The organism is Sphingobacterium sp. JUb20 (assembly GCF_004342035.1).
In the GTDB taxonomy this organism is placed as follows: Bacteria; Bacteroidota; Bacteroidia; order Sphingobacteriales; family Sphingobacteriaceae; genus Sphingobacterium; species Sphingobacterium anhuiense.
Genome location: NZ_SLYV01000006.1, coordinates 288,357 through 346,027 on the forward strand (window position 1 = coordinate 288,357; position 57,671 = coordinate 346,027).

The window sequence follows — 57,671 nt, forward strand, 5'->3', positions numbered from 1 at the left end:
CAAGCAAAAAGTAATCTGGACGGGAAATACAGGAAAAGATACCACTTCCTATAAAGACTATAAACGTGATTTTGAAATCAGCATACCGCTCAAAGCAGTAATTGCAGGATCTTCAGATCCTGCTTTTTTAGGTGATCCAACGAAACATAACCCAGAAGATTTATTCCTAAGCTCACTATCAACCTGTCATATGCTTTGGTATTTACACTTTTGTGCCGAATCGGGTATACAAGTAGTACGATATGAAGATCAACCGATAGGTATTCTAACAGAAGAGAAATCTGGGGCTGGTCAATTTACAAAAATTACACTCCAACCAACCGTCTGGATCAGAAATTCAGAATTGATGACACTTGCCACAGAATTACATACTAAGGCCAATGCATATTGCTTTATTGCAAAATCAATTCGGATTCCTGTTCATCATGAACCCATTATTCTCATAGCTCTGTAGCATCTTATGAACTGATAAAAATAAATAAAGAGGACTATTTATAACATATTCCTAAATTAAAATTTCTATTTTTGGATATGACCGCAGCATATTACGAAGGAGAAAAAATAACTTTCATCGATTATAAAAAAAATAACTTTGAACAAGCAGAATACGATAATTGCCGTTTCGAAAACTGCGACTTTTCAAACAATAAATTAAACAATAGCATTTTTGCAGATTGTGCATTTATAGATTGTAATTTCTCATTAGCCGAATTATCCGGAACAACATTCCAACAAGTCCGATTTAAAAACTGTAAACTATTAGGCTTACAATTTCAGCAATGCAACCGCTTCGGTTTATCTTTTACTTTTGAAAACTGCAATATCGATCATGCTTCATTTTATCAATTGAAGCTAAAAAAAACAACGTTTAAAAGTTGCCAATTACGGGAAGTAGATTTTTCTGAAGCAGATCTAACAGGGTCATCTTTCCAAAATTGTGATCTAAATCAAGCAATATTTGATCAGACCAATTTGGAGCAGGTCGATTTTCGAGATGCACAAAATCTGATGCTATCACCGAATAAAAACAAATTAAAAAAAGCAAAGTTTTCACTCCTAAGTCTGCCGGGCCTACTTAGCGAATATGATATCAGAATCGAGTCTTAATTTTAAACTTTTCTAGTGTTCTTTTGTTCTCTTTATATATAGAAAGGAGAATTTAAAATGTCTAAAAAGAAAATCGCGAATGAAGATGAACTTCAAAATTCAAACGCCGACCAATTAGCTTACGATCCAGATAAACAATCATTTTCATTAGATGTGGAAGATAGCGACCCTGATTACGATCACCCAAGTGATTATGATACTGTCGCTGAAGGGGCTGCAGATGACGATTCAACTTACGACAATTCAAACCCCTACGTTGGAGATGAATATGCAGATTTAGACGAACTCATCGAAGACGATCTCGAAGAAGGTGGAATGCGGATAGAAGGAGAAGTAAAATTAAAGCCAATAGATAAGAAACTAGCCGAAACACCGGAAGATTTACGCGATGATTTAGATGAGGAAGGCTATCCCATTAATTATGATTAAGGGATCTAGCGTAAATTTCTAGAAACATATACAAATGAATATACCACAGATTCATTTTAGAAATGGATATCGTTAAATACGCTCTATAATACGATATCCAAATCTTAATTTCTTAAACCATTTTAATCAAATATTTCTTTCTCCATAAATTAGTATCATTACCCTTTCAAATTTTATATCTTTAGCTCAGAATAATTTATTTATGGATGTGAGCAAACCAATTATCCGAATTTCAAATCTTAGAAAATCATACGGATCAAAAGAAATATTAAAGGGCATAAATCTTGATATTTATCCCGGTCAAGTAATCGGTTATATTGGCCCCAATGGTGCCGGTAAATCCACCACAGTTAAAATACTTACTGGTCTGATCAATGATTTTGAAGGAGAAGTTTTTATTAATGATATAGATATTAAAGAAGATCCGCTTACCGTAAAAAGTCAAATCGGTTATGTACCAGAAAATGCAGAACTATATGATGTATTGACGCCTATGGAATACCTTGATTTTGTAGGTAAATTATATGGTATGGAAGATACATTAATTCAACAAAGGGCACAACAATTACTTAAAGCTTTTGGTCTTGAAGAAAATTTAAATAACAGGATGGATACATTTTCTAAAGGTATGCGCCAAAAAGTATTATTAATTTCAGGTATAATACACAATCCCCAAATTATAATTTTAGATGAACCATTATCCGGATTAGATGCTAATGCTGTTATTATTGTAAAAGAATTGATTTCCCTTTTGGCTAAAGAAGGTAAAACAATATTTTACTGCTCGCACATGATGGACGTTGTCGAAAAAGTATCCGATCGCATTATGTTAATCTCAGAAGGTAATATTATAGCTGATGGAAGTTTCGAGCAATTAAAAACGAACCAATCGGATACGTTGGAACAAATTTTCTCAAAACTCACAGGAAAAGAAGATGGAAACATAGATGCATCACATATTATTTCAGCAATTCGATAAAATAATATGCAGAAATTAACATTAAAATTCATTTTGCTTTTCAGCAAATTATGGACAAGCATAGGTATCGATGTTGCCCAATTAAGGATAATAATTGAAACAAAATTAACAATAGATGATCGTCGTCCTTTAGCCTCGTTCACGAAGAATCAAAATAAGAAACCAGCTAAAAATTCAACCTGGTTTCAATTTTTTATTTTCTCCCTTATGGGGCTCATGTTCTTATCATTTGTTATTATCATCCCCGATAAATTCTTAGCGACATCATTATTCTTAACATTTATATTATCCATATTATCATTATCGCTGATAACAGACTTCTCAACAATTCTGCTTGATAACAAGGACCAATATATCATTTTACCAAGACCAGTGAATGATAAAACAGTTGCTTTTTCAAGAATATTATACATGCTAATAAAGATTTCTACGCAATTACTGCCCATAACATTACCGGCATTAATCTATGTATTTATCAGTTGGAATATTTTTGCGGCATCGATGTTTCTTGTTCAAATTGTAATAGCAGCTTTAATAGCGGTTTTCTTTGTCAATATTTTCTATTCCTTATGTCTACGTTTTCTGTCTATTCAAAAATTTAAAGATACAATCAGTTACATCCAGATATTCTTTTCCATTTTTATTTTTCTAGGTTATCAAATTGGCCCTAGAGTAATGCAAAGTTTTACAGAAGGAGAAAACAGTATTTATCATCTTAAATTACTATGGATTTCTCCAGGAACATGGATCGCATCTTTTCAAGCCATGCTAGTTAAAGATTTCAGTGGTTTGATACTTATTTTTGCTTCTATTAGCATCATTTTACTTATTGTGGCCATTTTAGGGTCATCACAATTATTTTCGAAAGATTTTAATAATAAAATAGCACAGTTAGCTATCGGAGACAGCCCAGTTAAAAAAGAAGAACTATCACAAGAAGGGAAAATTTCGTTTTATAAAAAAATAGAAAAAATATTCACAAATACACCATTGGAAAAAGCTGGGTTTTCTATCATTTGGTTGATAACTTCACGTTCTAGAGAATTTAAAATGCAACTGTATCCCACAATGGCTTACTTACCGATCTACTTCATCTTTCTATTTCTGCAGGGGAAAAATAATACATTGGCTGAACAAATTGACCGTGTGAATACATCAGGACTTTATATTATGATTTTCTATCTATCGCTTTTTACAGTATTAACTGTTTTCCAACTAATCACTAAAAGTGAAAAATACAAAGCGGCATGGATCTATTACGCAGCCCCTATTCAACAAACAGGAGAATTAATGTCAGGAGTATTAAAATCAGCATTCTTAAAATATTTTGTTCCCTTCAATTTAATTTTTCTAATCATTTGTGTCCCCCTTTTTGGTGCACATGTGACCAATGATATTCTGCTAGCAACAGCCATAGGAGGTATTGAAAGTGTTCTTGTTATGTTATTCCTAGTCAAATCTTTTCCCTTTTCACAATCTATAGAAAACGGAAAAAGTAGAACAATCATCAACCTGTTTATATTAGGACTTTTAGCATTAGTAGGTTACTTACATATCGTTATTCACGAATACGAAATTATAATTTGGGTGATTACCATTATAGCGTGGATTATATTTTTAATCATGATTAAATATCTGAAAAAAGAAAATTGGAAAAGTCTAGCTTTTGATGATAATTAATAGGAAATTTCAACCTGATAAAAATATTAATTACCTTTATACTAATTCCTTATAAATTACAAATTATGTCAACAATTACAGTCAGTGCCGATATAAATGCCCCCTTAGAATATGTCTGGAAACTATTTATCAAACCAGAGCATATTATTCAATGGAATGCTGCAAGCGATGATTGGGAAACAACAAGCGCAACCAATGATTTGCGAAATGGAGGTCGATTCAGTTTTCACATGGCCGCAAAGGATAAAAGTTTTGATTTTAATTTTGAAGGACAATATGATGAAGTGAGGCCCCTTAGGCACATAGCATATACGCTTGGAGACAACCGAAAGGTAAGTACTACATTTTTTGAAAACAAAAACGTGGTAACAATCGTTCAGAGTTTTGATAGCGAAACCTCACATTCCGAAGAACAACAACACTCGGGGTGGCAGGCCATCCTCAATAATTTTAAAAAATACGTTGAAACACAATTTCAGCAAAAAGATGCTTAACCCTAATTAAGCATAAAAGAATTACGGGGGCTATGGCCCCCGTAATTCTTTTATTATTCAAAACATCCTATCTTGGATCCTGATTAACTTCAACAAATAACCACGTAGCTTAAATCTATAGATCCTGAATAACATTACTCTATTCTTTCACTCCTTATTAAGGATACTCATGTGTACTAATCCTAATTAACCATCATCTTTTCTATTTTGATAAAGAAAAAATAAAGATGATCATCAATAAAAAACTATTAATACCTTAATTTTATTAAGTTTAAAAAATTAAAACAGGTTATTTTCAACTTTTCAAACTTTTTAATAAAATGTTTGGAAAATTGAATTTGTATTTATAACTTTAGTCTAAGCAATATGAGTAAGAAAGAAGAAGTAAAGAAAAAAATTGGTAAATCAGCAATGGAATGTTTTGCGAAATTCGGTTTGGACAAAACAACCCTTGAAGACATTGCCAAAGCTGTTGGTCTCAATAAAACATCATTATACTATTACTATAAAAGCAAAGAAGATATATTCATTGAGGTAGCACTAGAAGAAGGCGAAAACTATATTCATTCGCTACAAAGTGCTACGGTTGAGAAAGAAGGAATTGAAAATAGAACAGCATTTTATCTCGAATCACGATTCAATTATTATAAAAATGTATTGAACATGAATCGTGTTTCGGTAGAATCAATGGGTAAGTTACTTCCGCGATTCTTCGAGCTATATGATGCCTTGATGATTCGAGAAAAAGCATTCCTCACACAGCTATTGGAAGAAGCAGTTAAAGAGGGAGAATTGGAATTAAAAGATCCAAAAAATACAGCTTCCGTATTGATCAATTTTTCCAATGCACTAAAACACAGTGTGGAACAGCAGGCTATACTAAAACAAGAGCCTGAAATTGATTATTCGCAAAGTCTGCAAGATACCAAATTTTTAGTGTCTTTGATTTTTAAAGGAATTAAAAAGTAGCCGCAATGTAGTATTCGATAGAAACTAGAGAAAGGGTAAAAGCTATTTTTGATATTTTTTAATGTTGTTGCTAAAACTAACCAATTATAAATATGAAAAAGGTCCTTTTACTCAATCTGATCCTTTATCTCTGTATGTCCGGCACAGTCCTCGCGCAGAGCTTTATTAAAGGAAGCATTAAAAACAGTACCACCAATGAAGCCGCATACGCAATCTCGATTCGCGTTAAAAATGGCACCGACGGAACCTATAGTGACGATCGGGGTAGGTTTCAATTGAAAACCTCTAACTCACTTCCGATTACATTATTGATTTCCTCAATAGGTTATGAACCTCAAGAATTCATCGTAGAAAGTTTTTCAACTCCATTAGAACTACTTTTAAAACCAGCTCAGATTCTTGGTCAAGAAGTCGTCGTCTCGGCAAGCAGAACAGTACAAAATAAACTGTCGTCTCCAGTTACCATCGAACAGATCAGTGCCAAAGATGTCATTAACTCCCCGCAACTCAATTACATGGATATGATGCAAGGACTAAAAGGAGTAGATGTAACTGTCTCTAGTCTGGGATTTACCAGTGTAACAACTAGAGGTTTCAATACAAGCGGTAATACTAATTTCACCCAAATCGTAGATGGTATGGACAACCAGGCACCTGGGTTAAATTTCCCGCTCAGCTCCGCAATTGGTCTAACTCAGCTCGATGTGGAAAATATTGAACTTCTTTCAGGAGCATCCTCTGCATTATATGGTTCAAGGGGATTAAATGGAACTATGGTTATGACGGGTAAAGATCCATTCAAATACCAAGGAATTAGCGTGTTAATCACTCAAGGGGTCAATCACATCAATAATAAGAAAAAAAATGACCCCGTATCGCCTTCTCCCTATTACGATTGGACAATTCGTTTCGCCAAAAAAATAAATGATAAAATCGCCTTCAAAATAAATACACAATATACTCAGGCTAAAGATTGGGTCGCCAATGATGCTAGCAATAAAAATGGACCAGGAACCAGCCTAACTGATCCCAACTACAATGGCGTAAATTTTTACGGAGGCTCTACCTCCACCGATATTTCGCCCTTTCTACAGGCGGCTCTTGCCGGAAATCCGGATCTAGCCCCTATTATAGAACCACTACTGAGCAAACCCAACTATGTTGCTCGTACCGGATATCCAGAATATGGATACTTAGACAATACCGCCAAACTTTTTAAAATAAATGGAGAATTACGTTATAAGATAAGCCCAAAAATAGAAGCCATAGCATCAGGAACTTTCGGCACTGGAAATATCGTTTACACCAATGATACCCGATATCAACTAAAAGGTTTCAAAGTGGGACAGTACAGACTGGAATTAAAAAGCGACAACTGGTTTGTCCGAACCTATACTACCCAAGAAAATTCTGGCCGTACACTAGTAGCAGGACCTACAGCACAATACATTAATGAGTCTTGGAAAACAAGCTATGATGGAGAAGCTGGTGGTTGGTATCCTGAGTATACATACCAGTTGATCAATTCACTTGCCGGAGGAGCAGCACTCAATGATGCACACTTAGCTGCGCGAGCATTTGCAGATCAGGGACGAGCAGAGTTAGGCACTCCGCTATTCAATCGACTTAGAGATAGTATCACAAGTACACCTATTTCAGAAGGGGGTACACTCTTTCTTGATCGTAGTAAATTATACAATACCGAAGCCCAATACAACTTCAGTAATCAAATCAAATTTATGACTGTTATTGCCGGAGTCAATTGGCGTTTATATAATTTAAACAGTAAAAACACCCTATTTCCTGATAAAGATAAACCCATAAATGTAAATGAATATAGTGCATACGTGCAAATGGCGAAAAAAGTAGCCGAAGAACGATTGAACATAGCAGCTTCATTTAGATATGATAAAAATACGCTGTTCTCCTCACCAAAAGTTACATCACGGGCGTCCCTGGTTTTCGAAGCAATGAACCAAAATTTCATTCGCTTCTCCTACCAAAATGCCTATAGCTTTCCTTCCAATATACAAGCCTTGCAAAATACTTTAAATGGATACAACAGCTATTCATCTGGAGGTTCATCACGCTTACTAAACGATAATTATCAATTTGACAAGTACCCACCATATGTCTATGAAAGTGTACTCAAGTTTCAAGAAACAGGTGATCCAGGTGTACTTAAAAAATTTCAATATGACGACATCAAACCGCAATCAGTAAATGCTTTTGAATTGGGTTATGCTGCCTTATTGGGCAATAGATTTATGATTGATATCCTAGGATATTTCTCCACTTGGAAGAATTTCATTGGCTATGCCAATGTAGCAAACACACCAGGGACTGATGATGTTAACGCCTTAAAAGATCACAGCACTTACATACAGTATAACATTGCTTTTAATGGAGGTGAGACAGTAAATACCTATGGTTATGCCGCCAGTCTAAGTGTTGACATGGGATATAACTTTTTGGGTAAAATTAATTACTATTCCGACTACCTGAAAAATAAAAATGATAGTCAGATCAATAATTTTAATACACCAAATTATCATATCAATATGGAATTTGGAAACAGTGGCTTTGGTAAAAAACAAGTTTGGTCATTCAATACAAGTTTACGGTACAAACCCGGATATCATTATGTCGTATCGGGAGGATTAGCTTCGGGAGAAGTACCAAGTTCTGCAGTAATAGATGCACAAATTAGCTATAAGTTGATCAAAGCACGCTCAGGAATTCGTCTCGGTGCAACTAACATAACCAATAAATACTATTCAACTGGAATCGCAAATCCCAGAATTGGAGCAGTATATTATGTCACCTATGCTTATAATATATTATAACCAACCCTAACCTTTAAACTTATAAACCATAACCATTATGAAACAATCATTTTATCTAAAGCTTACTTTACTATTTATGATAGTAGGAATGATAAGCTCCTGTAAAGGAACAAAAGAACAGCAGGACAACTATGCTAATATCTTGACTTTTAAACCTGGCGAAGAAGCAAAGATTGAAGAGGCATTCTTATCAATAAAAGACAGTACAAGTATTTTACTTCAGGCAGGTAATTACAAATTTGACAATTTAAGTATCGTACAGGTCAAACATATTTTAATTCATGGAGAAGGCCATGATAAAACGGTCCTCAATTTTTCCAGTCAAACGCAAGGCGGAGAAGGTATCCGAGTTACCGATGTCAAAGGATTTACTATCGAGAACATGACCATTCGTGACTCTAAAGGTGATTTGTTAAAAATCAGCAATAGTAGTGATGTGAAAGTTGCAAATTTACATGCGCTATGGAGTCAAGCAGATTCGACAAGTGGAGGCTATGCGATTTATCCTGTGCTCTGCAAAAATGTCCTTGTTGAAAATTGCTATACAGAAGGTTCTTCAGATGCAGGAATCTATGTAGGCCAAACAGACGGCGCAATTGTTCGCAATTGTAAGGCAGCCAAAAATGTGGCCGGATGTGAAATTGAAAATACGTCAAATGCAGAAGTATATAATAATGAATTTTATAACAATACAGCAGGGTTTCTAATTTTTGATTTGCCAGACTTATCGAAAAGGGGTGGTAAAGTAAAAGTTTATAACAACAACATTTATGACAACAATTTTAGAAATTTTGCCAAAAGCGGAAGTTTTGGTACCTCTTGGGGAGTAGGAAATGCTTCGCCCGGAAGTGGTATTATCATCCTGGCAGCTTCAGATATTGAAATCTACGACAATAAAATTACTGGAAACAATACCGCAGCAATTACAATTGCATCAGGCTTTGCAACAGATGACAAAGCTGCAGAAAAAATTAATGCCAACTATTCTCCTATTTCCAAAAACATTAAAATACACAGCAATAAACTTGAAATGGGACCAGAATTTCCAAAACCCGCATTCGAACATCGAATTGGACAAGTATTAGTTGCAACTCAAGAACAACTAAATAAATTGGACCCTAATCGCAAATTTAAAAGAATTCCATTAATCGTATATGACGGTTTCAGTAGTAATGTATTAACAAAAGGAACAGCATTAAATCCAGATTCTATCTGCATCAATCAACCTGAAGAAAATCTATTTGTAAACGCTGACTTCCAAAATGTTGCAAAGCCGGAAAACTGGAAACCAAATACGGATAGTGCACCATTTCAATGTAAATGATCATGCAAAAGTCTTACCTTTTAACCATAAGCATCTTGCTCAGCACATTCCTAATTTTGCTCATGCATCAAGGATGCAATAACACAAATAAAGCAAAATCCGATAATAGTAGTGAAGGGTTTACATTTAAGGAAAAACTTTCAGATTACGGATTTTTTAAAGGAAACCTTAAAAATTTAGAACCAGTAAAAGGCGTTACCAAATATGATTTAAGTACACCCTTATTTACAGACTATGCTATAAAAGATCGATTTATCGTACTTCCGCACGGAAAGCAGATCAACTATAGGGCTAGTGGCCCCTTAGAATTTCCAGATTCAAGCATTATCATCAAAAATTTTGCTTATACTAATGAGGCGCACCAAAAGATCATGATTGAAACCCGGTTATTAGTGAAAGATCCCAAAACTAAAAAATGGATAGTCATGAATTACCTTTGGAATAAAGAACAGACCGATGCCATTAGACACATTACAGGAGCTAAAGTACCGATTACTTTACTTGATGAAAATGGGAATAAACATGTCACTAATTATATGGTTCCAAATACAAATGATTGCAAAAGGTGTCATACTAACAACGGTACACTAACACCAATAGGTCCAAAAGCAAGAAATTTGAACTTTATTCCTAAAGATCAAATGAACAACCAGCTAACAAAATGGACTTTAGAAGGTAAACTCGTTGGCTTACCCGAAATTTCAAAAGTAGCACAGTTACCAGTATGGACAGATAGTAAACATTACAGTTTAGAGAAGCGGGCACGTGCATATTTAGATATTAATTGTGCACATTGTCATACAAAAGGTGGCGATGCATTTAATACTGGTCTATTTTTGGATTATGAAGAAAATAATCCAAATCATTTAGGCATAAAAAAAGCACCCGTTTCAGCTGGTGGAGGAGCTGGAGGATTAGATTTTGATATCATTCCCGGAAATCCAACGCAGTCTATTCTACTACATCGCATGAATAGTGTAGAACCTGGAACAGCAATGCCAGAACTCGCGCGTACCATCATTCATAAAGAAGGAGTTGCATTGATCCGAGAATGGATACAGCAATTGCCACAATAAAAATAACTTTTGAAGCATAGCTTATAAACATACTTGACTAATGACAGATCATATCCTAACCATTTTTGAACTTCAGCAAAAAAACAAAGCTGTACTCCAATGGAGTACAGCACAACAACGTATATTAAAATTACGTCGATTAAAAACTGCAATTGAAGAATTTGAAGAACAGATCTACGATGCATTACAAACTGATTTAAGAAAAAGTAAATTTGAGTCCGCCCTTACGGAAGTATTTTTCGCACTCAGTGAAATTGATTTTGCTATCAAGAATTTAAAACAATGGATGAAGCCAAAAAGGGTCCGCAGGACATTGACAAGTATATTGGCAACAAATCGCATATATCAGCAACCAAGAGGCGTATGTCTAATAATTGCACCGTGGAACTATCCATTTCAACTGATTATGAGTCCATTAATATCTGCAATTGCAGCTGGAAACTGCATCATATTAAAACCTTCAGAAATCAGCTCTGCAACGAGTAATGTCATCACGCAATTAATTAAAAATACTTTTCAAGAAGAGGACATAGCTTGCTTCGAAGGAGATCGTGCTATTTCAGAATTCCTACTTCAGCTTCCTTTTGATCACATATTCTTTACAGGAAGTACTACGGTAGGAAAAGCTGTTATGCAGGCAGCTTCCAAAAATCTAAGTACCGTTACACTCGAATTAGGAGGAAAATCACCAGTCATCATTGACGAAACCGCCGATATAAAAGATGCTGCTTCAAAAATTGCTTGGGGCAAGCTCATCAATGCAGGTCAGACCTGCATTGCACCTGATCATGTATTTATACAAAGATCCAAACTTGAAGAGTTTATACAGCAGTACAAAGAAGCTGTTACCCGTCAGTTTTTTAATGACCAACAGCAACTGGATATGGCACAATATAGTAAGATCATCAATCGACAACATGCCGAAAGATTAGTGGGATTGATCACTGATGCTGTAGACAATGGGGCCTACATAGCTTGGGGAGGAGAAGTACTGTGGCCCGAATTGACCATTTATCCTACCCTCCTATCTCATGTACCGCTAGACAGCAAAATTATGCAGGAAGAAATCTTTGGCCCAATACTCCCCGTTATTCCCTATGACGATCTAGAGATGCCATTAAATATCATCAATAGCAAGAGTAAACCTTTGGCCCTATACATTTTCAGTAAAAATAAACTTACCGTAAAACGCTTGTTAAAAAGCACGAGTTCAGGTGGCGCGTGTATAAATGATGTTGTCATCCATGTATCTAACCCAAACCTTCCTTTTGGTGGCGTAAATGGTAGCGGAATGGGAAGTTGTCATGGCATTTTCGGCTTTAAAACATTTTCACATGAAAGGTCAGTAGCTTTTCAATCAGCATTCAACATGTCGCAACTTATCTATCCTCCTTATACAAAAAAAGAATGGGTGATGAAATTACTTCGAAAATTTATGTAAGGATAAGAATATTCACTTATTTTTTTACGAGCTGATTATACACTATCTTTAACAGTCAAAATTAGCTTTGATTCCTGTATGTTAAACTTCTTAAAATCAAAAATTACAATGGTACCCACAAAGTGCCATAAATCAATTCATGTCCTTTTCCATTTCATTTTACTTATCGGCTGCTTATCATGTACAGCCTCGCTTGCTCAAGAAATAGATAAAACTCAACTTAAACTTCATTATGAATCTGCTACAAAACAGTTCAATACTTATGAGCAAAAACATCGCAGGACTACAAAGACTAAAAATGTAAATTTATCCTATCTCCAATGGGGCGACAATCAAAATAAAACTAAAGTGCTAATATGGCTCCATGGCAGTCTAAGTAACGCTTACGAATTTGCTCCTTTTGCATTAGACCTTGTCAAAATCGGTTACCGTATTATTTCAATAGATCAATATAATGCCGGAAAAACTACTCTGCCACCATTTGATGCTTCATTCGATGATCTCTGTATTGACATCAAATCATTAATGGACACTTTACAAATTCAACATGCTATTATAGGAGGATTTTCCCGTGGAGGCTACCTAGCAACAAATTTTTATAAACTGTTTCCTACATACGTCGCAGGTTTAATACTGGAGGATGGCGGATCAGTAGCCTTTAATACCAGCTACTTCAAGTTGAATAAAAGACAATTAGAACAAAAATTACAAGAAGTCAATCTCCCTGCTGACATAGAAGAAAAGTATTTCGGCTTTTATAACGATCAATTTGCTGCCTATAAAAGCCTTTATGATGACAGCAATAAATCAGATCAATTTGAAATCTTAAGTTTTTTGAAACCGCTAGATCAAAAATGGATCACCTACCGCGGACAACAAGAATACTATCATATGCGAGACAGTCTACAGATGTCAGAAGCAATATTCGGCAATCCCAATGTCAGTAAATATGCTTCCTCCATTATAAAAATAGCTCCATTTGAAATATTTAAACAAGTAGACATTCCTGTACTCATACTAGATGCAATTTCAGTTCACGATCCTATGCCTGTTGATGCAGAAAACAAAATACTTGCTGAAAAGCATTCCAACTTCATCAAACATATTGCTTTTGAAAATGTGGATCACAATATTCATTTCGCATATCCTGAGCAATTTCTAAAAGTTATTACTAAATTCTTAAACGAAGTAAAATTAACTACAGACTGAACTAACGGTGGTAAAGAGCATGAAACTAGAATAGGATCCGGAAATATACTACTACCGCTTGCAAGATCATTGTACAAATGGTATTCCCGGCTATAGTGCACCGCCAGTCATTCCCAAGTTAAACTGTTTTGATATAATAGTATTTTTTTAAGAAAAATAAAGAAGTAGATACCGTATCACCAAATTTAGGCATAAAAAAAGGAGACAACTAATATATAGTGTCTCCTTTAAGTAGCGGGGAGCAGGATCGAACTGCCGACCTCAGGGTTATGAATCCTGCGCTCTAACCATCTGAGCTACCCCGCCGTTTTTCGGTATGCAAATATAGCAATAACACTTCAAATAAAAAGCTTTTTTTTATTTTTTTTCACTGTTTTAGCGCCTTAGCGCACAAAAAAAACGCAATTACTTTATAATGAAACAAATAGTAATAATAAAAAAACAAAAGTGAGAACATAAAATATCAGTAGCTTAAGCATGCAATATTTTTAATTTTTAAAATCGAAAAGTTTTTTGTAAAATAATTGCAAAGACAAAATAAATATGTATTATTACAATAATATATATAAGTATAACCAATGCACAGTTAGAAAGTATGTTAGAGTTTTGTAGCGGGGAGCAGAATCGAACTGCCGACCTCAGGGTTATGAATCCTGCGCTCTAACCATCTGAGCTACCCCGCCGTTTTTGGGAATGCAAATATAGATTTTTTTAAGTAAATAAAAAATAAATATTCATATAATATGGCTGAAAAAATAAAATTGAACTTAGAATATATAGTAAATTCTTCACCTAGGATTTTATTCCCCTATTTACAGGAGCCAAATGCCTTATCACAATGGTTTGCCGATGATGTCAATTACCGCGAATCTATTTATGAATTTATTTGGGATGATGAAGGTCAAAAAGCCAAAATTGTAAATGTTAAAGAAAACAAACTAATCCGCTATAAATGGCTTGAGGACGAGCCTTATTACTTTGAACTAGAAATTGATCAGGACGAATTAACAAATGATGTAGCACTCCGCATTACTGATTTTGCAAAAGAAGAAGATGTAGAAAATCGCAAAATGATCTGGAATAATTCAATTGAGTATCTCCAAAGTGTAATTGGAGGATAAAAAAGTATATCTTTGCATCTTAATAAGGTCTATTAAATAGATCTCTAAAGCTTCAAAAAAATCATAGCTTTAGAAAGGAACATATGATCGGATGAAAAAGATTTATTTACTTATTCTTAAATCCTTTATAAAGCCATTTTTCGTCACTTTTTGTATTGTGATGTTTGTGCTTTTAATGCTTTTCTTATTTAAATACATAGATGATTTAATAGGTAAAGGTTTTGAATGGTATGTCATACTGAAACTAATCGGCTATCAATGTGCGGTTCAGATCTCTATGGCTATGCCACTTTCTATGCTATTGTCATCCATTATGACTTTTGGTAATCTTGGAGAGAGTTACGAACTAGTTGCCATCAAAGCCGCAGGAGTTTCACTCAGAAGAGCCATGACTCCTTTATTCATTTTAGTAGGTTTTTTCAGTTTAAGCTCATTTCTCTTTTCGGATTACATATTACCTATCGTAAATTTAAAGATGGGCTCATTATTATATGATGTCCGCAATAAAAAGGCTGATTTTTTAATAAAACCTGGTATTTTCAATAATACTATTCCAGGTTATTCAATACGAGCAAAAGGTAAAAATGAGAATGGTACAATCCTGTACGATTTGATGATTTACGATAATCAAGGTGGAAATGCTGGCAATACGGTTTTAATCGCTAAAGAAGGATTTATTTATAATTCTCCTGATAATAGCTATATGATCTTAAAACTTAAAGATGGAATTCGCTATGAAGATGCACGCGTAAAAAGTTCTAAAAGCTACGATCTCCGTCAGCAGTTCACGAGATTTAAATTTAAAGAAACTGAGCAAAAATTTGATATGGAATGGAATAAGATGCAACGAACAGATGAAAATTTGTTTAAGAGCCATCACGCCATGTTAAACTTAAAACAGTTAAAAGTGTATACCGATTCTAATAAAATGAAATTAGACAGTCTTAAGCACTCTCTCTCGCTTACTGTAGATAATCGTTTTAATCTATATTCTCCATATTTTAATACCCTAGAAGGAGGCAAAAAGATAAAACCTGCTTCGGTAAAACCTTTTAATAATTTATTAGAAGATCTTGTTCTTCCCGAACAGCGTGCACAGATTACAGGAAATGCGTTGAGTCAGTTAAACTACATGAAAGACGATTTGAGTAACAAATTGCCTGATTACAAAGATTTAAATGGCAAAGACATCCGGTACCGCATTGAGTTTCATCGGAAATTTACATTAGCTGTCTCATGTCTTTTATTATTTGCTATTGGTGCGCCTTTAGGAGCTATTATTCGTAAAGGTGGGCTTGGTCTACCTGTTATCATGGCTATTATATTCTTTCTTATTTACCACATTATTTCTACCGTAGCAGAAAAATCCGCAAAGGACGGTGCAATTTCACCTATTTTAGGGATGTGGATGGCCATTATCATATTATCGCCATTAGCTGGATTTTTAACGTATAAGTCAACCACTGACTCGGCCTTATTTGATATTGATCAGTACAAAATAAAAGCTGAAGCTGGATTGAATTGGATTAAAAGTAAGATTGGTAAAAAGAAGGCAAAATTGCAATAATAAGCTCATTTTGACTTGCACATTATAATTAAAAGAGAATACTACAGTACCTTTGTATAAATACATTTAAGATATCAATGGATTTCAAATTAAACACGATTGAAGAAGCAATCGAAGATATAAAAGCTGGCAAAGTTATCATCGTAGTGGATGATGAAGACCGCGAAAATGAAGGTGATTTTGTTACTGCAGCCAGAAATGCAACACCGGAAGTGATCAACTTCATGGCAACTCACGGAAGAGGGTTAGTCTGCGCTCCTTTAACAAAAGAGCGTTGTGATGAATTGAATTTAGAATTAATGGTAGGTAAAAATACCGCTGTTTATGAGACTAACTTCACTGTTTCAGTTGACTTACAAGGTTACGGTTGTACAACAGGAATTTCAGCATCAGATCGTTCAAAAACGATCAAAGCGCTTATTGATCCTAATATTGATCCTGTTGAGCTTGGCCGTCCAGGACATATTTTCCCACTAATTGCAAAAGATGGTGGTGTTTTACGTCGTACAGGACACACAGAAGCTACTGTGGATCTAGCTCGCCTTGCTGGTTTCGAACCTGCAGGTGTATTGGTCGAGATTTTAAAAGAAGATGGTGAAATGGCTAGACTTCCGGAATTAATGGAAGTAGCAAAGCGATTTGATTTAAAAATTGTAAGTATTGAAGACCTAATCGAATATCGTCTTAAACATGATTCACTTATCGTCGAAGAAGTTCAAGTGGATATGCCAACAGCATTTGGTGATTTCAAATTGAAAGCTTACACTCAAAAAGATACAGGAGAACATCATCTCGCGCTTTATAAAGGGGAATGGACAGAAGACGAACCAATTCTAGTACGCGTACATAGCTCTTGTCTTACAGGAGACATCTTTGGCTCTTGCCGTTGCGACTGTGGCCCACAATTGCACAAAGCAATGGAAATGATCCAACAAGAAGGTAAAGGAGTTATTGTTTACATGAATCAAGAAGGTCGTGGAATAGGCCTTGTTAATAAATTACAAGCGTACAAACTGCAAGAAAATGGAGTTGATACTGTTGATGCCAATACACAATTAGGTTTCAAAGCCGATTTACGCGATTACGGAATCGGAGCACAAATCTTACGCAATCTAGGAGTAACAAAAATGCGTTTAATGTCTAACAATCCTGCAAAAAGAGCTGGATTAGTAGGTTATGGATTAGAAATCGTAGATAATGTTGCTATAGAAATCAAATCAAATCCTTATAACGAGCAATATTTAAAAACTAAAAGAGATCGAATGGGACATACCATTATGAAGAATCTTTAATCATACTTGTAAAAGGGAGTTCGGAAGTTCTCCCTTTTTATTTATAATTTCAATTGATGAAAGCAGCTATTAAACAGCTTATTTTATTTGATGGGGTCTGCAATTTTTGCAACAATACAGTCAATTTTATCATCAAGAAAGACAAAAAAGATCAGTTTAGATTTGCTTCCCTACAGTCGAAAATTGCGCAGGATTTTATCAGCGGTCTGCCGTCAAATACAGACTCCATTGTATACGTTAGAAATCAAAAGGTTTTAGTAAAAAGTACTGCGGCATTATATATCGCAATGGATTTAGGATACCCCTTTAAAATCCTTGCTATTTTCAGGTTGATACCAACTTCCTGGCGAGACAGTTGTTATGATTATATCGCGAAAAATAGGTATCGCTGGTTTGGTAAAATAGATCAATGCGAAATACCAACAGAACAAAACCGCAAAAAATTCATCACATAAATATAAAAGCTATGAAAAATCCCTTATTGCTTAATCAAGCATATATAAATGGAAAATTCATTTCCCACACAAAGACATTCGATGTTATCAATCCTGCCACAGGAAATCTTATAGACACCGTTCCAGATTTAGAAATCGCTTCATGTAAAAAAGCAATAACCGCAGCAGAAAAAGCTTGGGTGACCTGGCGTAAAACAGCTGCAGTGGACCGATGCAACCTTGTTAGAAAATGGTACGAATTAATCCTAAAAAATAAAGTCGATCTAGCTGAAATTATAACGCTAGAAAGTGGAAAACCGTTAAAGGAATCCTTAACTGAAGTTGACTATGGTAATTCTTTTGTCGAATGGTTTGCCGAAGAAGGAAAACGTGCTTATGGAGAAACAATACCAATTGCTCAAAATGGAAATCGAATGATGACGATAAAGCAAGGCATAGGTGTTGTAGCTGCCATTACACCCTGGAATTTTCCTTTAGCGATGGTAACACGTAAAGTAGCACCAGCGCTAGCGGCTGGATGTACTATTATTTTAAAGCCCGCTTCACAAACCCCATTCTCAGCAATTGCATTGGCAAAATTAGCCGAAGAAGCAGGTATTCCTAAAGGTGTATTTAATGTGGTAACAAGTAAAGACAGTTCTGGTTTTGGCAAAGAACTAGCGACCAACACGACCATACGGAAACTCTCATTTACAGGTTCAACCGAAGTAGGAAAAACATTAACAATTCAAGCCGCCTCTAATATCAAAAAAGTATCTATGGAGTTAGGGGGCAATGCGCCATTCATTGTTTTTGATGATGCAGATATAGATGCCGCGGTAAAAGGAGCAATTGCAGGTAAGTTTCGTAATTCAGGCCAGACCTGTGTATCCATTAATAGGTTCTATATTCAGGAAACAGTATATCATGCTTTTGCTGAAAAACTTAAAGCAGCAGTGAAAGAATTGAAAGTAGGTAATGGACTGGATAAAAACGTACAAGTCGGCCCACTAATTAATGAAAAAGGTTTAGAAAAGGTAAAACAGCACATTTCAGATGCCCTAAAGCATGGCGCAAAAATAACAACAGGAGGCAACCCCTTAACTGGACTTTTCTTTGAACCTACAGTACTTACAGATTTACCTCATGATGTACTTATAGCACAAGAAGAAACCTTTGGCCCCATATGCGCTCTATTTAAATTCACCACAGAAGAGTCCGTTATTCAATTAGCCAATGACACACCATTTGGTCTAGCCTCATACTTCTACAGTCAAAACATCAGCCGCTGTTTTCGTGTTGCCGAACAATTAGAAGCAGGAATGGTCGGTATTAATACCGGATTAATTTCAAATGCTGCGGCACCATTTGGAGGAGTTAAAGAATCAGGAGTCGGTAGAGAAGGATCCAAACATGGATTGGATGAATACATGGAAATAAAATATCTTTGCATCGCTGAATAATAAGAAGGACATTAACATGCAAATAAATTAAAAAAGAAAAGCACGAGTCAAAATGACTCGTGCTTTTCTTTTTTATAATTCAGTAGACCTGATATACTATTTAGCGTAGCTAGCTTGCACATATGGTGCGGCTAAAAGATAATCGATACTTTCTTTCAAGCCTTTTTCCAAATCAACAGAAACCTCTTCAAGTTCAACAAATATATGCTTCACTCCTGCAGTTTTAGCATTCTTAAAGATTGCATCAAATCCAACCATACCACTTTGACCAATTTCACGGCGATCTTTGATATGAAGAGCAGTAAATCTTCCTGGATATTTATTAAAATAATCTACAGGGCTAGATCTACCAATAACTGTCCAATAAACATCCATTTCAAAAAATACATCTTGCGGATTTGTATGTTCAATCATATAGTCCAACATGATAACTTTATCTTCCACTTTCTGAAACTCATGAGCATGATTGTGATAGCCATACTTAAGACCATTTTGACGACATAATTTACCAACCTCATTTAGATATTTACATTGCGTGTCTAGATCTTTAATTGTTTTTGGAACTTCCATCCATGGAGTAACAATATATTGCATACCAGCCGCCTTATGTGCCTCTATCGCTTTACTCCACCATTCCAATGCTTTTGAAAAATCTCCAGAAGCTAATTCTTCATTGGAAAGATTTCTAGTGGCATGGGATGAAACAACTTTCATTCCCGCCTTCTCAACTTTACTCTTAAAATCCTGTGGAGAGTTATTATAAAATTTCCCGTCGCTAAATCCTGCGGCTTCAACTGCCGTATATCCCATGGCTGACAATTTTTTCAATACAGGAAAGTAATCTGCATCATTTTTAATCAAACTTCGAACAGAATACAATTGCAAGCCAATATCTTTCTTTTTCAATGTTTGAGCAACACTGTCGAATCCAGTAAGACTAGATCCTGCCATCAAAAGGACAGCTACTAAAAATTTTAATTTCTTCATAATTTATTTTTCTAAAAATCTTCCGTAAAAACATTATTGAACTTTATTAAATAATGTTTATTCATTGTAAATAGTAATAAAGACTATCGGAAGATTAAATGTAATATTATACATTATTTCAAAAAAATACAACAACAACATTTAAAATTTAGATAACAATTCAGGTACAATCATGACAAATAATATCGCATGATTACTAATCTCATCTATAAATAGAAATAAATCTTAATACATTAATTCCTCAGATACAATAAAAGAAGGACTTCATAAAGACCAATTTTAAGAGCTTATTGATCGTATTGAAAACATTGATGAATGAAATTTCATTGAAAAATCATACTTTAGAAAAAATGTTATATCCCTAAATCCAATTGGATATAATAAAACAAGCTTAATAAAATCTAATCCATAAATAATTATAAATGAAAATTTACCTTACTGTTGTACTAAGAACAAAAGAAGCATATCGCGACCAAGTAAAAAAGACACTGCAGGAAATGGTTCGTTTAACACGACTTGAACCGGCCGCCGAACTGTATAATTTACATCAAGGCATAGAAGACCCGAATGTATTCACATTTTATGAAATTTGGAAAGATCAAGCAGGTCTTGATGCCCATAATGCCCAACCGTATATCAAAGATTTTGGACCAAAATATGGCGTATTTTTACAAGAAGAACCAACACTGATTAAGACGGTTATGATTTAAATAAGAAAAAATATTATCAATAGCATGCTGATCTATAATCTATCTTCTTCCTCTTTCCATATAATTCACCTATAATCATGCTAAACATATTATTTATTTGCAGCCGCAACCGCTGGAGAAGCTTAACAGCAGAAACAATTTATAAAAAACATAAAACTGTTCGCGTTAAATCTGCTGGTACAGAAAATAATGCACGAATTAAAGTGAATGCCAAACATCTAAACTGGGCAGATATCGTATTTGTTATGGAAAATCATCACAAAGAGAAAATAATACAGCAATTTCCAAATGAATGTAATAATATAGAAATCGTTATATTAGAAATACCTGATGAATATAAATACATGGATAAAGAACTCATCGAAGAAATACAAGATTCCGTTTCATGTTATATTTCCGATAAATTATAAGTAACATTGATTATCAAAAAAACAGATTTAATCTATGCGAGCCTTTTTTCCGAGCACTTTTCACTCCATAAAAACATATTGTTACTTAATAACAATATTATTCACTTTAAGTTGCCAGCCTAGTGCGGTCAATTTTCCTGCTAAACATTATCGTGCAGTTTCAAAAAGAGATACAGCATACCTTCAGCTTACTAAAAATGAAAACCATTTTTACGGGCACTATACGATCCAATATGGTAATAGCGGCAAAGACTCAGGAGAAATTAGAGGAAATATAAAGGGAGACACATTAATTGGAGACTATTTTTATATGCCACATAGTGGAGGAGTAAAAAAAAGAACACCATTTGCACTACTGCAGGATGGAAAAACACTACGATTAGGAAATGGAGCGATAGTAAGATTTCTGGATATTCCCAGTTATTCTCCTGACGTTGCAATCAACTATGATAGTGTCAAGTTTGTCTTCACAGAAATTTTACATTAAACAAAATAGCCCGCTAAAAAAGCGGGCTAATAAAATTACATTAATAACCGTGCAGATTTACTTCATCTGTTCGTTTAATATCGACCTTTTTGCCCATTTTCTTCTGAATAACAGAAAAATGATGCAACTCCTCATCTGTTAATAAGGTAATAGCAGTTCCTAAATTATTTGCACGACCAGTTCTTCCTATACGATGAACATAATCTAACGGAGAACGAGGTAATTCAAAATTAATAACGACTGGCAGAGAATCGATATGAATGCCACGGCCGATCAGATCAGTAGCTACCAAAACCTGTGCATCTCCTTTTTTAAAATAATCGAGGTGATCCTTTCTATTACTTTGCGATTTCTGACCGTGGATAGAAATTGCTCTAATTTTATTTTTCAATAATTTTTCCACCAATTTATCTGCCGTACGTGTAGAAGATACAAATACAAGTACTTGGTTCATCTTTTGCTCTTTGATAAGATAACGCAAAAATGGACCTTTAGTCTCAGGAGTTACATGGTAAGCGATCTGTTCGATCTGATCAATATTGGTTTCTTCACTTTCAATCTCTACAACAACAGGCTTAATTGAAAGAAGATTATTTATTTCAGTTATTTTATCATTTAATGTCGCAGAAAACAAGGTAATTTGTTTCTTCTTAGGCATTAAAGCCAAAAGTTCCCTGAGCTCATCCTCAAAACCCATTTGAAATAACTTATCAGCCTCATCAATAACTAAATGTTGAATATGACTAATGCTCAGCGCCTTGTTCTTAATTAAATCCAATAAGCGACCTGGAGTTGCTGTTAAAACTTCTACCCCAAGCATACCTTTCATTTGTGGATTAATAGATACACCACCATATACCGCCATAGTTTTTATCTCTCGCTTTAGATTACCCGTAAAGGCTCTAAAAACTTCATCAATCTGAATGGCTAATTCTCGGGTAGGAACAAGTACCAGTACTTCAATATTCCGATCTCTTTTAACAACATCAATTTGTAACTTCTCTAATATAGGCATCACAAAACATGCAGTTTTCCCAGAGCCTGTTTGCGCAATACCCATCAGATCTTTGCCCGATAAGATAACTGGAATAGCTTGTTCTTGAATAGGAAAAGGTTTCAGATAACCTAATTGCTTGACAGAACTGATAATATTGTGTGATAAACCTAAAGACTCAAATGACATAAAATGTTTTATTTACTGCAAATGTACACTATTATTTATTCTCAATAGTTATCCAGTAAAGATCAGATCAACATCTGCTAGTCTAAACAACCGAATTTAATAGTAATAATTAGTTTGGAATGATCCCGATTTTTTAGAAATTAAAAAATCATTATTTGCCTTCTCTTGAAGTTCTATATTTTTTATAAGCTTTGATCAATATCATTAATACAATCGCCAGTGATAGCAGACCGACAACGCCATAGATCCAGTTCAATGCAGATTTTAAAACAACGGTAAAAACAATGGAAAACAACAGTACAGTAGATACTTCATTCCACATTCTAAGTTTTGAGGAACTAAGCGTTGATTTTTCATCTCTAAGATTAAACATCATCCGTTGACTGATAAAATGGTAAGCAATCATAGCTGCCACAAATAGCAACTTGACATGCATCCACCTCATTTGTAATAATGATGGATTAACATACAGCATTACTAAAGCCGAGAAAACTGTAATGTACATAGCAGGAGTAGTTATTACCCACCACAATCGATTCTCCATAATTGAAAACTGCTTATGTAAAACGGTATATGCCTCTTTAGATTGATCTTTTGCCTCTGTATGATAGATGAATAGTCGGGGCATATAAAATAATCCCGCCATCCAACAAATGACAAATATGATATGTATCGCTTTAGCGTAAAGATAAATCATAATCCTAAAAGTATGAATACAAAGATAATTGAATATTGAGTTATTGAGAAGAACTTATTTACTACAAACAAAACAAGGAACAAATATTTGTTCCTTGTTTTGTTTGTTAAACTGATACTTGTTAATATTTAAATTCTTTAACAACTTCAATTGCGTATTTCACATTATCAAAAGGGATATCAGGCATAATACCATGACCTAAGTTGAAAATAAATCCATTTTCACCACGCATACGTTCAAATAATTGAAGGATCTTATCTTTGATTACTTTTTTATCAGCATACAATACAAATGGGTCCAAATTACCTTGAACAGCAATTCCCGCAGGTAACGATTGTTTGATATTTTTTAAATCTGCATTCCAATCGACAGATATCACATCTGGTTTTGCTTCTGCCATTATTGGGGCAAACACAGAAGATCCTTTACAGAAAGAAATTACGGGAACATCTTTTCGATTCAAACGAGAGATGATTTGATTATTATAATAATGAGCAAACTCTTTATAATCATTCCAAGATAAAGCTAAAGCCCAGCTATCAAATAACTGAACAGCATTAACACCAGCAGCAATTTGCATGTTTAAATACTCGACGGTTACATCAGCTATCTTTTGAAGAATAGTGTGAGCCAATTTTGGTTCATTATTCAACATCAATTTGGTCAACTTAAAATCTTTTGAAGAAGCCCCTTCAACCAAATAACTTAAAATTGTAAATGGTGCACCTGCAAAACCAATTAGAGGAATACTACCATTCAAACGCTGTTGAATTACTTTAATAGCATCAGCTACATATTCCAATTTAGGCAAACAATCTGTAGCTAATTTATCAGCATCAGCAAAAGAACGCACTGGATTAGCGAAACGCGGACCTACTCCTTGTTCAAAACTTAAATCTCCACCCATTGCTTCTGCTGTAACCAAAATGTCAGAAAACAAAATTGCGGCATCTATACCTAGTAAATCAACTGGCAACATGGTTACATCTGCAGCAATCTCCGGAGTTTTGCACATTTCCAAAAAGGAATATTTATTTTTTATTGCCCAGTACTCAGGCATAAATCTTCCAGCTTGACGCATCATCCATACAGGCGGGCGTTCAGTTTGCTGCGAAAGTGCAGCTCTAATCAATAAATCGTTTTGTAAAGTAGTAATCACTATATATGTTTTGAAATTTCGTTTTGTATTTTGCCAATTATACTGGCTTGACGTTCTGTTAAATTCAATTTCTTCGCAACATCAATATAAGCTTGAGCACGTTCATACTCTTCTTTTCTTAAACTGATATTCGATAAATTGATTAAGACCATCCCTTTTTCATTATCTTTTTTCCACGGTAATCTTGATGCTAATTGGAAATGGTATTCAGCTTCATCAATGCGATCCTCATGAAGAGAAATAGTACCCATCATATATTCATAAATATTACGACGTCCTTTCCTCAAGCGATCAGGATTTTTCACTTCAGCCAGTAAAACTTTTGCCTTAGCATAGTCCTGCTTATGAAATGAATCACTAGCCATAGCTACTGAGCTCTCGCGTAAATGACTCCACACCAGATAACAAACACCACCTGCAATCAGGATCGAAGTTTGATAATGTCCAGCATAAACGCCATATCCAATTAACAATAATGCAATGATAATAACAGCTACACGAGCCTTAAATGTCATCATAAAACGTTATGCATTATTATCCGTGAATTTATATCCAACACCACGAATAGAATGGAAATAAATGGGGTGTTTTTGATCAGGTTCAAAATATTTACGGAAAGTCAAGATGAAATTATCAATCGTACGAGTTGAAGGATAAACATCATAATTCCATACTGTTTCCAATATTTGTTCGCGAGAAACAGCTTCATTTCGGCGTTCAATCAATAGCTTCAACAACATGGTTTCTTTCTTTGTTAAAGAAGTAATAGTACCATCTGCATGATGCAATTCATATGAATTAAAATAAATTGTTTTATCACCAATTTGATAAGAGTTTAATTCTTTCAGATCATCAGGTTTTAAACTTCTTCGCACCAAATTACCTACTCTAAGGATGAGTTCTTCCAAATTGAAAGGTTTGATTAAATAATCATCTGCACCTTTTTTAAGACCAGTGATACGATCTTCACTACTGTTTTTAGCAGTTAAAAACATAATAGGAACTTCCGTATTTTGTAGTCGAATAGTTTCGGCAACCTGGAATCCATCAATCTCAGGAATCATGACATCCAGAATGATCAAATTAAAACGTTCTTCCTTGAATATTTTCAAAGCCTTTTTACCGTCTGTAGCTGTTGTTACACGGTAACCTTCTAACTCCAAATTTAACTTGATAGCCTCTAACAAGTGTTCTTCATCTTCTACGAGCAGTATGCGTTGTTTACTTTGCATTTTTATCAAATGTTACTTCAAAAATACTCCCCGAAGGAGTGTTATCTTTTACCTTTATAGACGCGTTATGCTTTTGCAAGACCGTCTTCACTATATACAACCCCAAACCGGTACCTTTAGTTTTACGTGTCGCTTCACTTCCCACACGATAAAATTTATTAAAGATAAGTTTTTTCTCCACATCACTGATACCAATTCCATGATCAGCAACAGAAAAAATTATTCCATGCTCTTCATTTGTTAATTTAACCACAACATTTGCACATGGTGGAGAGTATTTTATTGCATTCTCGATCAAATTAGTCACGACATTACTTATCGCAAACTTATCAGCGTAGATCATAACATCCGAATCCAAATTAGGTTTCAACACTTGTGTTCTACAAGCATTCTTTTGCAGGCGGTCCACAATTTGTTCTACTAATTCGGTGAGATTAAACTTTTCCTTGGGAAGATTATAATTGCGGCTTTCAAGCTTAGTGGTGATTAATACATTTTCCACCAAATCATCCAGTCGCTCAATATCCTTCAAAGAATTCCTTAAAAAAACTTGTTGCTGTTCCTTATCCAAATCCCTTTTCAAAATTGTTTGAATATATAATTTGACCGAAGCTAGCGGAGATTTTAATTCATGAGTTATGGCCAATAAAAAGTTTTGTTGCTGTTGTTGTAATTTTTGTTCACGAACAAAAAGCTTTTTTAAACGTAAAGCGCCCCATAGAAAGATCAGTAAAAAAAATATACCTTCACCGATAATCATCGATTTCCTTTGTGGTTGAAACCGAGCAAGCATAACACCCCACCAGATCAATTGGGAAGTGGCATAAAAAACAAGAAAATAAAATAAAACAAGTGCTTTTTTCATACGATATATTGCAACAGAACAAAAATAACGATAAACAGAGGTATAAAAAAATGTGTTGGACTTTATGACACTAAGAGGAAAATCGAACAGCCCCTATTTCTTTCATTAGTCCATATTACGCTATATTTGTACTATGTTTCAACAAGACAAAAAAGATATATTCTTCGATTTAGATCATACCATTTGGGATTTTGATAAAAATGCAGAAGAGACATTGGACGAACTATTTTATCATTACAAATTTGATCAGCTATTTCAGCAAGAAAGCTCTGCCCAATTTATCCAAACCTATACGGTCAATAATCATCGCGTATGGAATCTGTATCATCATGGTAAAATTGATAAAACGGAATTACGCCGTGCCCGCTTTGCAGACACATTTACACAACTTGGTGTAGATCCGTCCCTATTTCCCACTAGTTTTGAAATAGAGTATTTACGCATGTGCCCACAGAAAACCAATTTATTCCCACATGCACATGAAACGCTTCAATATCTGTATAAAAATTACAACTTACATTTAATTTCAAATGGATTCAAAGAAGCTTGCGAAGTAAAGCTTGATAAAAGTGATCTCAATAAATATTTTAAAAATATCTTCATTTCCGAAGTGGTTGGGGTCAACAAACCTGATCCCAGAATATTCAATTTCGCACTAGATAAAGCCGATGCAAAAATTGACAATTCCATCATGATCGGTGATAATATTGATGCAGATGTTCGAGGAGCAATGAATGTAGGTATGGATGCCATATTCTTTAATCCTAATCAAGGTGAAAAACCAGAAGATGTAATACATATGATCAGTAATTTAAAAGAATTACAGTCCATTCTATAAAATAAAGGAAGGAAATAACAGAATCATAAAGCACAAAGCATAAAAAAAGCGAGCTTGAAAATCAAGCTCGCTTTTTTTATGCTTTATGGTAATTACAATTTTTTTACAGTAATATTTTTGAACCATACGTCATCACCATGATCCTGAAATCCGATAACGCCTGATTTAGTTTTGCCACCGACATTCTTCAATAATTCATAAGCTAAAGGCCATTTTTCTTCACTAAATTTACTTTTTTGTAATAGATCAATCCATGATTGATCCCATAGTGTATACTCAACAACTTTGACGTCATTCTGCCACTGTTCAACTTTACCCTTATTAACAACGATTTTCACTTTATTCCATTCACCATAAGGCTTAGCATTTTGAGGCTTCGCAGGGATCATATCATATAACGACGTTGATTTACGATTTCCATCAACCCCCATCTTCGCGTCAGGATGATTTTCATTATCCAACACTTGACATTCTGGACTGGAAATATAAATTGGTTGTCCTTCAATTTCCTTTGCTAAAAAGAAAATACCAGAGTTCGCTCCTTTTGCCACTTTCCATTCCAGTTCCAATTCAAAGTTTTTGAAATCATGAGCAAAAATTAAATCTCCACCTTCATTATTTCCAACATTTGCCTTGCTGTCAAATTTTATAGCACCACCATCAATGATCCATTTTTTAGGCAATACAGCTTTATCATAACCACGCCATCCTGTTAAAGAAGTACCATCAAAAATCACATATGCACCTTGTTTATTTTTTTTAAAATTTTTCAAATCTACCTTAGGTAGATCCAAAACCTTATATGCAGGGACTTCTTTCTTCTGTTGAGCGACAGCAGTACCAACACTTGCAGTACCCGCGAGCATAGTTGCTGCTAAAACGATTGTTCTTAATTTCATATCTAGTATTTATATGGATTAAATTTAAAAAAAAATCATCGGAATCAAGAATATATCTTAATATTCTTCTCCGGATATTTCATTTGTATTAGTCTCCCTTTTCTTAGACTTTGTTAAATCCTGACCTCCGAATCGATACGAAACTGACAAAGTAACCATTCTTTTCATCCAGCGTCTTTCAAAATTAGAAATCAACTGCGACGTTTCCGTATACCCTTCCATTTTTCTAGAATTGAATACGTCACGTACATTCAACATAACAGAAGCTTTCTTATTAAAGACATCTTTTTTCAAAGCTACATCTATACCTTTCATCGCATTCATCTTTCCTTGAGCCATTACTCGAGAAGAATTATATTCACCCCTAACCTGTGCAGAAAATGTTGGTGTCATCCTATAGTTCATGGTTAAATTAGAATTATATGCAAATCCATTTGAGCTTTTAAGTTGATAAGCTTCATTCGCTTTAAAATTGATATTAATCAAGTTCAGATTGAATGTAAAATCAAAATCTTTTGTTGCATTTACCTTAGCAATAAATTCTAAACCAGATAAACTACGACTTGTTAAATTCTCCCATTTACTATAAGTTACGCTATTCGTTGTATCGACAAAGAAGACATAAGGTTGGATTACTTCACTAGTATGATTAAAATATGCTGAACTGACCAAATTTACTTTACCATAAGTTTTCGCATAACTCAACTCAAAAGCATGCACATCTTCTGGTTTTAGATTTGGGTTACCCTGACGTCGGTTCATATCATCAGTCACATCTGGAAATGGATTGATTTGCCATCCGCGAGCACGTTGCACTCTTCGGGAATAACTCAACTGTAACTTATCACCACTATCATCTAAATCATACGTCAAGAATACAGTGGGATATAGACGAAAGAAATTTTGATTTGCAGGAGTTTCTAATGGCGCTTCGGGATCTTTTGAAAAGTAAGTTGATTTTAATTCAAATTGCTCGCCACGTAACCCCAATTGATAGCCAATTTTTTTACTTAATTTATTTTGATAATTAACATATAGAGCATGAACCGAACTCGTAAAGTCAAAATCATTACTGATGTTATAATCTGGCAAATAATCCCCGCTGCTTACAACTAATGTATCTGAAAATTGTGTATCAAAAGATTTTCTGATCTGCGTCCGGTATCCAGCTTCAAACTTACTCGTCTCAGAAAATGGCAATACATAATCAGCTTGTAGATTAATCACCTTTCCGTTTTCAGAAGTCACATTTTTACGACCACTTCCGAGATTTGGATCACTAAACTTCTGTACGAAATCATTTGTTCCATCTTCCTTATCATTTCCATAACTTGCATTCGCAGTCAGCTCTTCTCCAGATCGCTTAAATTGATGTCTAAAATCAAAATTTAAATCATAAGCAAAGTCATCTTCAAATTGACGTGAATTACGATTACTAGTCCCCGAAAGTTTAGGATGATTAGAATATTGGTAATTCAAATCTTCAGAACGATCACTATTACGGATACTCATATTACCAGAAAGCCCCAAAGTAGTACGATCCGTTATATTATAGTCAACTCCTGCCTTAATATTATGTCCGTTTCCTTTACGGGAAGACTCAGATTCATTATAGATACGGCTGTTATTATCTAAAAAAGTGTTATCAACCTTCCCGCTCCCAACCATATTACGGCGATTAAAATTATAACTACCAAAATAGTTGAACTTCTTATCTCTGTAATTAAGCGTCAATCCAGCCATATAGTTATCATAAGAACCTGCGGATGTATTAACAGCACCATTCAATCCCGTACGGATATTTTTTTTCAGAACAATGTTCACAATTCCAGTCTGCCCCTCAGCGTCATATTTGGAAGAAGGATTGGTTATAATTTCAACTTTATCAATTGAATTAGCTGGTAAACTCTGTAATAAGGCCGTCACATCATTACCTGCCATTGCAGATTCTTTACCATCAATCAAAATCTTAACATTAGATCCCCTTAAACTAACCGTCCCATCCTGATCGACTTGTAAAGTTGGCACATTTGCTAATAAGTCGGTGGCTGTACCACCTGCACTCACCAAACTTTCTCCAACATTAAAAATCTTACGATCGATTCCAATCTGCATCGCCGGTGCTCTTCCTTCAATTACAACTTCACTAAGCAATTCACCAGAAGGTTTTAAAACTAATTTACCGAGATTAAGATTGGAAGAATTTGATACGACAATATTTGTTTTCACGAAGTCGGAATAGCCAACATAAGTAACACGCAATGTAAAAGTACCATTTGGAACATCTTGAAAAATGACTACGCCATTCTCATCAGATTGGGCACCCTTTAAATAAGCTTGAGCACTACCTGTCAATAAAGATGCACTAGCAAAATTGACTGGAGATCCGGTTTTTTCATCAATAAGAGTAGCTGATATTTTACCAGATTGAGCGAAAGTTATTATCGGAAAGAATAAAAACGTAATAAGAAAAATAAAGAAATGGATCTGATTTTTAGAGAACATAATAAAGTTATAAGCTGTAATACTACAAAAATGTATTTTTTTGTTGAACTAAAACGACTCGTAACCACTTTATTACTCAATAAAATGACCTATATCGGAAAAAAAAATCTACTCGACAGATACAGTAAGACCTTCTGCTTTTAGAATTTTTCTATAGACCTCCATCTCCGTCAAAGATCCCTCCAAGACTGCACATTTACCATCATTATGCACTTTAAAAGCAATTCTTTCAGACTCAGGTTCCGAATATTGCAAATGATGCATCATACAAAAAATAACATGGTCAAAAGTATTGATATCGTCATTCCACAAAATCAGTCGGTTGGAATCTTTAACTGAAGCTAAAATTTCGGATAAGGAATAGGTTTCTTGTGCAGTTTCTGTACTCATACTACAAAAGTACTTTAATTTTCAAAAATTACGTAATTTTACTTAATTTGAACTTAACATAAATACAATCATATGTTTCAATCCAAAATTGCAGGTATAGGATACTACGTACCAAAAAATGTTTACACCAATCAAGACTTAACCCGTTTCATGGATACAAGCGATGAATGGATTCAGGAAAGAACAGGTATTAAAGAACGTCGTTATGCGGATAGAATTGGTGAAACAACTACCACTATGGCTGTTGAAGCATCAAAAATAGCGATTGAACGCGCTAATACAACAGCTGAAGAAATTGATTTTATTATTTTTGCAACGCTTTCGCCTGATTACTATTTCCCTGGTTGCGGCGTACTTCTACAGCGGGAAATGGGTATGAAAGAAGTAGGTGCTTTAGATATCAGAAACCAATGTTCAGGTTTTATTTATGCATTATCTGTCGCTGACCAATTTATCAAAACGGGGATGTATAAAAATATTCTTGTCGTTGGCTCTGAAAAACATTCTTTTGCCCTAGATTACTCAACACGCGGAAGAAGTGTCTCCGTTATCTTTGGAGATGGCGCCGGAGCAGTTGTTCTTCAACCTACAACTGAAGCAGATAAAGGTATTCTAAGTACACATTTACATTCTGACGGTGCGGATGCTGAAAAATTAGCGATGTATTACCCTGGTGCATCTGGTGGTATATGGTTAGATGAAAAACCAAAATGGCCTGAACAAGAGCTTGGCGGAATGTTAATGACAGCAGAAATGCTAGAAGATGGAACAGCATTTCCAGTGATGGACGGTCAGGCTGTATTTAAAAAAGCAGTGGTAAAATTTCCAGAAGTAATAGGAGAAGCATTAGCCAAAAATAATTTAACAACACAAGATATTACCCTCTTAGTACCCCACCAAGCAAATCTTAGAATTTCGCAATTCATCCAGAAGACATTGAAGCTAAATGACGATCAAGTATTTAATAATATTCAAAAATATGGAAATACAACCGCGGCATCAGTTCCAATTGCATTATGTGAAGCATGGGAAGCTGGAAAAATTAAAGAAGGAGACCTTATTTGTTTAGCTGCTTTTGGCGCAGGATTTACATGGGGATCAGCCCTCATCCGTTGGTAGAAAACACACCGTAATTTTTTTTAAAAAATTAAAATTTACTGCTAGCCCTCCGAATTAAAACTGTGTTTTCCACATGAGTTATTAACATTGTGTTAATAACTCATGTGGAAAACATCATATAGAGTATCAGATTCCGAAACCTCTCCCATCTTCAATCTTTTTCAGATCCATTCTATTACAGAAAATTACCACAATTTTTCGTTAGATTTAGTAATGGAAAAACTAAATCGTGAAGACATATCGATTGCAAGTAAGCATAGTAATCTTTCAAGAGAGCAGATAGAAAATCTTTTAGAAGAAAATGTCTATGTAAATACCAAAGACTGGAAGCGATTCTTAGATTTATTCTTACTTGTATTAGGAATTGGATTTGTTGTATCTGGCATTATATTTTTCTTTGCATTCAATTGGGCAGATTTAAACAAATTCATTAAAATCGGAATTATACTTCTTCTATTGGTTGCAACTGTACTTTGTGCACTTATATTAAAAATAAATGAAGTATATAGAAATACACTATTGACCGCTGCTTCCATGTTAGTCGGTGTATTATTTGCGGTATTTGGACAGATATACCAAACAGGAGCTAATGCCTATGACTTTTTTCTTGCCTGGACGATATTTATCACGATTTGGGTAATCGCAACACGATTTTATCCACTTTTCCTTCTCCATATAATTCTTATTAACACAACCATTTTCCTTTTCAACGATCAAGTTCTAAATAGTTTTGACCCCGTTAGTATGTCCACGCTACTATTCTTTATCAACGGTAGTGCGTTAACGGCCTTATTATCTCTAAATCATTATCGGAAAATACAGATACCACTATGGTTTAGAAATACGTTTACTCTTATTGTAACCTCAATTGCAACAATCGGTTTGTGTTACCTCATATTTGACTCAAGACTCCTAAACGGATTATTATTAATTTTTGGTACGCTAGCATGCTACTCTTACTACATCTATTATGCCTTACAGACAAAAAGTACATTTTTCATTGGAACCATAGCTTTCAGTATTTTAATTATCACTAATTGTCTGCTTATTAGAATCTTTGAAGATGAATTTATCTTGATCATCATCAGTCTTTTTGTAATAATAATGGTGACAGCCATTATTAAATTATTGTTAAATCTTCAAAGAAAATGGACCAATGAAAAATAAACAAGAAATACTAAACAAAATAGAACTATTGAGGAAAGGCAACGAGCCCAATTTTCAGATCAATATAAATGATACACTAGCGGCGTATCAACATCTGGAGGAAAACAGATCAAATCTGACTATAAAAATACTATCCATACTTGGAGTTATATTAAGTGTTTTAAGTTTTTTAGGAGCCTTATTTTTACTAAACATCTTAAACGACAAGTTGAATTTAATCATTTGTGGATCCATCTTTCTTGTTCTTTCTCTTTATTGCATTAAAAAATATAATGCCATTATCATTGATACCGCAAGTATTGCATTTTATATTGCGGGAGGATGGATGCTCATATATGGTTTCGATATCCATGATTTAAATTACATATTTATACTCTGTTTTATCATCAGCTTATGTACACTATTAATTGTACAACGCCACCTGTTATCTCTGTTAAATATACTTGGCATTATTTATTCCATAATAGCTTTAATCAATCACAATTATCAAAATATATTATTCATTACATTGATCAATGCTATTCTCATAATTGCATTGATCTATTTTTTATCACATGAAGCAGCTGCACTATCCAAACGAAATTTAATCAGTACAATCTATAATCCATTGCGCTTAGGGCTTATTCTTGCAACAGTAGCCACGACAGCATTCATTATACTATCACATTATGAGACTTACAACGAGCAAGTAAATAACACCTCATTCGCATTATATATATTATCGGTACTATATGCATTTGCAATTTTATGGGTGGTTTATAAAATCACAAGTAAATTTGAGATCACAACATCCAAAGTACTTTTTCCTACATATGCGCTTCTCATACTGATGCTAGGTTCAACAGTTATTAATCCCGGTATCGCATGTTCAATACTACTCATCTTAACTTGTTTTAATTATCAATATAGGATGGGTCTATCAATTGGTCTTATTTCCCTACTCCTTTCCTTATGGCATTTTTACTATAATCTAACCTTTTCATTATTGATAAAGTCATTGATTTTAGTTATTTCCGGACTGTTATTTTTAGCCATTTACTTTGTTATAAATTTAAACAAAATCAACAATGAAAAAATATAAAAACTGGATCATTGCAGTGAACTTATTGGCCATCATTGCTTATTTCGCTTTTACGATCCTGCAGAAGGAAAAAATTCTAAAAGAGGGTAAACTGATTCTTTTAGAGCTAGCACCTGTCGATCCGAGATCACTTATGCAAGGCGATTACATGCGCTTAAGATATAGTATAGCAGACAGTATAACGCCTTCTGAAGTGCCTCCACGTGGATACGTTGTTGTCAAATTAAATACTAAAGGTATAGCAAGTGGGGTTCGCTTGCAAAACAATACGACACCGCTAAAGAAAGACGAACTCTTAATCAAATACACTATGTCTAATAGACATAGTTTAAATATTGGTGCCGAATCCTTCTTTTTTCAAGAAGGGCATGCCACAAAATATGAACAAGCAAAGTTCGGAGGGATCAGAGTAGATAATAAAGGAAATAGTTTGTTAGTCGGGCTTTATGACGGGCGGGAAAAAATGATCAGGTAAAGCATAAAAAAGGCAATGAAAATAAATTCATTGCCTTCTTCTATATTGATATTACTCTTAATTATCCGTTTGATAATGCCGCTGCACCAGAAACAATCTCTGTTAATTCTGTTGTAATAGCAGCTTGACGTGCTTGGTTGTATGAAAGCTTCAATGCTTTTAACAAATCTCCAGCATTATCAGTTGCTTTGTCCATTGCAGTCATACGGGCACCATGCTCAGAAGCATGAGAATCCAAAATAGCCTTATACAATTGAATTTTAATAGCTTTAGGAATTAATTCCTCAATGATCTTCTCTTTCGAAGGTTCGATAATATAATCAACCTCAGCAGTTTTTTCCTTAGTCGAAAGGGTATCTTCCGTAGGAAGTAATGGTAAAATTTGTTCCGAAGTCAAGATTTGTACCGCTGCATTTCTGAATTGGTTATACACCACTTCTACACGGTCAAAGTTACCTTCTTTGAATTGTTCCATTACAAATTCAGTGATTTTTGAAGTATTCTCAAAATTTAAAGCACCGAATAAATCACTATGATTGGCAATAATATTATAAGCAGGCTTTTTAGCATAGAAATCATATCCTTTCTTACCTACAGTAATGATACTTACATCACCTTTACGTAATTGATCAGCATACTTTTCAGCAACTAAATTATTTGCAGTTTTGATTGCATTCGCATTAAAAGCACCAGCCAAACCTCTATTAGAAGAAACAACAATAATCAACACTTTATTTGGTTCACGATCTACCGTATAAGGAGAATTACTTCCTTCTACACTTGCAGATACATCTGCCAAAATTTCACGAAGTTTATTCGCATACGGACGCAATTGAACAATTGCATTAGTAGCGCGTTTTAGTTTCGCTGCAGATACCATTTTCATCGCTTTAGTAATCTGCTGTGTTGATGTTACCGATGCGATACGGATTCTTACTTCTTTTAAATTTGCCATATTTAATTTGAGATTTGAGTATTGAGTACTGTGTATTGAGTATAACTCGCTATACTCAATACTCTATACTCATATCTAATTAATATTTTGATGCTAAATCTTTAGCTACTGTTTCTAATACTGAAGTTAACTCATCTGAGAATTTACCTGCTTTAAAAGCATTTAAAACTTCTGGATGACGTTGCTCTAACAACGTTAAGTATTCTTCTTCAAATTCTCTCACTTTATTTACTGGAACTGAACGGAATAAACCTTTAGTACCTGCATAAATAATTGCTACTTGTTTTTCAACAGAAACCGGAGAGTATTGAGCTTGTTTCAAAATCTCAACGTTACGGATACCTTTGTCTAAAACTCCTTTAGTTGCTGCATCTAAATCAGAACCAAATTTCGCGAAAGCTTCTAGCTCACGGTATTGTGCCTGATCTAATTTCAATGTACCAGCTACCTTCTTCATCGGCTTAATCTGAGCATTACCCCCTACACGAGATACAGAAATACCTACGTTGATCGCTGGACGGATACCTGCGTTAAACAAGTTAGACTCCAAGAAAATCTGACCATCAGTAATTGAAATTACGTTTGTAGGAATATAAGCAGAAACGTCACCCGCTTGAGTCTCAATAATTGGAAGAGCAGTCAATGAACCACCACCTTTTACCAAGTGTTTGATAGACTCAGGAAGATCATTCATATTTCTAGCAATCTCATCAGAAGCATTGATTTTCGCAGCTCTTTCTAATAAACGGCTATGTAAGTAGAAAACGTCACCTGGGTATGCTTCACGTCCCGGAGGTCTTTTCAATAATAAAGAAACCTCACGGTAAGCTACCGCTTGTTTTGATAAATCATCATATACGATCAATGCTGGACGACCTGTATCACGGAAGAATTCTCCAATAGCAGCACCCGCCATTGGCGCGTAAAACTGTAATGGAGCTGGATCAGCTGCAGAAGCCGCAACAACAACTGTATAAGCCATAGCACCACGTTCCTCTAAAGTACGAACGATATTCGCAACTGTAGAGTTCTTTTGACCAATAGCAACATAAATACAGAATACTGGTTGACCAGCATCATAAAATTCCTTTTGGTTTAAGATTGTATCGATACATACTGCAGTCTTACCTGTCTGACGGTCACCGATTACTAGCTCACGCTGTCCACGACCTACTGGAATCATTGCATCGATCGCTTTGATACCTGTTTGTAATGGCTCCGTTACTGGCTGACGGAACAATACACCTGGAGCTTTACGCTCGATTGGCATTTCGTATGTCTCACCTGTAATAGGTCCTTTACCATCGATTGGCTGACCTAATGTATTTACAACACGTCCGCACATACCTTCACCTACTTTAATAGATGCAATACGATTAGTACGTTTAATAGTATCACCTTCTTTCACGATGTCTGAAGGACCTAAAAGTACAACACCAACGTTGTCTTCTTCTAAGTTTAATACGATACCTTGTAATCCGTTATCAAATTCAACCAATTCACCGGACTGAACTTTAGTTAAGCCGTAAATACGAGCAATACCGTCACCAATACTAAGTACGGTACCAACTTCCTCTAGTTCGGCTTCTGATTTAAAGCCCGACAATTGTTCTCTTAAAACTGCCGAAACCTCATCTGGTCTTACCTCTATCATTGTTATTATTATAAGGGGTTCTTGATTTTGTTAAATGCTAAAATCAACACTAAACGCGTTGACCTTCAAAATATCTTTCTAATCTATTTAATTTACCTGCAATACTTGCATCATATTGTTTGTCACCAATAGTGATTACAAACCCACCGATCAAAGATTGATCAACTTTATTTGTAATCAAAACCTGCGCATTAACTTGATTTGCAATTGTTGCTTTTAATTCTGATAAATTAGTATCAGAAAGTGGTGCTGCAGATATCACTGTAGCTTTTACAATTCCTTTTACTTCATTGTACTCGCGAACAAATTCATGAGCAGCAGCCTCGATCACTTCAGCACGACCTTTTTCAATCATGATCTTGAAGAATGATAAAATAGCAGGATTGATTTTATCTTTAAATAATGCCTCTAAGATATTTACTTTCTTGTCCAATTTAATAATTGGATTAGACAATACTGCACGTAGCTCAGGATTAGCTTTCAAAACCTCGATGAATTGATCCATATCCGTTTTGATAGCGTCCAAACTACCTTGTTCTTTTGCCAAATCAATTAATGATTTCGCATATCTTGATGCTACTTTAAATACTGACATACTTCTTTAATGATAAAATTTGAATGACCGATTAGTTTACTTTCACGTCTTTAAGCAAATCTGCAATTAACGTTTCTTGCTTATTTTGGTCTTCAAATTCTTTGCTTAATACTTTACGAGCAATATCCAATGCCAAAGTAGAAACTTGATTCTTTACTTCTGCCATTGCTTTGTTTTTTTGCTCATTGATTTCAATTGATGCTTGAGCTATCATCTTAGCACCTTCAGTATGGGCTACATTTTTTGCTTCAGCAACAATCTTATCTTTCATTTCTTTAGCCTCTTTCAAGATTAGATCACGTTCTACACGAGCTTCCTTTAGTAAGGATTCGTTTTCATTGGTTAAGCGCGCCATCTCTAATTTAGCTTTTTCAGCAGATTCCAAAGCATCAGAAATACCTTGTTCACGTTCTGCTAAAGCAGCGATGATAGGTTTCCAAGCAAATTTACCTAATAAAAAGATAATGATTAATAAGATGATGACTTGCCAGAAAAACAAACCAAATGAAAACTGTTCTATTAATTTTTCCATTGATGTATGATAATATTTTTTGTATTTCGTCTAATTGAAAGTATTATTTATGACCAACCGTCATAAATAATACTTTTAAATTCATTGGGTGATTATTTACCTAATAATAACGCACCGAAAGCTAAACCTTCTAATAAGGCTCCGATAATGATCATCGCAGTTTGGATTTTAGATGCTGCTTCTGGTTGACGTGCGATAGCTTCCATTGCTGAACCACCGATTTTACCTAGACCTAATCCTGCTCCGATAACGATTAAACCCGCTCCAATTAAATTGTACATAATAAATGATTTAAATATAATTAAACAAAAAATTTCTTAGTGATGTGCTTCGTTGTGCTCTTCAACAGCCATTCCAATAAATAGCGATGACAACATCGTGAAGATAAACGCTTGTAAAAATGCTACTAATATTTCAATTACCATCAGGAAAGTTGTCAATAGCATAGACACCCCGATACTACCTCCCAATGTTAATTGTTGTTGCAATACATAAACAATTGCAATCAATCCCATAATAACAGTGTGTCCAGCTGTAATATTGGCAAACAAACGAACCATTAGAGAGAATGGTTTTGTAAACATTCCTAATACTTCAATTGGTGCCAAAACAAATTTAAAAGGAACTGGTACTCCTGGCATCCAGAAAATATGCTTCCAGTAGTCCTTATTTGCTTTAATATTCACAAATAAAAATGTAAAGATTGCTAAACATATCGTTACTGAAATATTACCTGTAACATTGAATCCCAGCGGTGTTAAACCTAATAGGTTTAAAACTAGAATTAAGAAGAAAACAGACAATAAGTACGGCATAAATTCTCTATAACGATGTCCAATATTTGGAACCGCCATCTCGTCACGTACATATAAAACTAAAGGTTCTAACACGCGACCTGCACCCTTAGGTAAATTATTCGCTCCCTTTTTGTATGTTTTTGCTAGGCCAATAAATCCCCAGAATAACAAAACAGTTGCTAAAATTAAACCCACAACATTTTTAGTAATTGATAGATCTAATGCCTTAGCATTTGTCGGGTGATGGTGTTCATCATAATTAAGTGTACCGGTAGCATCTGTTTTGTAGATTTTACCATGGTATAATTTATAAAACTGTCCATCTTTTTCAACGGTATTTTTACCAAAATCAAATTCTGAGGACATAAAAATTTTAACACCCCCGTCAATGATAATCACTGGCAAAGGAAATCCATAAGTCTTACCTTCTTTTTTATCTGTATACAAAGAGAAATAATGATCGTCTTGTAAGTGGTGATCAATATACTCATCTATTTCCTCCCGCTGAGTTTTTGGCTCTTCTGCGTGAGTTGAAATCTCAGCTGTATGAGACTCAGATGCCTTTACTAAAAATGGACTAACAGCAAATAAAATTACTGCAAAAAAAAGAAATGCTTTCTTAACGCTCCCCATGTTCTGTTTTTTATTTTTGCGCAAAAATACAATATTATTTGTCATTTTTTGCGATTAATTTGAACTTTTTATTAAAACTACTTATTGACTGATTCCACTTCTTTATTAATGACCTTAAAAGCAACTAATACGTCAAAAAACAAGTATAGAAAAAATACGATTAAAAAATTATATTCGAATATATCATCGGACGAATGATTCAATCCTCCTCTAAAAAAAACATAACTTAATGCTGCTTTTAACGTAATTAGGCACAAAAAAATGAAACCTATATTTTTAGGCATTACGGAATCGGAGATCAGGATAACAATTAATACAACTAATGAAGCAACAGATTCAAATGCGTATAAACTATACAATTCAAAACCAGTTAAACTTTTAAAATCAGCAATCCCAAAAGAGGGTAGTGCAAAGTAGTGCGCCCCAAAGAGGACCGCAGTAAAAATTAGAAGTATTGCAATAAATTTAATGTAATTATTCATCCCTGTTCAATCGATTAGCTTCTCGTATAAAATGATAAAGTGAGGCGAAAATACCTATAAATGTGCATATTTTCATGGCAAGACCATTAGAAAAATGGTATTTCTCATCTAGCCAGGTGCCTAACATATACATCAAATAAATTGTGACTCCCATTTGCAGAGGCAATGAGATAAAAACCATCCACTTATTTGGGTTTTTATTAGACTTTCCCATGGCTATTTATAGCTAACTTTTACAAACATACACATATTTTGAAACATCTTAATCATGAACTGGATTTTCTAAAACTTTTTGTCCGATTTTAATATGCGGATAGTCTATACTCGCTCCCAGCATCATCTTTAATTCTGACGAAGATTTACCTGGATGTGCTTTTATGGTATTAATGATGAGATCCAGCTTATCCTGTTCAATCAATTCTGTGGCCTCCACTTCTGTCCCAACAAAATGAATAAGATGTCCATAAATTGTTCCCGCTACCATACCTCTTTTCACCGCGATCTCTTCAATACTAGCACCATCCTTGTAGAGTTCAAGAGTTACCTGCTTTGTATCCAACTTTTTAGAGCTCTCCCCCTCTTCACTTTGCACGACTAAATCTTCTTTTTCTTTTGTCTTTGACTGCTCCTGCACCTGTTCCAAAGCTTCCTGAAAATTATCTTTTTTAGATAATGCATCTGCGATAATCAAACACTGCTGAAGTTGCTCACGCTTACGCTTAAAATCCAACAACAGTTCTTTAGCCTCATCAATGTATTTTTTAGTTCGTTTCTTAATCTGCCATTCCTTAATATGCTGTTCCAACGCATCAACGAGATCATGATCCATCTTAGGTAAGAACCAATTGACCGCTGAAGTCGTACGGTCACAGATCAAAGCGTAGTCTACATGTTGATCTGTTTTTTTTAAAAGCTCATATAATTGTGTAATGAATTTATGTGCTACTTTTTCTTGTGTGAGCAGATTTGACTGTATGGTAGACCAAAAAGCCTCTGCCTCCACTTTATTATCGATATTACGATCAGCTAATGCAATAACTTGCTCTTGACATGAAGTAGTTAGATAATCCCAGCGAAAACATTGAATTAGGTTTTGTGCCAAATAAGACCTCTGACACTGTTCCAATATTTCTTTAATATCGGTTTGAAAAGAAGAGCGCAATGCAAAATCAACAACCTGACTATCTGTTCTAATTGCGTAGGTCGGTATAATGGATTTCAGGACCAACCCTTTTAAACTCGTCAATCTACTTAATGCAACATAAACCTGTCCTGCAGCAAATGAAGTACCCGCATCTATAATTGCTTTATCAAATGTCAGACCCTGGCTCTTGTGAATAGTAATCGCCCAAGCTAACCGCAACGGAAACTGTGAAAATGTCCCCAGTACTTCTTCTTTGATCTGATCCTGCCCTTTATCATAGTTGTATTTGATATTTTCCCAAGTTTCTCGCTTAGCCGTCACATCCTCACTTCCATCGGGGAATTTAACAACCACAGTTCCAGCTTGCAAATTTATATCTTTCACAGTACCGATCTTACCATTATAATATTTCCGATCCTCACCCGTATCATTACGTATAAACATCACCTGGGCACCAATTTTCAAAGAAAGAATCTCTTCTGCGGGATAAGATCCTTGAGAAAAATCATCTTTAACAACAGCTTTTAAATTCAGCATCTTACCAGACAGATTAGCCAATGCTTTTCCATTAATATCATCAGCATTTCGATTATGTGAAGTAAGCGTAATAAACTGCTCTCCTTCCTTTGGCTCAAAATCTGGCTTATAGTAGGTATTCAATTCTTTCAACATTTCGCTATCACAGTTATTATTTCGAATTGCGTTTAATATGGAAATAAAACCTTCATCCTGCTGTCTATAAATCTTATCTAACTCTAATAAAATCGGTGGATTGTCACGAAGAACCTTAGCATTAAAAAAGAATACAGAGCTGTAGTGATTTCGCAAAACCTGCCACTCATGATCACGCACTACGGGTGGTAATTGATAAAGATCGCCGATAAAAAGTAATTGTAAACCTCCAAATGGTCGCATATCACGACGCACAGATTGCAGAATAACATTAATAGCATCTAATGTATCAGCCCGAACCATCGATACCTCATCAATCACCAATAATTCCAATTCTTGAAGAATCGTCCGACGCTGTTTAGTTAGTTTAATAGTACTGAATAAGCGGCTTTTATTATAAATATGTCCATCCTGTTCATCCCATTTCAGCTCGTGATCTTCTATAAAAGTTCCGAAAGGCAACCAAAAAAGTGAATGAAGGGTTGTTCCTCCCGCATTCATAGCGGCAACACCTGTTGGCGCGGTGATCGCCATTTTTTTATAACTATGATCACGTATATATTTCAGAAATGTCGTTTTTCCGGTCCCTGCTTTTCCTGTAAGAAAAACATGTTGATTTGTCTGATTAACAAAAGCAACAGCTTGCATAAAAGACGTATTTTCACGATCTATTTTAATTTCTGACATACTGATAATTTTAATATAGGATTACAAAACTAATCAAATATTTTGAGAGGATATAATCATAGCACACTTCAAATAGGACGTATGCAACTTCTAATAAATATCAGATTCAGATGAAACCAAACGTAACTAGAAATAAAAACAATAGCTAAATTGTAAACAAAAAAAATATCGCTAAAACGTTTATGCACTTTTTATTTAAAAGATTTTATTTATATTTAGCACTAAAATAACCGTACATTCTTACTAAGACACATATTTATGGTAACTGATAAATCAACGCTATTTGAGGAATTAGATAAAGCGTTAAAAGAAAAAGGATTTGAAATTGATAAATCAGATCAGACAAGACCCTGGGGAGGTTTCTTTGTAATCAACGAAGATCAAGCACAAAAATTTGCCGATGAGTATTTCGACGGATTAGATGTAAAAGATCTAAAAATTTCTGGCAAATTAAGTCCAAAAATTCTCGTTGTAGCTCCCGAAAAAAGATTATCATGGCAGTATCACCACCGTCGTGCCGAAATTTGGAAAGTAATTCACGGAACTGTGGGCGTTATGGTATCGGATACAGATGACGAATCAGTTGTACAAACGCTAACAGCAGGTAGTGTCATCAAACTTCGTCAAGGTCAGCGCCACCGATTAATCGGATTAGATGGTTACGGTATATTAGCTGAAATATGGCAACATACCGATATCGAAAATCCTTCAAACGAAGACGATATTGTTCGTGTTCAAGATGATTTTGGTAGATAAAATAATCGTTTCAAATTATTATTTCTTATCATCACGAAAACTCGGAAATTAGCTTTCCGAGTTTTTTTTATCCCAAACTCAATAGATTGATTTATATCCCTCCTAGCCTATCCCTTATCATTAAATAGATTACAATTAAATTTCGGATTACCCGACAGAGCAATCGTGATATAAAATAAATGTTTTAAAAATGTAGTAATATGAATCAAGATTACCATTTTTTATTATTTTTACTAGACTTAACTAACAAAAATTATGACTGATCAAGGAAACAATAAAAGCTATAGTATATTGGATAGTCTTAAAAAGCTAATTTTTACAGATCAGGAAGAGACTCAGCTCAAAACCCCGTCTCCCGATATCCAAAAAAATCCACCCGCTACAGAAATAAAAGATTATTCAACAGCCCCCGAAATAAAAACAGTTTCAAACCAGCAGCCTCCAGCCATACCCATTACAGCCAATGACGGATCCACCGATATTAAACAAATGAAACTGAAGGTGCTCGGAATACTGGAAAGACTCAATGAACAAGGATTAGACTTTTTTGAGGTATGGAATGCTGCGGCTGCAATGGGAAAAGTAGACGAAACAACACTGAAAGCAGCCTATACTTCGCTTAAGTTTGTTGATAATACTTTAACAAAGGACAAGCTGAAAACAACTGGCACTAATTATGCTAACAAACTGAAAGAAACCATAGCCAAAGAAACACAGCAAAAAGAATCGGAAAAGCATAAAGCAGAACAAGACCGTGAATTTGAAAAGACAACCTTAAATAATGAAATAAAAACATTGACCGATAGCATTGCAAAGCTTCAGGATGATTTGAAAAAGAAACAAATTACCCTAGCCCAGATTAATGATAAATATGAGCCAAAACTAAAAGAGATAGAGCAAAAGATATCAATTGGAAACGCCGCTGTCAATGAAGTCGTCAATGATATACAAACAACCTTAGCAATTATAGAAAGGTCAATCTCATAAGATATAAACCAATGGAAAAGAAAGAACAGTACATTAATATTCCAGCTGAAATAAAATCACAGCTACCAATTTTTCAAGTATTAGGAGACCATCTGCCTGCTCAGATGCAAACACCAGAAGCCAAAAAGACAATCTCCAGTATATTCTTCTGGGCATTGGTTATTGGCGGAGCAATTGCTTTTTTCAAGTTTTTACCCGTCATGCTTGAATATGCCGCTAAAAGTATTTTGTTCGTAATATTCAGTATTTTATTAATAACCTTATTACTATTAGCGCCAAAAATTATTCAGCTATTACATCGCTTTGGCACTGTCCTTTTATTTAAAGGCGAAAAAGCCATTATTCGTAATAATCCAATAGAGACCTTACAGCTTTTATCAAAAGACGCAAAAGATACCTTAAAAAGAGTAAAAGAAAAAATAAGTAATGTAGATGGCGTTCGTATCGATATGATTCAAAGCGGTGAAACCGCACAAAAAACAGCAGAAGAAAAATACATTTATGCAAAACGTTTCACTGCAGAAGCGGCAAGTCAAGATGAAAATGCCCAAAATGAATCGAAAAATAACAATACGGAGAAAGCGAATGCTTATATGCGAAATGCAAAAGAAACACGGACAAAAGCATTTCTCTTAGGAAAAGAAGGAGAGTCTGAAGAGCAAAATGCGAGAAGCTATGTACAGTATGCCAATCAATTTGCGAAGGTACTAGAAGTACTAAAAGATAATGAAAGTGCTGCTCGAATTTATGTAAGTACCCTAGACAGCAGTATTTCGATTATCTCAAAAAAACTAGAAGCTACTCAAAAGATGAAAAATGCTACAGAAGGGCTTGCCGATGTCTTTAATATAAAAGACGGTTGGGCTTTCCAAGAAGCCATGAATGCCGCAACAGGAGCCATCAGCCAAAATATTGCTTCGATCAGATCAAACCTTGACTTTTTAGATCAAAACAATAACATAACAGTAGGAGGAGCTCCTACCCAAGTAGAATTAGAAGAATTTATCCGTAAAGTAGATGAACGAAATTTGAAAGTACTGAATGTAAGCCAGATGGCAGACGCAAGTTATGAACTCAAACCGGAAGAAAAAATAGATAAGGGATTTACATTATTAGATTAATCAATTTAAAAAAAACACACTATAATTATGGAAGAAAAATCAACATGGGCTAGATTACGTTGGCCAATTAAAGCAATAATTATTGCAATCCCATTACTGGCTCTGGGCTATTGGGCTTTCGATTCTGGTAAATTTGATGGACAGTCAACGAGCACCTCCGATACCACAGCTATTAATATATCGTCCAATCCATCGAAACAATCAACTGACGATAAAAGAACATTTAACTATCAACCTGAAAAACCTGTAAATGGTGAATATAAAGGAGTAATCGAAGTCGGAGCCTCAGGTTTCAATTCTTTTGTCGTAAATATCGATAAGCAGAATCACTGGGAAATCATTTCCAAGGATTTTGGCAAATCATTTGTCTATGAAGGTCTAGCCAGTACAGAAGATATCCGGAAAGGACTTAAAGACTACATTGGAACTATGTTTGACAAAGGTGTTAAATCAAAAAACATACACTTTGTCATCAGCTCCGGCGCACAAAAAGAACCTAAGACAGCAGTTATTGTTTCCGAACTAAAGAAAATGGGATTTGTTGTTAATTTAGTAACAGCAGAACAAGAAGGTAAATTAGCACTAAAATGCGTACTTCCTCCTTCTTATCAGGACAATTCCTTTGTCGTAGATATTGGCTCAGGTAATACTAAAATTTCATGGGTTGCTGGTGAAACAAAATCACTTGAAGCACCAGGTGCGAAATACTACGAAAAGAACTTAAAAGATGAAGATGTTTATACTGAAGTAAAAACGTTAACAGCAAAAATTCCTGCAGCCAACAGAGAAATCTGTTTTATCATAGGGGGAGTGCCATTTGAATTGGCCCAACAAACACGTACTGGCGAAGAACGTTTCACAGTATTAAATAATCCAGAAACCTATAATACCGATAAAGTAAAAATCAAAAGTGGGGTAAATATCTATAAAGCAATTAAAGATGCTACGAACTGCGATACCTTTGTATTTGACTGGGATGCCAACTTTACAATAGGCTTCTTACTTTCTTTAAACAAATAAAGCTATCGATCATATCATAAAAAATGGTCTTATTGTATTTTCAATAAGACCATTTTTTAGTTATAACAAAATTATCCCATTTGGCTTAACAAAACAACTAGAATTATTACAAACAATATCAAGAGCGCAATCTTCCAAAAGCTATATGGTCGTTGTCCATAAACCTTACCGTTAAATGCGTTAACCATAATCTGATAACTTTTACCCTTATATCGATAAGCCGACAGCCAAACCGGAAGTAAGATATACTTTAGCCTGATATCCTTATAAACAGAATCAATATCGTCAATCCTTTGCGTATCTCCGCCGATATCCGATCTGACGGTATCAGCGATCTCATCATCCATAATTTTTTTGGCGGCATGAGCACCAGCCACATGATCAATACTAAAGGTTTCTGCGATAAATCCGCTAAGATATTGATCATTGAAAGGCTTCAGATATTCCATATTCCAAGGACCTATTTTTGAAGCAAAATTATTAGGTAATGACGTTGAAGCACTAACTATAACATCTTTAAATCGGTTAAAAACACGTCCAGAAGCATAATACCATCTGGTCTGTTGCTCCTCATAGGTCTCTGTTTTGCCATCAGCAGTTCTTCTAGTTCTAGTGACATAATAATATTCACCTCGTTGCCCCTCATAAGAAGAACTCGCTTCGGCATCATAACTCCAAAAAGGAATATAAACACCTTTCAACCTATTATTTTGCGCACTAAAAATTCGCTTAAAATCATTGGGAGCAAACCATAAACCTCCAGCCCATTTTTTAAAAAGCGGAAATGCCTTATTCTCCTCAATAAAAAACGGAATCACCCCATGTGGTTTTACAATACGTTTTTCTTGATGGTCAATCACCAAAGGAGAAGCGCAAAAAGCACATAAATCTGCTGTAACATGCGGATCTAATGTAGAATTGGCTCCACAGTTTTGACAATGCACCACCTCAGCAGCAACCGTAAACCGAGCGTCATGAATATCTTGCATCGCTGCTGTAAATTCTTCATAATCAACCGGACTGATAACTTGGTTCGTTAAGTCACTTTCCTTAATCTGATTTTCAGTACCACAGTAAGCACATTTTAGATATGACGTTCCTGGTTGGTAAGCTAAAATCGCCCCACAACCCTGACACTTTAAATCCTGACTAACTTCCGTTGTCTTTTCCTCAAAACTCATAAACAGAATCTATGCCCCCGGAATTGGCGGAGGGCCAGCATTAAACAAGCTTGTCAATTCGTCAATTTCACGCGCTTCAATCCAATTTTCCAGCCCAGCTTTCCAAACGAGTGTAGAAGAAACTAGTTTGCCGCTTCTTACATCGTCTTTCAGCTGATCAATCAAAAAAGGTCCTTCTTGAACACCATTAATCGCTAGAAAATACTGAACCGCTTGCGGTATCGCCGGTGGTGCCACCGATGGAGAGGCACCCGTCGGATTATTGCCTTCAAATTTATTCTGTTGAAATACACCTGACATCTGGCCAGCCATTCCGGCACCTAATCCAACACCCAATCCTGCGCCCATAAGACCTCCGCCATTGGGGTTTTCAGCAGCTTTTTCCATGGAATTAGCTGCTTGAAATTGAGCATAAGCACCTAAATTTCCAACAATACCCATACTGCTTCTTTTATCCAATACCTTTTCAACTTCTTCAGGCAATGAAATATTCTCAATTAGAAATTTATTTAGATTCAAACCGATCTCTTCAAATTCAGGACGTATTTTCTCTTGTATAAAGTTGGATACCTCATCATAATGAGAAGCTAGGTCTAAGACAGCAATTTTTGACTCTGCAATTGCATCCATCCCTCTGGTTACAGCGATATTTCGAAGTTGCTCATTAATACTTTCAACCGTAAAAGTTGGATTAGTCGACGCAATTTGCTTTAAGAAGACAGCAGCATCTTTAACCTGAAAAGCGTAAGATCCAAAGGCCCTAAGCCGTATAGGACCAAACTCAGCATCCCGTAACATAATAGGATTTTTAGTACCCCATTTTTGATTAGTAAACTGACGCAAACTTATGAAAAACACATCTGCTTTAAATGGACTATTGAATCCATATTTCCACCCTTGGAGGGTCGTCATGATAGGCATATTCTGAGTTGTCAGCACATGTCTACCCGCAGTAAAGACATCCGCAATCACCCCCTCATTCATAAACACAGCAACTTGTCCTTCTCGTACTGTTAACTGCGAATTCATTTTTATTTCATTCTGATACCGTGGAAATTTCCAGACTATAGTATCAGGACTATCATCTACCCATTCAATGATATCGATAAACTCATTCCGTATTTTATCAAATAAGCCCATAATTTCTATTTATAATGTTTCCTAAATTTAAGTAAATAATAGGGAATGCAATATAAATATTTATACAATTTATTGGAGAACAATTACACAAACGCTCCTCTAGAGAGATCTTCCATTCTAAATAAATGTTTTCAGATCGTGACTGCACTTATTTAATCTTTATTTTGCTATTTTTGCTACACACCGAAGAATAATTAAAAAACATGAGTACTTATAACGAAGATAGTATACGTTCCCTCGATTGGAAAGAACATATTCGCTTACGTCCCGGTATGTATATTGGGAAATTAGGAGATGGTTCTGCTTACGACGATGGTATTTATGTCTTATTAAAAGAAGTAGTCGACAACTCTATTGATGAGTTTGTGATGGGAGCTGGAAAAACGATCGATATTACGGTCAACGATAATAAAGTCGCTGTTCGGGATTACGGACGTGGAATTCCCATTGGTTCTGTCGTAGATGTAGTATCCAAAATCAATACCGGAGGTAAATACGATAGCAAAGCCTTTCAAAAGTCTGTAGGTCTTAATGGTGTCGGTACTAAAGCTGTCAATGCTTTGTCTGGACAGTTCACGGTACAATCGTACCGCGAAAAAGTAACCCGTATCGCACAGTTTAGTAAAGGTGAGTTACTATCAGATGAAGAAAAAGAAACAACACAGCGTAATGGTACCGCAGTTATATTTTACCCGGATGAGACCATCTTTAGAAATTACAAATATCGTTTAGAGTTTGTGGAAAACATGATCTGGAATTATGTTTTTTTAAATTCTGGATTAACTATCAATTTCAATGGACAGAAATTCATCTCTGAAAATGGTCTAAAAGATTTATTAGAGCGGAATATTGACACCGAATCCATGCGTTATCCTATCATTCACCTAAAGGGTGAGGATATTGAAATCGCGATTACCCACGGACAGCAATACGGTGAAGAATACTACTCTTTTGTCAATGGACAACATACAACGCAAGGAGGAACACACCAAGCAGCGTTTCGCGAAGCCTTAGTGAAGACAATCCGTGAGTTCTATAAAAAAGAATTTGAAGCATCAGACGTACGGTCATCTATCATTGGCGCGATCGCAATCAAAGTGCAAGAGCCGGTCTTTGAATCACAGACCAAGACAAAACTTGGTTCCCAAAGCATCGGTCCAGATGGTCCAACTGTAAGAACATTTATCAATGACTTTCTAAAAAAAGCATTGGACGATTACCTGCATAAAAATTCAGATACAGCGGACGCTCTGTTAAAACGTATCTTACAATCGGAAAGAGAACGTAAAGATATTGCCGGTATTAAAAAACTTGCAAATGAACGTGCCAAGAAAGCTTCGTTACACAACCGTAAATTACGCGATTGTAAGGTCCATTTCTCCGATAAAAACGAACGTAATCAGGAAACAACCTTATTTATCACCGAGGGGGATTCAGCTTCAGGTTCAATTACTAAATCTAGAGATGTACAGACACAAGCTGTTTTTAGTTTAAAAGGAAAACCTTTAAACTCTTACGGCATGTCTAAAAAAATTGTCTATGAAAATGAAGAGTTCAATTTACTGCAACATGCTTTAAATATTGAAGACGGTTTAGATGGCTTACGTTATAACAACATTGTATTTGCTACAGATGCCGATGTAGACGGTATGCACATCCGCTTACTTCTCTTGACATTTTTCCTTCAGTTTTTTCCTGATTTAGTAAAGGCTGGTCACGTGTCTATCTTACAGACACCCTTGTTCCGTGTACGGAATAAAAAAGAAACCATATATTGCTATTCCGATGAAGAAAGACAACGCGCAATTGCAAAATTAGGAAATAAGCCCGAAATTACCCGATTTAAAGGACTTGGAGAGATTTCCCCTTCCGAATTTGGTTTATTTATCGGAAAAGATATGCGCTTAGACCCTGTCTTCTTATCTAAAGACAATAAAATACAGCAACTTTTAGAATACTATATGGGTAAAAACACTCCCGATAGACAAAAACATATCGTCAATAATCTTCGTGTAGAACTAGATCTAGAAGAAGAATTAGCCAAACTGGCGAAATTAGAAAAACAAGCGGGTTAAGACCGCTTGTTTTTCTTTCATATTATCCATACAGCCATTTTAGAAATTCCATTCGTTCACCTGCTGTAAAACTGTACTACAACTAAAGGTGTAAAAGAATCATAACTATTACATGAGATCGGGCAGAAGATTCTTTAGGTATATAATAAAAGTGACGCATATCATTTTTTTAACACACAGACATTACTTTTTCATATCCTTTTTATTCGGTATTTCGTATTGAAATAAAACTGATATGACGCATTCATTCCATATTCCCGTTTTGGGTCTAGCATTTTCAATAGATTCCCCTTTAAAAGTCGCTCGATTTGGTATTTCATCTGTAATATCCATTGTAGATGATGAATTAATTGAGCGTATTCGAGCATACTATTGTACCCTAAACAAAAAAGAATACCATCCGATAACAAAAAAAGAACCTGACTACAGAGCTCATCGTATTTCCAGTTATTTAAATCTGGTTTCCAACATTGTTCAAGAACAAATTGAGCATATGCGTATAGAGTTTTTTGAAAAAGGATCAGAGATCGATCGCTACTTCCAGCTCATCCCCGAATCCCACCCCGCAAAAAATATCTATTATGCGATGCTTTCAGAAACAGATATCTTAGAAAAGGCTAAAAAAAAGCAAATCCTTAGATCCTTTATCAAAGCTGGAGATATCGATGTCAATATCATGTCTAAAGTCGACAAAATTAATTATGATAAAGATGGAATTGCATTAGATGATACTTACTCAGACGCGCTAGCTGCCTTACGAGGTTTTGCACAATCAGACCTGCAGTCGTCTGTCATCTTATCAGCAGGTATGAATCCAAGACTATACGCCTATTTAGCAGAGTTGCCTGCTTTCTGCCAGCAAGAAGATGGAACTTTTCAGAAAAAAATAACACTAAAAGTTAGCGACTACAGATCGGCATTGATTCAAGCAAAGTTTTTAGCGAAAAAAGGAATCTGGGTTTCAGAATTTCGTGTAGAGTCTGGGCTAAATTGTGGTGGACATGCCTTTGCAACAGAAGGATTTTTATTAGGTCCTATCCTATCCGAATTTAAAAATAAAAAACACGAATTACAGGAAGAACTATTCAGCATTTATCAGAATTATTGGTTACAAAAAGGTTGCAACTTCCAAGCTGCTCCGCCGATTAAATACACTGTTCAAGGAGGTGTGGGCACATCAAGTGAACATCAATTCCTACTGAAACATTATGAATTTGATGCTGTAGGATGGGGATCACCATTTTTATTGGTCCCCGAAGCAACCACAGTCGATGATGAAACATTATTAGCACTGACCACATCGGAAGAAGAAGACTTTTATATCAGTGGAGCTTCTCCTCTCGGAGTACCTTTTAATAATTTCAGAAAAAGCTCTGCAGAACGCCTACGCTTAAGAAGAATAAAAGAAGGAAGACCCGGAAGTCCATGTAAAAAGAAATATCTCGTATCAAACTTAGATTTCAGTAATGAACCGCTATGTACAGCTTCACGTGCATATCAAGACAAAAAAATAAAAGAATTACAGGCAAAATCATTAGATCAAAAAACCTATAATATGGAATATGATCTTATTACAGAAAAGACATGTTTATGTGATGGACTAGCTGCCCCGGCATATTTAAAATATAACATCCTGAAACATAAAGAACAAGATGCTGTATCCATTTGTCCAGGTCCAAATACTGTTTGGTTTAAAAATAAGTTCTCCCTTGATCAGATGATTAATCATATTTATGGCAAAGACGATTTGATCAAAAATGATAAAAGGCCATTTTTATTTATTAGTGAACTATACTTATATGTAGCACACATCAAAAAATATGTAGAAATGAATGCCGACACGGTCAATGACAAAAAAATAAAATATGTTGAAAAGTTCAAAAATCAACTTATAGAAGGAATAGCTTATTACAGCAGATTAAAAAATGAGCTAAAGGGGTTTTCAGATCAAATTGTAGAATGTATACCGGAGCAACTCAAAAGTGCAGAAAGAGAACTCGCAGAAATAAAATTTTAATAAGTTCCAACAATACAATATACTGAATTAAAGAGAAACTTATTAATAGTAAAAAGGATAGCCGATTGGCTATCCTTTTATTAATTTATATTTTGTTATAGTATCTATTTAGCAACTTTTCTGAACTTACCAAAAACACCCAAAGGTAATTTTGGTCCAGCAGTAGCTTGCAAATATAACTCTCCGACTTCTAGATTTTCTACTTTTGGAAACGCAGTACGAATTAAGTTCTCCACAATAACAGAAGAGAAACCTAACGAATAAGTATTTAAAATCAAGAAATGCTCTTTAGGATCTAGTAATTGCACCACATCATGCATCATTTCCATGATATGATCTTCCAGTTTCCACTTCTCCCCTTTAGGACCATGACCATAAGCCGGAGGATCTAAAATAATACCATTATATTTATTTCCTCTTTTTACCTCACGCTTTACAAACTTCAATGCATCTTCTACTACCCAACGAATATTATCAATTTCCGACAACTCTTGGTTTTCATTAGCCCAGCTAACTACCTGTTTAATAGAGTCCACGTGAGTTGTATCTGCTCCAGCGGCACGCGCAATCAATGATGCACCACCTGTATAAGCAAATAAATTTAAGACCTTAGGATTTTCCGTTTCAAAAGCACGCACTGACTGTGAAATATAATCCCAGTTAACCGCTTGCTCAGGAAAAATACCAACATGCTTAAATGAAGTTAATCCCAGACGGAATTTAATCGCAACATCATCATTCTTATATTGAATATGCCAACGATCCTGCGCTTTAGGATTTTTTTTCAACCATTCTCCCGAAGTAGCAGAGCGACCTTTAAATTTAATATCATGGCGTTTATTCCATTCCGCTGCAGATAGCGTTTTTGGCCATACAGCCTGCGGTTCTGGACGAATCAAAACTAAATTGCCAAAGCGTTCTAATTTCTCAAAATCACCACAATCGATTAACTCGTAATCTTTCCAATGTTGTGGTGTTAATAATTGTATATCTGTAGTAGTCAAAATCAATAATTTGGCGCAAAGATACGTAAATCTAAAAACAAATACGCAATGATGAATAGATTACATCGTTTCTTTTGCTCGCTTCATCAGTGGGCTTGCAAATACAAAATTATTTAATTCTTCCACATCAGACCGCATCATATCTTGATTTGAACCTTCCCAAAACTTTTGCCCTTTGTAGAGATATAGAATATATTCACCAATACCCATTACCGAGTTCATATCATGCGTAACCACAATTGTTGTCGCATTATACTCTTCTGTTAGCTCTAAGATTAACTCATCAATCAAAATGGAAGTTTCTGGATCCAAACCCGAATTTGGTTCATCACAGAAAAGATACTTTGGACTCATGGCTATTGCACGAGCAATTCCAACTCGTTTTTTCATCCCACCGGATAACTCTGAAGGATAAAGTTTATTCCTTCCTTTCAAATTAACCCGTTCCAAACAAAAATTAGCACGGTCTAATTTTTCAGATTTAGACATCTCCGTAAACATATCCAATGAAAAAATAATATTTTGCTCCACAGTCATGGAGTCGAATAATGCCGAATTCTGAAATAACATGCCTATTTCCTTTCGAATTGGAATACGGTCTTCAAAACTAAGTTTTGAAAAATCCTTACCATCAAAGAGAACACGGCCTTTGTCCGGCTCATGTAGCCCAACCATACATTTTAGCAAGGTACTTTTTCCAGAGCCTGATCCTCCAATAATTAAACTTACTTTACCTGGTGCAAAAGTGGCATCAATACCTTTCAATACCTCGTTACTTCCGAAGGATTTATAAATCTGCTCTATTTTTATCATAATTATTTTAAAAGAAATTAAAGCATGAGAGCCGTTATTAAATAATCAGCTGCCAATATTGTAATACAGCCAATAACAACTGCTTTAGTACTCGCTTGACCGACTTCTAAGGCCCCCCCTCGAACCGTAAAACCTTTATATGCAGATATGGAAGTGATGATAAACCCAAAAACAAATGCTTTTACAATTGCAACAGTAACGGTAAAACCATTAAAGCCCTCTTGAATTCCCATAATATAGTCTGATGGTGTTACTGCTCCAGAAAGAGCTCCTCCCATAAGTCCTCCCAAAATAGCACAAAAAATTGCTAGGATAACCAAAACAGGAACCATGGTAATTCCAGCCAATATTTTGGGTAATATAAGGTAACCTGGTGCATTAATACCCATAATCTCTAAGGCATCGATTTGCTCAGTCACACGCATGGAGCCGATTTGTGATGAAATAGAAGACCCAACACTTCCCATAAGCACCAAAGCAGAAATCGTAGGTCCCAGTTCCAAAATATTGGAATCTCGGTTAATGGAACCAATTATTGAATTTGGAATCAAATCAGAAACCAGCTGAAAGGCAATTTGCATCGTCATAACTGCCCCGATAAACGTCGAAATTATAAGAATGAGACCTAAAGACCCTATACCAATTTCGTTCATGGCATGCATCGTTTCCTTCCAATAAATCTTTCCTTTTTCTGGTTTCTTAAAAACCGACCGCAGCAATAACAAATAAGAACCAATATGGTGAAATATCATATATAAATAGTATTTTTCTTCTTTAACGTCTAATATACTATTATAACACCATATATTACAAATTGGTTTGCCATAACATTACGATAGCGATACAAGATTCATAAGAATACCATAAACTCAAAACAACTAAAAATAGATCGTCCCCAAGAAATACAATCACTCAATTACCGATGAAATCATATATTTTACCGAGATTAGTACATGAATAACCTAATTCATAAAATCAAAAATTTATTTTAGATTACATTTGTATTGTAGTTTTAAAAACAAACGAACAAATAATTTTATTATGGACGCAAAAAGAATCACAACAGGCATTATATTTTTATTCATCGGAGTAATCTTACTCTTAAGTAAAATGGATATTATTGAGTTTAATTGGTTCGAAGTTTTTCGCTATTGGCCATTATTAATCATTTTGGTAGGCGTAAATATTCTTGTTCCTAAGAAAGACATTGGATATATGATATCTATCGGAACCACATGCGTCATTTTAGCAATATTCACCTTTATAGGCATCACAACACCTAACCAAAGTTTCTTATCCCGAATCATGGAAAATAGAGATCTGGATATTGATTCCGAAAATGAAGAAGATTTCATCGGAACCTCAAACGCTGTCTCTGCTAAAAAAAATATAAATACCAGCCATGCGACTGCCAATATTGACTTAGGAGCAACCAAGCTGGTATTAAAAGATACAACCGTAGCAAATCTCTTTGAAGCAGCCAATACATCTGACAAGTATTTTCTGTCCTTAAATACTGATGTTAAAAACGACGGGGCTGCAACACTTAATTTAAGTGGAAAAACAAAAAAAGGAATAGATTCAAAAGGAAATTCCACCATTATCAAGCTAAACAAAAATATCATCTGGGATTTAAACTTTGACGTAGGTGCTGCAGATATGCAAGGTGACTTATCAAATTTTAAGATTAAAAATCTTACAGTTGATGCTGGCGCGAGTAATCTAGATCTTAAACTCGGAAATCCACAAATGATTTCTAATATTAATATTG

At 35.0% G+C, this 57,671-nt stretch carries 56 protein-coding genes and 2 tRNA genes (2 of these 58 cut by a window edge); 32 read left to right on the top strand and 26 right to left on the bottom strand.

The window, feature by feature from the left end:
- From EDF66_RS12395 to EDF66_RS12450, 12 genes are all read left to right on the top strand, one after another.
- Positions 1 to 454 carry the 3' portion of an OsmC family protein gene (locus EDF66_RS12395; RefSeq protein WP_132842969.1) on the top strand. It extends 20 nt beyond the left edge of the window, so only the last 454 of its 474 coding nucleotides appear in the window; its start codon lies beyond the left edge, outside the window; the stop codon is at positions 452 to 454.
- A 77-nt stretch (positions 455 to 531) separates the two neighbouring features.
- Positions 532 to 1,107, top strand: a complete 576-nt coding sequence (locus EDF66_RS12400; RefSeq protein ID WP_132842971.1) for a pentapeptide repeat-containing protein — start codon at positions 532 to 534, stop codon at positions 1,105 to 1,107.
- A gap of 57 nt (positions 1,108 to 1,164) precedes the next feature.
- The gene (locus EDF66_RS12405) at positions 1,165 to 1,536 is read left to right on the top strand and encodes a hypothetical protein (RefSeq protein ID WP_132842973.1); all 372 of its coding nucleotides are present in this window, start codon (positions 1,165 to 1,167) and stop codon (positions 1,534 to 1,536) included.
- Between the two features lie 202 nt (positions 1,537 to 1,738).
- The gene (locus EDF66_RS12410; RefSeq protein WP_132842974.1) at positions 1,739 to 2,515 is read left to right on the top strand and encodes an ABC transporter ATP-binding protein; all 777 of its coding nucleotides are present in this window, start codon (positions 1,739 to 1,741) and stop codon (positions 2,513 to 2,515) included.
- Between the two features lie 6 nt (positions 2,516 to 2,521).
- On the top strand, positions 2,522 to 4,195 hold the full coding sequence (locus tag EDF66_RS12415; protein WP_132842976.1) for a hypothetical protein: 1,674 nt from the start codon (positions 2,522 to 2,524) through the stop codon (positions 4,193 to 4,195).
- Positions 4,196 to 4,260: 65 nt separating this feature from the next.
- Entirely contained in the window at positions 4,261 to 4,689 is a 429-nt protein-coding gene (locus EDF66_RS12420; protein WP_132842978.1) for an SRPBCC domain-containing protein, read from the top strand.
- Between the two features lie 366 nt (positions 4,690 to 5,055).
- Complete coding sequence (locus EDF66_RS12425; protein ID WP_132842980.1) at positions 5,056 to 5,658, top strand: TetR/AcrR family transcriptional regulator; 603 nt, start codon at positions 5,056 to 5,058, stop codon at positions 5,656 to 5,658.
- Between the two features lie 92 nt (positions 5,659 to 5,750).
- Positions 5,751 to 8,504, top strand: coding sequence for a TonB-dependent receptor (locus EDF66_RS12430; RefSeq protein ID WP_132842982.1), 2,754 nt, complete (start codon positions 5,751 to 5,753; stop codon positions 8,502 to 8,504).
- Positions 8,505 to 8,541: 37 nt separating this feature from the next.
- Positions 8,542 to 9,828 (top strand): parallel beta-helix domain-containing protein, encoded by a 1,287-nt coding sequence (locus tag EDF66_RS12435; RefSeq protein WP_132842984.1) that lies wholly within the window; start codon positions 8,542 to 8,544, stop codon positions 9,826 to 9,828.
- A 2-nt stretch (positions 9,829 to 9,830) separates the two neighbouring features.
- Positions 9,831 to 10,904 carry an SO2930 family diheme c-type cytochrome gene (locus tag EDF66_RS12440; RefSeq protein ID WP_165902428.1) on the top strand — a complete coding sequence of 358 codons (1,074 nt, stop codon included), beginning with the start codon at positions 9,831 to 9,833 and terminating at the stop codon, positions 10,902 to 10,904.
- Between the two features lie 40 nt (positions 10,905 to 10,944).
- Positions 10,945 to 12,345 carry an aldehyde dehydrogenase family protein gene (locus EDF66_RS12445; protein ID WP_132842988.1) on the top strand — a complete coding sequence of 467 codons (1,401 nt, stop codon included), beginning with the start codon at positions 10,945 to 10,947 and terminating at the stop codon, positions 12,343 to 12,345.
- A gap of 108 nt (positions 12,346 to 12,453) precedes the next feature.
- On the top strand, positions 12,454 to 13,554 hold the full coding sequence (locus EDF66_RS12450) for an alpha/beta fold hydrolase (RefSeq protein ID WP_165902429.1): 1,101 nt from the start codon (positions 12,454 to 12,456) through the stop codon (positions 13,552 to 13,554).
- A gap of 232 nt (positions 13,555 to 13,786) precedes the next feature.
- Here the strand turns inward: EDF66_RS12450 and EDF66_RS12455 are convergent.
- Together EDF66_RS12455 and EDF66_RS12460 are read right to left on the bottom strand one after the other, a co-directional pair.
- Positions 13,787 to 13,860: transfer RNA gene (locus EDF66_RS12455), tRNA-Met, on the bottom strand.
- A gap of 303 nt (positions 13,861 to 14,163) precedes the next feature.
- Positions 14,164 to 14,237 (bottom strand) — tRNA-Met (locus tag EDF66_RS12460).
- Between the two features lie 60 nt (positions 14,238 to 14,297).
- Here EDF66_RS12460 and EDF66_RS12465 point away from each other — a divergent pair.
- The 5 genes from EDF66_RS12465 (at position 14,298) to EDF66_RS12485 (ending at position 19,431) form a co-directional block, all read left to right on the top strand.
- Positions 14,298 to 14,675 (top strand): START-like domain-containing protein, encoded by a 378-nt coding sequence (locus EDF66_RS12465; protein ID WP_021192118.1) that lies wholly within the window; start codon positions 14,298 to 14,300, stop codon positions 14,673 to 14,675.
- Between the two features lie 91 nt (positions 14,676 to 14,766).
- Positions 14,767 to 16,242, top strand: coding sequence for an LptF/LptG family permease (locus EDF66_RS12470; protein WP_132842991.1), 1,476 nt, complete (start codon positions 14,767 to 14,769; stop codon positions 16,240 to 16,242).
- A 77-nt stretch (positions 16,243 to 16,319) separates the two neighbouring features.
- Positions 16,320 to 17,534 carry a bifunctional 3,4-dihydroxy-2-butanone-4-phosphate synthase/GTP cyclohydrolase II gene (locus tag EDF66_RS12475; protein ID WP_132842993.1) on the top strand — a complete coding sequence of 405 codons (1,215 nt, stop codon included), beginning with the start codon at positions 16,320 to 16,322 and terminating at the stop codon, positions 17,532 to 17,534.
- A gap of 56 nt (positions 17,535 to 17,590) precedes the next feature.
- The gene (locus tag EDF66_RS12480; RefSeq protein WP_132842994.1) at positions 17,591 to 17,989 is read left to right on the top strand and encodes a thiol-disulfide oxidoreductase DCC family protein; all 399 of its coding nucleotides are present in this window, start codon (positions 17,591 to 17,593) and stop codon (positions 17,987 to 17,989) included.
- Positions 17,990 to 18,000: 11 nt separating this feature from the next.
- Positions 18,001 to 19,431, top strand: a complete 1,431-nt coding sequence (locus EDF66_RS12485; protein ID WP_132842996.1) for an NAD-dependent succinate-semialdehyde dehydrogenase — start codon at positions 18,001 to 18,003, stop codon at positions 19,429 to 19,431.
- A gap of 96 nt (positions 19,432 to 19,527) precedes the next feature.
- Here EDF66_RS12485 and EDF66_RS12490 read toward each other — a convergent pair whose 3' ends face one another.
- Positions 19,528 to 20,418: a sugar phosphate isomerase/epimerase family protein gene (locus EDF66_RS12490; RefSeq protein ID WP_132842998.1), complete on the bottom strand. Its 891-nt coding sequence runs from the start codon at positions 20,416 to 20,418 to the stop codon at positions 19,528 to 19,530.
- Between the two features lie 422 nt (positions 20,419 to 20,840).
- Here EDF66_RS12490 and EDF66_RS12495 point away from each other — a divergent pair, with 422 nt between their 5' ends.
- From EDF66_RS12495 to EDF66_RS12505, 3 genes are all read left to right on the top strand, one after another.
- Complete coding sequence (locus EDF66_RS12495; RefSeq protein WP_132843000.1) at positions 20,841 to 21,128, top strand: putative quinol monooxygenase; 288 nt, start codon at positions 20,841 to 20,843, stop codon at positions 21,126 to 21,128.
- Between the two features lie 77 nt (positions 21,129 to 21,205).
- Positions 21,206 to 21,538 carry a low molecular weight protein tyrosine phosphatase family protein gene (locus EDF66_RS12500; RefSeq protein ID WP_021192112.1) on the top strand — a complete coding sequence of 111 codons (333 nt, stop codon included), beginning with the start codon at positions 21,206 to 21,208 and terminating at the stop codon, positions 21,536 to 21,538.
- A 34-nt stretch (positions 21,539 to 21,572) separates the two neighbouring features.
- Positions 21,573 to 22,025: a hypothetical protein gene (locus EDF66_RS12505; protein WP_132843002.1), complete on the top strand. Its 453-nt coding sequence runs from the start codon at positions 21,573 to 21,575 to the stop codon at positions 22,023 to 22,025.
- A 40-nt stretch (positions 22,026 to 22,065) separates the two neighbouring features.
- Here EDF66_RS12505 and EDF66_RS12510 read toward each other — a convergent pair whose 3' ends face one another.
- From EDF66_RS12510 to EDF66_RS12535, 6 genes are all read right to left on the bottom strand, one after another.
- Entirely contained in the window at positions 22,066 to 23,208 is a 1,143-nt protein-coding gene (locus tag EDF66_RS12510; protein WP_132843004.1) for a DEAD/DEAH box helicase, read from the bottom strand.
- A gap of 151 nt (positions 23,209 to 23,359) precedes the next feature.
- Positions 23,360 to 23,905, bottom strand: a complete 546-nt coding sequence (locus tag EDF66_RS12515) for a CopD family protein (RefSeq protein ID WP_132843006.1) — start codon at positions 23,903 to 23,905, stop codon at positions 23,360 to 23,362.
- 121 nt (positions 23,906 to 24,026) lie between these two features.
- Positions 24,027 to 25,064 (bottom strand): uroporphyrinogen decarboxylase, encoded by a 1,038-nt coding sequence (gene hemE, locus EDF66_RS12520; RefSeq protein ID WP_132843008.1) that lies wholly within the window; start codon positions 25,062 to 25,064, stop codon positions 24,027 to 24,029.
- Positions 25,064 to 25,582 carry a hypothetical protein gene (locus EDF66_RS12525; protein ID WP_231577776.1) on the bottom strand — a complete coding sequence of 173 codons (519 nt, stop codon included), beginning with the start codon at positions 25,580 to 25,582 and terminating at the stop codon, positions 25,064 to 25,066. The genes hemE and EDF66_RS12525 overlap by 1 nt, the downstream gene beginning before the upstream one ends.
- A 6-nt stretch (positions 25,583 to 25,588) precedes the next feature.
- Complete coding sequence (locus EDF66_RS12530) at positions 25,589 to 26,296, bottom strand: response regulator transcription factor (RefSeq protein ID WP_021189964.1); 708 nt, start codon at positions 26,294 to 26,296, stop codon at positions 25,589 to 25,591.
- The gene (locus EDF66_RS12535; RefSeq protein ID WP_132770986.1) at positions 26,286 to 27,161 is read right to left on the bottom strand and encodes a sensor histidine kinase; all 876 of its coding nucleotides are present in this window, start codon (positions 27,159 to 27,161) and stop codon (positions 26,286 to 26,288) included. The genes EDF66_RS12530 and EDF66_RS12535 overlap by 11 nt, the downstream gene beginning before the upstream one ends.
- A gap of 133 nt (positions 27,162 to 27,294) precedes the next feature.
- Here EDF66_RS12535 and EDF66_RS12540 point away from each other — a divergent pair, with 133 nt between their 5' ends.
- Positions 27,295 to 27,999, top strand: a complete 705-nt coding sequence (locus tag EDF66_RS12540) for a YjjG family noncanonical pyrimidine nucleotidase (RefSeq protein WP_132770987.1) — start codon at positions 27,295 to 27,297, stop codon at positions 27,997 to 27,999.
- A 92-nt stretch (positions 28,000 to 28,091) separates the two neighbouring features.
- On the opposite strand, the gene EDF66_RS12545 is transcribed toward EDF66_RS12540, so the two are convergent.
- From EDF66_RS12545 to EDF66_RS12555, 3 genes are all read right to left on the bottom strand, one after another.
- Complete coding sequence (locus EDF66_RS12545) at positions 28,092 to 28,898, bottom strand: DUF1080 domain-containing protein (RefSeq protein ID WP_132770988.1); 807 nt, start codon at positions 28,896 to 28,898, stop codon at positions 28,092 to 28,094.
- A gap of 57 nt (positions 28,899 to 28,955) precedes the next feature.
- Positions 28,956 to 31,403: a TonB-dependent receptor domain-containing protein gene (locus tag EDF66_RS12550; RefSeq protein ID WP_132843010.1), complete on the bottom strand. Its 2,448-nt coding sequence runs from the start codon at positions 31,401 to 31,403 to the stop codon at positions 28,956 to 28,958.
- 108 nt (positions 31,404 to 31,511) lie between these two features.
- Positions 31,512 to 31,793 (bottom strand): ATP-dependent Clp protease adaptor ClpS, encoded by a 282-nt coding sequence (locus EDF66_RS12555; RefSeq protein ID WP_132770990.1) that lies wholly within the window; start codon positions 31,791 to 31,793, stop codon positions 31,512 to 31,514.
- Positions 31,794 to 31,865: 72 nt separating this feature from the next.
- Here EDF66_RS12555 and EDF66_RS12560 point away from each other — a divergent pair, with 72 nt between their 5' ends.
- From EDF66_RS12560 to EDF66_RS12575, 4 genes are all read left to right on the top strand, one after another.
- Entirely contained in the window at positions 31,866 to 32,912 is a 1,047-nt protein-coding gene (locus EDF66_RS12560; RefSeq protein ID WP_132770991.1) for a 3-oxoacyl-ACP synthase III family protein, read from the top strand.
- Positions 32,913 to 33,014: 102 nt separating this feature from the next.
- Complete coding sequence (locus EDF66_RS12565) at positions 33,015 to 34,079, top strand: DUF2157 domain-containing protein (protein ID WP_132843012.1); 1,065 nt, start codon at positions 33,015 to 33,017, stop codon at positions 34,077 to 34,079.
- Positions 34,069 to 35,160, top strand: a complete 1,092-nt coding sequence (locus tag EDF66_RS12570) for a DUF4401 domain-containing protein (protein ID WP_132843014.1) — start codon at positions 34,069 to 34,071, stop codon at positions 35,158 to 35,160. Before EDF66_RS12565 ends, EDF66_RS12570 begins: the two co-directional genes overlap by 11 nt.
- On the top strand, positions 35,147 to 35,635 hold the full coding sequence (locus tag EDF66_RS12575) for a GDYXXLXY domain-containing protein (RefSeq protein WP_132843016.1): 489 nt from the start codon (positions 35,147 to 35,149) through the stop codon (positions 35,633 to 35,635). Before EDF66_RS12570 ends, EDF66_RS12575 begins: the two co-directional genes overlap by 14 nt.
- A gap of 61 nt (positions 35,636 to 35,696) precedes the next feature.
- On the opposite strand, the gene atpG is transcribed toward EDF66_RS12575, so the two are convergent.
- From atpG to EDF66_RS12615, 9 genes are all read right to left on the bottom strand, one after another.
- Positions 35,697 to 36,590, bottom strand: coding sequence for an ATP synthase F1 subunit gamma (atpG, locus tag EDF66_RS12580; protein WP_021188670.1), 894 nt, complete (start codon positions 36,588 to 36,590; stop codon positions 35,697 to 35,699).
- A 79-nt stretch (positions 36,591 to 36,669) separates the two neighbouring features.
- On the bottom strand, positions 36,670 to 38,244 hold the full coding sequence (atpA, locus tag EDF66_RS12585) for a F0F1 ATP synthase subunit alpha (RefSeq protein WP_021188669.1): 1,575 nt from the start codon (positions 38,242 to 38,244) through the stop codon (positions 36,670 to 36,672).
- Between the two features lie 49 nt (positions 38,245 to 38,293).
- On the bottom strand, positions 38,294 to 38,839 hold the full coding sequence (locus tag EDF66_RS12590) for a F0F1 ATP synthase subunit delta (RefSeq protein ID WP_021188668.1): 546 nt from the start codon (positions 38,837 to 38,839) through the stop codon (positions 38,294 to 38,296).
- Between the two features lie 31 nt (positions 38,840 to 38,870).
- A complete protein-coding gene (locus EDF66_RS12595) occupies positions 38,871 to 39,371 on the bottom strand; it encodes a F0F1 ATP synthase subunit B (RefSeq protein WP_021188667.1) in 501 nt (166 codons plus the stop codon).
- Positions 39,372 to 39,463: 92 nt separating this feature from the next.
- A complete protein-coding gene (gene atpE, locus EDF66_RS12600; protein WP_021188666.1) occupies positions 39,464 to 39,652 on the bottom strand; it encodes an ATP synthase F0 subunit C in 189 nt (62 codons plus the stop codon).
- A gap of 36 nt (positions 39,653 to 39,688) precedes the next feature.
- Complete coding sequence (atpB, locus tag EDF66_RS12605) at positions 39,689 to 40,846, bottom strand: F0F1 ATP synthase subunit A (protein ID WP_232789408.1); 1,158 nt, start codon at positions 40,844 to 40,846, stop codon at positions 39,689 to 39,691.
- A 32-nt stretch (positions 40,847 to 40,878) separates the two neighbouring features.
- Positions 40,879 to 41,283, bottom strand: a complete 405-nt coding sequence (locus tag EDF66_RS26100; protein WP_165902430.1) for a hypothetical protein — start codon at positions 41,281 to 41,283, stop codon at positions 40,879 to 40,881.
- Positions 41,276 to 41,497 carry an AtpZ/AtpI family protein gene (locus EDF66_RS12610; RefSeq protein ID WP_021188663.1) on the bottom strand — a complete coding sequence of 74 codons (222 nt, stop codon included), beginning with the start codon at positions 41,495 to 41,497 and terminating at the stop codon, positions 41,276 to 41,278. The genes EDF66_RS26100 and EDF66_RS12610 overlap by 8 nt, the downstream gene beginning before the upstream one ends.
- Before the next feature lie 48 nt (positions 41,498 to 41,545).
- Positions 41,546 to 43,786, bottom strand: coding sequence for a helix-turn-helix domain-containing protein (locus tag EDF66_RS12615; protein WP_132843017.1), 2,241 nt, complete (start codon positions 43,784 to 43,786; stop codon positions 41,546 to 41,548).
- Positions 43,787 to 44,044: 258 nt separating this feature from the next.
- Here EDF66_RS12615 and EDF66_RS12620 point away from each other — a divergent pair, with 258 nt between their 5' ends.
- The 4 genes from EDF66_RS12620 (at position 44,045) to EDF66_RS12635 (ending at position 47,670) form a co-directional block, all read left to right on the top strand.
- Entirely contained in the window at positions 44,045 to 44,542 is a 498-nt protein-coding gene (locus tag EDF66_RS12620; RefSeq protein ID WP_021188662.1) for a phosphomannose isomerase, read from the top strand.
- Positions 44,543 to 44,797: 255 nt separating this feature from the next.
- Positions 44,798 to 45,529, top strand: coding sequence for a hypothetical protein (locus EDF66_RS12625; protein ID WP_132770998.1), 732 nt, complete (start codon positions 44,798 to 44,800; stop codon positions 45,527 to 45,529).
- 11 nt (positions 45,530 to 45,540) lie between these two features.
- Entirely contained in the window at positions 45,541 to 46,650 is a 1,110-nt protein-coding gene (locus EDF66_RS12630) for a hypothetical protein (RefSeq protein ID WP_021188659.1), read from the top strand.
- Between the two features lie 27 nt (positions 46,651 to 46,677).
- Complete coding sequence (locus EDF66_RS12635) at positions 46,678 to 47,670, top strand: hypothetical protein (RefSeq protein ID WP_132770999.1); 993 nt, start codon at positions 46,678 to 46,680, stop codon at positions 47,668 to 47,670.
- A 71-nt stretch (positions 47,671 to 47,741) separates the two neighbouring features.
- On the opposite strand, the gene EDF66_RS12640 is transcribed toward EDF66_RS12635, so the two are convergent.
- Positions 47,742 to 48,851 (bottom strand): zinc finger domain-containing protein, encoded by a 1,110-nt coding sequence (locus EDF66_RS12640; RefSeq protein ID WP_132843019.1) that lies wholly within the window; start codon positions 48,849 to 48,851, stop codon positions 47,742 to 47,744.
- Between the two features lie 9 nt (positions 48,852 to 48,860).
- Complete coding sequence (locus tag EDF66_RS12645; protein WP_132843021.1) at positions 48,861 to 49,991, bottom strand: SPFH domain-containing protein; 1,131 nt, start codon at positions 49,989 to 49,991, stop codon at positions 48,861 to 48,863.
- Between the two features lie 203 nt (positions 49,992 to 50,194).
- Between EDF66_RS12645 and EDF66_RS12650 the strand changes: the two genes are divergently transcribed.
- Both EDF66_RS12650 and EDF66_RS12655 read left to right on the top strand, forming a co-directional pair.
- A complete protein-coding gene (locus tag EDF66_RS12650) occupies positions 50,195 to 52,066 on the top strand; it encodes a DNA topoisomerase IV subunit B (RefSeq protein ID WP_021188656.1) in 1,872 nt (623 codons plus the stop codon).
- 235 nt (positions 52,067 to 52,301) lie between these two features.
- Entirely contained in the window at positions 52,302 to 54,083 is a 1,782-nt protein-coding gene (locus EDF66_RS12655; RefSeq protein ID WP_132843023.1) for a hypothetical protein, read from the top strand.
- Between the two features lie 104 nt (positions 54,084 to 54,187).
- Here EDF66_RS12655 and EDF66_RS12660 read toward each other — a convergent pair whose 3' ends face one another.
- The 3 genes from EDF66_RS12660 to EDF66_RS12670 are packed head-to-tail and all read right to left on the bottom strand — an operon-like array spanning position 54,188 to position 56,652.
- A complete protein-coding gene (locus EDF66_RS12660) occupies positions 54,188 to 55,093 on the bottom strand; it encodes a class I SAM-dependent methyltransferase (protein ID WP_132771003.1) in 906 nt (301 codons plus the stop codon).
- Positions 55,094 to 55,147: 54 nt separating this feature from the next.
- The gene (locus EDF66_RS12665) at positions 55,148 to 55,900 is read right to left on the bottom strand and encodes an ABC transporter ATP-binding protein (protein WP_132771004.1); all 753 of its coding nucleotides are present in this window, start codon (positions 55,898 to 55,900) and stop codon (positions 55,148 to 55,150) included.
- A 17-nt stretch (positions 55,901 to 55,917) separates the two neighbouring features.
- Positions 55,918 to 56,652, bottom strand: coding sequence for an MlaE family ABC transporter permease (locus EDF66_RS12670; RefSeq protein WP_021188651.1), 735 nt, complete (start codon positions 56,650 to 56,652; stop codon positions 55,918 to 55,920).
- 289 nt (positions 56,653 to 56,941) lie between these two features.
- On the opposite strand from EDF66_RS12670, the gene EDF66_RS12675 reads away from it, so the two are divergent.
- Positions 56,942 to 57,671 carry the 5' portion of a LiaI-LiaF-like domain-containing protein gene (locus EDF66_RS12675; RefSeq protein WP_132843025.1) on the top strand. The gene runs 215 nt beyond the window's last position, so only the first 730 of its 945 coding nucleotides appear in the window; it begins with the start codon at positions 56,942 to 56,944; the stop codon falls past the right edge of the window.

Bases quoted from the DNA above. Each gene is read 5' to 3' on its own strand.
- EDF66_RS12400 (WP_132842971.1), top strand. From the start codon at position 532: ATGACCGCAGCATATTACGAAGGAGAAAAAATAACTTTCATCGATTAT.
- EDF66_RS12405 (WP_132842973.1), top strand. From the start codon at position 1,165: ATGTCTAAAAAGAAAATCGCGAATGAAGATGAACTTCAAAATTCAAAC.
- EDF66_RS12410 (WP_132842974.1), top strand. From the start codon at position 1,739: ATGGATGTGAGCAAACCAATTATCCGAATTTCAAATCTTAGAAAATCA.
- EDF66_RS12415 (WP_132842976.1), top strand. From the start codon at position 2,522: ATGCAGAAATTAACATTAAAATTCATTTTGCTTTTCAGCAAATTATGG.
- EDF66_RS12420 (WP_132842978.1), top strand. From the start codon at position 4,261: ATGTCAACAATTACAGTCAGTGCCGATATAAATGCCCCCTTAGAATAT.
- EDF66_RS12425 (WP_132842980.1), top strand. From the start codon at position 5,056: ATGAGTAAGAAAGAAGAAGTAAAGAAAAAAATTGGTAAATCAGCAATG.
- EDF66_RS12430 (WP_132842982.1), top strand. From the start codon at position 5,751: ATGAAAAAGGTCCTTTTACTCAATCTGATCCTTTATCTCTGTATGTCC.
- EDF66_RS12435 (WP_132842984.1), top strand. From the start codon at position 8,542: ATGAAACAATCATTTTATCTAAAGCTTACTTTACTATTTATGATAGTA.
- EDF66_RS12440 (WP_165902428.1), top strand. From the start codon at position 9,831: ATGCAAAAGTCTTACCTTTTAACCATAAGCATCTTGCTCAGCACATTC.
- EDF66_RS12445 (WP_132842988.1), top strand. From the start codon at position 10,945: ATGACAGATCATATCCTAACCATTTTTGAACTTCAGCAAAAAAACAAA.
- EDF66_RS12450 (WP_165902429.1), top strand. From the start codon at position 12,454: ATGGTACCCACAAAGTGCCATAAATCAATTCATGTCCTTTTCCATTTC.
- EDF66_RS12465 (WP_021192118.1), top strand. From the start codon at position 14,298: ATGGCTGAAAAAATAAAATTGAACTTAGAATATATAGTAAATTCTTCA.
- EDF66_RS12470 (WP_132842991.1), top strand. From the start codon at position 14,767: ATGAAAAAGATTTATTTACTTATTCTTAAATCCTTTATAAAGCCATTT.
- EDF66_RS12475 (WP_132842993.1), top strand. From the start codon at position 16,320: ATGGATTTCAAATTAAACACGATTGAAGAAGCAATCGAAGATATAAAA.
- EDF66_RS12480 (WP_132842994.1), top strand. From the start codon at position 17,591: ATGAAAGCAGCTATTAAACAGCTTATTTTATTTGATGGGGTCTGCAAT.
- EDF66_RS12485 (WP_132842996.1), top strand. From the start codon at position 18,001: ATGAAAAATCCCTTATTGCTTAATCAAGCATATATAAATGGAAAATTC.
- EDF66_RS12490 (WP_132842998.1), bottom strand. From the start codon at position 20,418: ATGAAGAAATTAAAATTTTTAGTAGCTGTCCTTTTGATGGCAGGATCT.
- EDF66_RS12495 (WP_132843000.1), top strand. From the start codon at position 20,841: ATGAAAATTTACCTTACTGTTGTACTAAGAACAAAAGAAGCATATCGC.
- EDF66_RS12500 (WP_021192112.1), top strand. From the start codon at position 21,206: ATGCTAAACATATTATTTATTTGCAGCCGCAACCGCTGGAGAAGCTTA.
- EDF66_RS12505 (WP_132843002.1), top strand. From the start codon at position 21,573: ATGCGAGCCTTTTTTCCGAGCACTTTTCACTCCATAAAAACATATTGT.
- EDF66_RS12510 (WP_132843004.1), bottom strand. From the start codon at position 23,208: ATGTCATTTGAGTCTTTAGGTTTATCACACAATATTATCAGTTCTGTC.
- EDF66_RS12515 (WP_132843006.1), bottom strand. From the start codon at position 23,905: ATGATTTATCTTTACGCTAAAGCGATACATATCATATTTGTCATTTGT.
- EDF66_RS12525 (WP_231577776.1), bottom strand. From the start codon at position 25,582: ATGATGACATTTAAGGCTCGTGTAGCTGTTATTATCATTGCATTATTG.
- EDF66_RS12530 (WP_021189964.1), bottom strand. From the start codon at position 26,296: ATGCAAAGTAAACAACGCATACTGCTCGTAGAAGATGAAGAACACTTG.
- EDF66_RS12535 (WP_132770986.1), bottom strand. From the start codon at position 27,161: ATGAAAAAAGCACTTGTTTTATTTTATTTTCTTGTTTTTTATGCCACT.
- EDF66_RS12540 (WP_132770987.1), top strand. From the start codon at position 27,295: ATGTTTCAACAAGACAAAAAAGATATATTCTTCGATTTAGATCATACC.
- EDF66_RS12545 (WP_132770988.1), bottom strand. From the start codon at position 28,898: ATGAAATTAAGAACAATCGTTTTAGCAGCAACTATGCTCGCGGGTACT.
- EDF66_RS12550 (WP_132843010.1), bottom strand. From the start codon at position 31,403: ATGTTCTCTAAAAATCAGATCCATTTCTTTATTTTTCTTATTACGTTT.
- EDF66_RS12555 (WP_132770990.1), bottom strand. From the start codon at position 31,793: ATGAGTACAGAAACTGCACAAGAAACCTATTCCTTATCCGAAATTTTA.
- EDF66_RS12560 (WP_132770991.1), top strand. From the start codon at position 31,866: ATGTTTCAATCCAAAATTGCAGGTATAGGATACTACGTACCAAAAAAT.
- EDF66_RS12565 (WP_132843012.1), top strand. From the start codon at position 33,015: ATGTGGAAAACATCATATAGAGTATCAGATTCCGAAACCTCTCCCATC.
- EDF66_RS12570 (WP_132843014.1), top strand. From the start codon at position 34,069: ATGAAAAATAAACAAGAAATACTAAACAAAATAGAACTATTGAGGAAA.
- EDF66_RS12575 (WP_132843016.1), top strand. From the start codon at position 35,147: ATGAAAAAATATAAAAACTGGATCATTGCAGTGAACTTATTGGCCATC.
- atpG (WP_021188670.1), bottom strand. From the start codon at position 36,590: ATGGCAAATTTAAAAGAAGTAAGAATCCGTATCGCATCGGTAACATCA.
- atpA (WP_021188669.1), bottom strand. From the start codon at position 38,244: ATGATAGAGGTAAGACCAGATGAGGTTTCGGCAGTTTTAAGAGAACAA.
- EDF66_RS12590 (WP_021188668.1), bottom strand. From the start codon at position 38,839: ATGTCAGTATTTAAAGTAGCATCAAGATATGCGAAATCATTAATTGAT.
- EDF66_RS12595 (WP_021188667.1), bottom strand. From the start codon at position 39,371: ATGGAAAAATTAATAGAACAGTTTTCATTTGGTTTGTTTTTCTGGCAA.
- atpE (WP_021188666.1), bottom strand. From the start codon at position 39,652: ATGTACAATTTAATTGGAGCGGGTTTAATCGTTATCGGAGCAGGATTA.
- atpB (WP_232789408.1), bottom strand. From the start codon at position 40,846: ATGACAAATAATATTGTATTTTTGCGCAAAAATAAAAAACAGAACATG.
- EDF66_RS26100 (WP_165902430.1), bottom strand. From the start codon at position 41,283: ATGAATAATTACATTAAATTTATTGCAATACTTCTAATTTTTACTGCG.
- EDF66_RS12610 (WP_021188663.1), bottom strand. From the start codon at position 41,497: ATGGGAAAGTCTAATAAAAACCCAAATAAGTGGATGGTTTTTATCTCA.
- EDF66_RS12615 (WP_132843017.1), bottom strand. From the start codon at position 43,786: ATGTCAGAAATTAAAATAGATCGTGAAAATACGTCTTTTATGCAAGCT.
- EDF66_RS12620 (WP_021188662.1), top strand. From the start codon at position 44,045: ATGGTAACTGATAAATCAACGCTATTTGAGGAATTAGATAAAGCGTTA.
- EDF66_RS12625 (WP_132770998.1), top strand. From the start codon at position 44,798: ATGACTGATCAAGGAAACAATAAAAGCTATAGTATATTGGATAGTCTT.
- EDF66_RS12630 (WP_021188659.1), top strand. From the start codon at position 45,541: ATGGAAAAGAAAGAACAGTACATTAATATTCCAGCTGAAATAAAATCA.
- EDF66_RS12635 (WP_132770999.1), top strand. From the start codon at position 46,678: ATGGAAGAAAAATCAACATGGGCTAGATTACGTTGGCCAATTAAAGCA.
- EDF66_RS12640 (WP_132843019.1), bottom strand. From the start codon at position 48,851: ATGAGTTTTGAGGAAAAGACAACGGAAGTTAGTCAGGATTTAAAGTGT.
- EDF66_RS12645 (WP_132843021.1), bottom strand. From the start codon at position 49,991: ATGGGCTTATTTGATAAAATACGGAATGAGTTTATCGATATCATTGAA.
- EDF66_RS12650 (WP_021188656.1), top strand. From the start codon at position 50,195: ATGAGTACTTATAACGAAGATAGTATACGTTCCCTCGATTGGAAAGAA.
- EDF66_RS12655 (WP_132843023.1), top strand. From the start codon at position 52,302: ATGACGCATTCATTCCATATTCCCGTTTTGGGTCTAGCATTTTCAATA.
- EDF66_RS12665 (WP_132771004.1), bottom strand. From the start codon at position 55,900: ATGATAAAAATAGAGCAGATTTATAAATCCTTCGGAAGTAACGAGGTA.
- EDF66_RS12670 (WP_021188651.1), bottom strand. From the start codon at position 56,652: ATGATATTTCACCATATTGGTTCTTATTTGTTATTGCTGCGGTCGGTT.